General features: G+C 63.8%; 57 protein-coding genes, 2 tRNA genes and 2 pseudogenes (2 of these 61 running past the window's edge). 28 read left to right on the forward strand and 33 right to left on the reverse strand.

Annotation, left to right across the window (positions count from 1 at the left end):
- From thiE to RBH26_RS10350, 3 genes and pseudogenes are all read left to right on the forward strand, one after another.
- Nucleotides 1-356 (forward strand): annotated as a pseudogene (gene thiE / locus RBH26_RS10340) (thiamine phosphate synthase); its annotated part reaches 154 nt to the left of the window's first position; the annotation flags it as partial.
- Nucleotides 349-1,188 (forward strand): hydroxyethylthiazole kinase, encoded by an 840-nt coding sequence (gene thiM / locus RBH26_RS10345; RefSeq protein WP_306758176.1) that lies wholly within the window; start codon nt 349-351, stop codon nt 1,186-1,188. The pseudogene thiE and the gene thiM, both read left to right, overlap by 8 nt.
- Before the next feature lie 42 nt (nt 1,189-1,230).
- On the forward strand, nt 1,231-1,503 hold the full coding sequence (locus tag RBH26_RS10350; RefSeq protein ID WP_306758177.1) for a hypothetical protein: 273 nt from the start codon (nt 1,231-1,233) through the stop codon (nt 1,501-1,503).
- A gap of 11 nt (nt 1,504-1,514) precedes the next feature.
- Here the strand turns inward: RBH26_RS10350 and RBH26_RS10355 are convergent, their stop codons facing one another.
- Nucleotides 1,515-2,150: a rubrerythrin family protein gene (locus RBH26_RS10355; protein WP_306758178.1), complete on the reverse strand. Its 636-nt coding sequence runs from the start codon at nt 2,148-2,150 to the stop codon at nt 1,515-1,517.
- A gap of 337 nt (nt 2,151-2,487) precedes the next feature.
- Nucleotides 2,488-3,354 carry a sulfurtransferase gene (locus RBH26_RS10360; RefSeq protein WP_306758179.1) on the reverse strand — a complete coding sequence of 289 codons (867 nt, stop codon included), beginning with the start codon at nt 3,352-3,354 and terminating at the stop codon, nt 2,488-2,490.
- A gap of 282 nt (nt 3,355-3,636) precedes the next feature.
- Between RBH26_RS10360 and RBH26_RS10365 the strand changes: the two genes are divergently transcribed.
- Nucleotides 3,637-4,449, forward strand: coding sequence for a sulfurtransferase (locus RBH26_RS10365; RefSeq protein WP_306758180.1), 813 nt, complete (start codon nt 3,637-3,639; stop codon nt 4,447-4,449).
- 97 nt (nt 4,450-4,546) lie between these two features.
- Here the strand turns inward: RBH26_RS10365 and RBH26_RS10370 are convergent, their stop codons facing one another.
- Together RBH26_RS10370 and RBH26_RS10375 are read right to left on the reverse strand one after the other, a co-directional pair.
- Nucleotides 4,547-5,746 carry an FAD-dependent oxidoreductase gene (locus tag RBH26_RS10370; RefSeq protein WP_306758181.1) on the reverse strand — a complete coding sequence of 400 codons (1,200 nt, stop codon included), beginning with the start codon at nt 5,744-5,746 and terminating at the stop codon, nt 4,547-4,549.
- Between the two features lie 81 nt (nt 5,747-5,827).
- Nucleotides 5,828-6,058 (reverse strand): hypothetical protein, encoded by a 231-nt coding sequence (locus RBH26_RS10375; protein ID WP_306758182.1) that lies wholly within the window; start codon nt 6,056-6,058, stop codon nt 5,828-5,830.
- 210 nt (nt 6,059-6,268) lie between these two features.
- Between RBH26_RS10375 and RBH26_RS10380 the strand changes: the two genes are divergently transcribed.
- Both RBH26_RS10380 and RBH26_RS10385 read left to right on the forward strand, forming a co-directional pair.
- A complete protein-coding gene (locus RBH26_RS10380) occupies nt 6,269-7,669 on the forward strand; it encodes a signal recognition particle protein Srp54 (protein WP_306758183.1) in 1,401 nt (466 codons plus the stop codon).
- A 75-nt stretch (nt 7,670-7,744) separates the two neighbouring features.
- Entirely contained in the window at nt 7,745-8,710 is a 966-nt protein-coding gene (locus RBH26_RS10385) for a hypothetical protein (protein WP_306758184.1), read from the forward strand.
- A 35-nt stretch (nt 8,711-8,745) separates the two neighbouring features.
- On the opposite strand, the gene RBH26_RS10390 is transcribed toward RBH26_RS10385, so the two are convergent.
- From RBH26_RS10390 to RBH26_RS10400, 3 genes are all read right to left on the reverse strand, one after another.
- The gene (locus RBH26_RS10390; RefSeq protein ID WP_306758185.1) at nt 8,746-9,702 is read right to left on the reverse strand and encodes a CBS domain-containing protein; all 957 of its coding nucleotides are present in this window, start codon (nt 9,700-9,702) and stop codon (nt 8,746-8,748) included.
- Nucleotides 9,703-9,984: 282 nt separating this feature from the next.
- A complete protein-coding gene (locus RBH26_RS10395; protein ID WP_306758186.1) occupies nt 9,985-10,398 on the reverse strand; it encodes an RNA-binding domain-containing protein in 414 nt (137 codons plus the stop codon).
- 4 nt (nt 10,399-10,402) lie between these two features.
- Entirely contained in the window at nt 10,403-11,011 is a 609-nt protein-coding gene (locus RBH26_RS10400) for an AAA family ATPase (RefSeq protein WP_306758187.1), read from the reverse strand.
- A 363-nt stretch (nt 11,012-11,374) separates the two neighbouring features.
- Between RBH26_RS10400 and RBH26_RS10405 the strand changes: the two genes are divergently transcribed.
- Entirely contained in the window at nt 11,375-11,788 is a 414-nt protein-coding gene (locus RBH26_RS10405) for a hypothetical protein (RefSeq protein ID WP_306758188.1), read from the forward strand.
- A gap of 376 nt (nt 11,789-12,164) precedes the next feature.
- A tRNA-Arg gene (locus RBH26_RS10410) sits at nt 12,165-12,269 on the forward strand.
- Nucleotides 12,270-12,484: 215 nt separating this feature from the next.
- Here RBH26_RS10410 and RBH26_RS10415 read toward each other — a convergent pair.
- Entirely contained in the window at nt 12,485-13,573 is a 1,089-nt protein-coding gene (locus RBH26_RS10415; protein ID WP_306758189.1) for a glutamate-cysteine ligase family protein, read from the reverse strand.
- 398 nt (nt 13,574-13,971) lie between these two features.
- Here RBH26_RS10415 and RBH26_RS10420 point away from each other — a divergent pair, with 398 nt between their 5' ends.
- From RBH26_RS10420 to RBH26_RS10435, 4 genes are all read left to right on the forward strand, one after another.
- Entirely contained in the window at nt 13,972-14,595 is a 624-nt protein-coding gene (locus tag RBH26_RS10420) for an FAD-dependent oxidoreductase (protein WP_306758191.1), read from the forward strand.
- A 15-nt stretch (nt 14,596-14,610) separates the two neighbouring features.
- Nucleotides 14,611-15,231: a VOC family protein gene (locus tag RBH26_RS10425; RefSeq protein ID WP_306758192.1), complete on the forward strand. Its 621-nt coding sequence runs from the start codon at nt 14,611-14,613 to the stop codon at nt 15,229-15,231.
- Nucleotides 15,228-15,899 (forward strand): dienelactone hydrolase family protein, encoded by a 672-nt coding sequence (locus RBH26_RS10430; protein ID WP_306758194.1) that lies wholly within the window; start codon nt 15,228-15,230, stop codon nt 15,897-15,899. The genes RBH26_RS10425 and RBH26_RS10430 overlap by 4 nt, the downstream gene beginning before the upstream one ends.
- A 128-nt stretch (nt 15,900-16,027) precedes the next feature.
- On the forward strand, nt 16,028-16,525 hold the full coding sequence (locus RBH26_RS10435) for a hypothetical protein (protein ID WP_306758195.1): 498 nt from the start codon (nt 16,028-16,030) through the stop codon (nt 16,523-16,525).
- Nucleotides 16,526-16,617: 92 nt separating this feature from the next.
- On the opposite strand, the gene RBH26_RS10440 is transcribed toward RBH26_RS10435, so the two are convergent.
- The 4 genes from RBH26_RS10440 to RBH26_RS10455 form a co-directional block, all read right to left on the reverse strand.
- Entirely contained in the window at nt 16,618-17,034 is a 417-nt protein-coding gene (locus RBH26_RS10440) for a universal stress protein (protein ID WP_306758196.1), read from the reverse strand.
- Between the two features lie 84 nt (nt 17,035-17,118).
- Complete coding sequence (locus RBH26_RS10445) at nt 17,119-18,213, reverse strand: aminopeptidase (protein ID WP_306758197.1); 1,095 nt, start codon at nt 18,211-18,213, stop codon at nt 17,119-17,121.
- Between the two features lie 88 nt (nt 18,214-18,301).
- Nucleotides 18,302-18,532 (reverse strand): hypothetical protein, encoded by a 231-nt coding sequence (locus tag RBH26_RS10450; protein WP_306758275.1) that lies wholly within the window; start codon nt 18,530-18,532, stop codon nt 18,302-18,304.
- Between the two features lie 112 nt (nt 18,533-18,644).
- Nucleotides 18,645-19,592 (reverse strand): hypothetical protein, encoded by a 948-nt coding sequence (locus RBH26_RS10455; RefSeq protein WP_306758198.1) that lies wholly within the window; start codon nt 19,590-19,592, stop codon nt 18,645-18,647.
- Between the two features lie 261 nt (nt 19,593-19,853).
- On the opposite strand from RBH26_RS10455, the gene RBH26_RS10460 reads away from it, so the two are divergent.
- The gene (locus RBH26_RS10460) at nt 19,854-20,888 is read left to right on the forward strand and encodes a GntG family PLP-dependent aldolase (protein ID WP_306758199.1); all 1,035 of its coding nucleotides are present in this window, start codon (nt 19,854-19,856) and stop codon (nt 20,886-20,888) included.
- On the opposite strand, the gene RBH26_RS10465 is transcribed toward RBH26_RS10460, so the two are convergent.
- A complete protein-coding gene (locus RBH26_RS10465) occupies nt 20,885-21,010 on the reverse strand; it encodes a hypothetical protein (RefSeq protein WP_306758200.1) in 126 nt (41 codons plus the stop codon). The genes RBH26_RS10460 and RBH26_RS10465 overlap by 4 nt on opposite strands.
- A 377-nt stretch (nt 21,011-21,387) precedes the next feature.
- On the opposite strand from RBH26_RS10465, the gene RBH26_RS10470 reads away from it, so the two are divergent.
- Nucleotides 21,388-22,722, forward strand: coding sequence for an AAA family ATPase (locus tag RBH26_RS10470; protein ID WP_306758202.1), 1,335 nt, complete (start codon nt 21,388-21,390; stop codon nt 22,720-22,722).
- Here RBH26_RS10470 and RBH26_RS10475 read toward each other — a convergent pair.
- Together RBH26_RS10475 and RBH26_RS10480 are read right to left on the reverse strand one after the other, a co-directional pair.
- A complete protein-coding gene (locus RBH26_RS10475) occupies nt 22,646-23,374 on the reverse strand; it encodes a P-loop NTPase (RefSeq protein WP_306758203.1) in 729 nt (242 codons plus the stop codon). The genes RBH26_RS10470 and RBH26_RS10475 overlap by 77 nt on opposite strands.
- Nucleotides 23,371-23,724 (reverse strand): hypothetical protein, encoded by a 354-nt coding sequence (locus RBH26_RS10480; RefSeq protein WP_306758204.1) that lies wholly within the window; start codon nt 23,722-23,724, stop codon nt 23,371-23,373. The genes RBH26_RS10475 and RBH26_RS10480 overlap by 4 nt, the downstream gene beginning before the upstream one ends.
- A gap of 220 nt (nt 23,725-23,944) precedes the next feature.
- Here RBH26_RS10480 and RBH26_RS10485 point away from each other — a divergent pair, with 220 nt between their 5' ends.
- Together RBH26_RS10485 and RBH26_RS10490 are read left to right on the forward strand one after the other, a co-directional pair.
- Nucleotides 23,945-24,958, forward strand: a complete 1,014-nt coding sequence (locus RBH26_RS10485) for a type II glyceraldehyde-3-phosphate dehydrogenase (protein ID WP_306758205.1) — start codon at nt 23,945-23,947, stop codon at nt 24,956-24,958.
- Between the two features lie 110 nt (nt 24,959-25,068).
- Nucleotides 25,069-25,470, forward strand: a complete 402-nt coding sequence (locus RBH26_RS10490) for an Hsp20/alpha crystallin family protein (RefSeq protein WP_306758206.1) — start codon at nt 25,069-25,071, stop codon at nt 25,468-25,470.
- Nucleotides 25,471-25,568: 98 nt separating this feature from the next.
- Here RBH26_RS10490 and RBH26_RS10495 read toward each other — a convergent pair whose 3' ends face one another.
- The 3 genes from RBH26_RS10495 to RBH26_RS10505 all read right to left on the reverse strand — a co-directional run bounded on the left by RBH26_RS10495 (nt 25,569) and on the right by RBH26_RS10505 (nt 27,602).
- Nucleotides 25,569-26,438 (reverse strand): RimK family alpha-L-glutamate ligase, encoded by an 870-nt coding sequence (locus RBH26_RS10495; RefSeq protein WP_306758207.1) that lies wholly within the window; start codon nt 26,436-26,438, stop codon nt 25,569-25,571.
- Between the two features lie 204 nt (nt 26,439-26,642).
- Nucleotides 26,643-27,173 carry a 50S ribosomal protein L16 gene (locus RBH26_RS10500; protein WP_306758208.1) on the reverse strand — a complete coding sequence of 177 codons (531 nt, stop codon included), beginning with the start codon at nt 27,171-27,173 and terminating at the stop codon, nt 26,643-26,645.
- A 198-nt stretch (nt 27,174-27,371) separates the two neighbouring features.
- A complete protein-coding gene (locus RBH26_RS10505; protein WP_306758209.1) occupies nt 27,372-27,602 on the reverse strand; it encodes a MarR family transcriptional regulator in 231 nt (76 codons plus the stop codon).
- A 716-nt stretch (nt 27,603-28,318) separates the two neighbouring features.
- Between RBH26_RS10505 and RBH26_RS10510 the strand changes: the two genes are divergently transcribed.
- From RBH26_RS10510 to RBH26_RS10520, 3 genes are all read left to right on the forward strand, one after another.
- Nucleotides 28,319-29,512: a CBS domain-containing protein gene (locus tag RBH26_RS10510; protein ID WP_306758210.1), complete on the forward strand. Its 1,194-nt coding sequence runs from the start codon at nt 28,319-28,321 to the stop codon at nt 29,510-29,512.
- A 108-nt stretch (nt 29,513-29,620) separates the two neighbouring features.
- A complete protein-coding gene (locus tag RBH26_RS10515; protein WP_306758211.1) occupies nt 29,621-30,664 on the forward strand; it encodes an ABC transporter ATP-binding protein in 1,044 nt (347 codons plus the stop codon).
- Nucleotides 30,664-31,461, forward strand: a complete 798-nt coding sequence (locus RBH26_RS10520) for an ABC transporter permease (RefSeq protein ID WP_306758212.1) — start codon at nt 30,664-30,666, stop codon at nt 31,459-31,461. The genes RBH26_RS10515 and RBH26_RS10520 overlap by 1 nt, the downstream gene beginning before the upstream one ends.
- 56 nt (nt 31,462-31,517) lie before the next feature.
- On the opposite strand, the pseudogene RBH26_RS10525 reads toward RBH26_RS10520, so the two are convergent.
- Nucleotides 31,518-31,873, reverse strand: a pseudogene (locus RBH26_RS10525) (NADP-dependent oxidoreductase); the annotation flags it as partial.
- A gap of 82 nt (nt 31,874-31,955) precedes the next feature.
- Between RBH26_RS10525 and RBH26_RS10530 the strand changes: the two are divergent.
- The 6 genes from RBH26_RS10530 (at nt 31,956) to RBH26_RS10555 (ending at nt 37,282) form a co-directional block, all read left to right on the forward strand.
- On the forward strand, nt 31,956-32,657 hold the full coding sequence (locus RBH26_RS10530; protein WP_306758213.1) for a carbonic anhydrase: 702 nt from the start codon (nt 31,956-31,958) through the stop codon (nt 32,655-32,657).
- Nucleotides 32,658-32,759: 102 nt separating this feature from the next.
- On the forward strand, nt 32,760-32,978 hold the full coding sequence (locus RBH26_RS10535; RefSeq protein WP_306758214.1) for a hypothetical protein: 219 nt from the start codon (nt 32,760-32,762) through the stop codon (nt 32,976-32,978).
- A gap of 107 nt (nt 32,979-33,085) precedes the next feature.
- A complete protein-coding gene (locus RBH26_RS10540; protein WP_007141040.1) occupies nt 33,086-33,280 on the forward strand; it encodes a cold-shock protein in 195 nt (64 codons plus the stop codon).
- 156 nt (nt 33,281-33,436) lie between these two features.
- Nucleotides 33,437-33,814 carry a cupin domain-containing protein gene (locus tag RBH26_RS10545; protein ID WP_306758215.1) on the forward strand — a complete coding sequence of 126 codons (378 nt, stop codon included), beginning with the start codon at nt 33,437-33,439 and terminating at the stop codon, nt 33,812-33,814.
- Between the two features lie 109 nt (nt 33,815-33,923).
- Nucleotides 33,924-35,105, forward strand: coding sequence for an NAD(P)H-dependent oxidoreductase (locus RBH26_RS10550; protein WP_306758216.1), 1,182 nt, complete (start codon nt 33,924-33,926; stop codon nt 35,103-35,105).
- 110 nt (nt 35,106-35,215) lie between these two features.
- Nucleotides 35,216-37,282, forward strand: a complete 2,067-nt coding sequence (locus RBH26_RS10555) for a DEAD/DEAH box helicase (protein ID WP_306758217.1) — start codon at nt 35,216-35,218, stop codon at nt 37,280-37,282.
- A gap of 220 nt (nt 37,283-37,502) precedes the next feature.
- On the opposite strand, the gene RBH26_RS10560 is transcribed toward RBH26_RS10555, so the two are convergent.
- Nucleotides 37,503-37,757: a hypothetical protein gene (locus RBH26_RS10560; protein WP_306758218.1), complete on the reverse strand. Its 255-nt coding sequence runs from the start codon at nt 37,755-37,757 to the stop codon at nt 37,503-37,505.
- Nucleotides 37,758-37,843: 86 nt separating this feature from the next.
- Between RBH26_RS10560 and RBH26_RS10565 the strand changes: the two genes are divergently transcribed.
- A tRNA-Pro gene (locus RBH26_RS10565) sits at nt 37,844-37,916 on the forward strand.
- Nucleotides 37,917-38,214: 298 nt separating this feature from the next.
- On the opposite strand, the gene RBH26_RS10570 is transcribed toward RBH26_RS10565, so the two are convergent.
- Entirely contained in the window at nt 38,215-38,391 is a 177-nt protein-coding gene (locus RBH26_RS10570; protein WP_306758219.1) for a hypothetical protein, read from the reverse strand.
- Nucleotides 38,392-38,555: 164 nt separating this feature from the next.
- On the opposite strand from RBH26_RS10570, the gene RBH26_RS10575 reads away from it, so the two are divergent.
- Both RBH26_RS10575 and RBH26_RS10580 read left to right on the forward strand, forming a co-directional pair.
- Nucleotides 38,556-39,212, forward strand: coding sequence for a DUF502 domain-containing protein (locus tag RBH26_RS10575; RefSeq protein WP_306758221.1), 657 nt, complete (start codon nt 38,556-38,558; stop codon nt 39,210-39,212).
- A gap of 444 nt (nt 39,213-39,656) precedes the next feature.
- Nucleotides 39,657-42,305 carry an ATP-binding protein gene (locus RBH26_RS10580; RefSeq protein ID WP_306758276.1) on the forward strand — a complete coding sequence of 883 codons (2,649 nt, stop codon included), beginning with the start codon at nt 39,657-39,659 and terminating at the stop codon, nt 42,303-42,305.
- A gap of 58 nt (nt 42,306-42,363) precedes the next feature.
- On the opposite strand, the gene RBH26_RS10585 is transcribed toward RBH26_RS10580, so the two are convergent.
- From RBH26_RS10585 to RBH26_RS10640, 12 genes are all read right to left on the reverse strand, one after another.
- The gene (locus tag RBH26_RS10585) at nt 42,364-43,263 is read right to left on the reverse strand and encodes a transcription initiation factor IIB family protein (RefSeq protein WP_306758222.1); all 900 of its coding nucleotides are present in this window, start codon (nt 43,261-43,263) and stop codon (nt 42,364-42,366) included.
- A 210-nt stretch (nt 43,264-43,473) separates the two neighbouring features.
- Nucleotides 43,474-44,739 carry a threonine synthase gene (thrC, locus tag RBH26_RS10590; protein ID WP_306758223.1) on the reverse strand — a complete coding sequence of 422 codons (1,266 nt, stop codon included), beginning with the start codon at nt 44,737-44,739 and terminating at the stop codon, nt 43,474-43,476.
- Nucleotides 44,740-44,826: 87 nt separating this feature from the next.
- Nucleotides 44,827-45,738, reverse strand: coding sequence for an ornithine carbamoyltransferase (argF, locus tag RBH26_RS10595; protein ID WP_306758224.1), 912 nt, complete (start codon nt 45,736-45,738; stop codon nt 44,827-44,829).
- The gene (locus RBH26_RS10600; RefSeq protein WP_306758225.1) at nt 45,735-46,805 is read right to left on the reverse strand and encodes a [LysW]-lysine hydrolase; all 1,071 of its coding nucleotides are present in this window, start codon (nt 46,803-46,805) and stop codon (nt 45,735-45,737) included. The genes argF and RBH26_RS10600 overlap by 4 nt, the downstream gene beginning before the upstream one ends.
- Nucleotides 46,802-47,962: an aspartate aminotransferase family protein gene (locus tag RBH26_RS10605; protein WP_306758226.1), complete on the reverse strand. Its 1,161-nt coding sequence runs from the start codon at nt 47,960-47,962 to the stop codon at nt 46,802-46,804. Before RBH26_RS10605 ends, RBH26_RS10600 begins: the two co-directional genes overlap by 4 nt.
- Nucleotides 47,959-48,828 (reverse strand): acetylglutamate/acetylaminoadipate kinase, encoded by an 870-nt coding sequence (locus tag RBH26_RS10610; protein ID WP_306758227.1) that lies wholly within the window; start codon nt 48,826-48,828, stop codon nt 47,959-47,961. The genes RBH26_RS10605 and RBH26_RS10610 overlap by 4 nt, the downstream gene beginning before the upstream one ends.
- 1 nt (nt 48,829) lies before the next feature.
- Nucleotides 48,830-49,906, reverse strand: a complete 1,077-nt coding sequence (gene argC / locus RBH26_RS10615) for an N-acetyl-gamma-glutamyl-phosphate reductase (RefSeq protein ID WP_306758228.1) — start codon at nt 49,904-49,906, stop codon at nt 48,830-48,832.
- Complete coding sequence (gene lysX, locus RBH26_RS10620; RefSeq protein ID WP_306758229.1) at nt 49,906-50,784, reverse strand: lysine biosynthesis protein LysX; 879 nt, start codon at nt 50,782-50,784, stop codon at nt 49,906-49,908. Before lysX ends, argC begins: the two co-directional genes overlap by 1 nt.
- Before the next feature lie 2 nt (nt 50,785-50,786).
- The gene (lysW, locus tag RBH26_RS10625) at nt 50,787-50,951 is read right to left on the reverse strand and encodes a lysine biosynthesis protein LysW (RefSeq protein ID WP_005554620.1); all 165 of its coding nucleotides are present in this window, start codon (nt 50,949-50,951) and stop codon (nt 50,787-50,789) included.
- Nucleotides 50,952-51,209: 258 nt separating this feature from the next.
- A complete protein-coding gene (gene argH, locus RBH26_RS10630; protein ID WP_306758237.1) occupies nt 51,210-52,706 on the reverse strand; it encodes an argininosuccinate lyase in 1,497 nt (498 codons plus the stop codon).
- A 2-nt stretch (nt 52,707-52,708) separates the two neighbouring features.
- Entirely contained in the window at nt 52,709-53,938 is a 1,230-nt protein-coding gene (locus RBH26_RS10635) for an argininosuccinate synthase (RefSeq protein WP_306758238.1), read from the reverse strand.
- A gap of 317 nt (nt 53,939-54,255) precedes the next feature.
- Nucleotides 54,256-54,932, reverse strand: the 3' portion of a protein-coding gene (locus RBH26_RS10640) for a hypothetical protein (protein ID WP_306758239.1). It continues 469 nt past the right edge of the window; 677 of the gene's 1,146 nt are visible here — the last part of the coding sequence; the start codon falls outside the window, past its right edge; the stop codon is at nt 54,256-54,258.

Consider the following 54,932-nt stretch of genomic DNA (forward strand, 5'->3'; position numbering starts at 1 on the left):
TCGTCGGCTGCTCGACGGCGACGCTCGAGGAAGCCAGCCAGGCCGAAGCCGCCGGCGCGGACTATCTCGGCGTCGGCACCGTCTACGGAACGACTTCGAAGGACGTCGCCGAGTACAAGGACGGCGTCGGCCCCGAGCGAATCGCCGAGATCGTCGACGCCGTCTCGATCCCGGTCGTCGGCATCGGCGGTATCACGGCCGACAGCGCCGGTCCCGTCGTCGAGGCTGGCGCGGCGGGTGTCGCCGTCATCTCCGAGATCACTGCCGCCGAGGATCCACGAGCCGCGACCGAGGCACTCGCCGAAACCGTCGAAACTGCGAAGGGGATCGCGGACGGACCGGAACGCAATGTGTAGTTCAGTGCCCACTGCTACCACCGGTTCCGATCTGGCCGACTCCCTCGAGGCGATCGCCGACGCGTCGCCACTCGTCCACCATCTCACGAACGAAGTGACGATGAACGACGTGGCAAACCTGACGCTCCACTGGGATGCACTCCCGGTGATGGCCGACTCGCCGGGTGATGCTGGCGAGATGGCAAACGGTGCGTCTGCCATCCTGTTCAATACGGGTCAGGTACCCGATGGAAAGGTCGAGGCCATGCATGAGGCCGCCGAGACGGCAGCCGAACGGGAGATTCCCGTCGTCCTCGACCCTGTCGGTGTCGGTGCGACCCCGACGCGGGAGGCCGTCGCCGAAGCCTTACTCGAGGACGTCGACTTCTCGGTCATCAAGGGGAACTACGGCGAGATCAGTGCGCTCGCGGGCGTCGAAGCCGAGGTGAAAGGCGTCGAGGCCGTCGGCGAGTACGAGGAGATCGAAACTGCGGCACAGTCACTCGCCGAGTCCTCGGGAGCGACGGTCGTCGCCAGCGGTATCGAAGACGTCGTCGCGACGGGCGACGGCGCCGTCCGGATCACGGCCGGCCACGAGATGCTCAGTGACGTCGTCGGTACAGGCTGTATGCTCGGCGGGACCATCGCCGCGTTCTGTGGCGCCCTCGAGGATGCGACGACGGCCGCCGTCCACGGAACGCTCGCCTTCGGTCTTGCCGGCGAACGCGCAGCGGAACTCGCGTACAATGGGCCGGCGAGCTACCGGACGAACTTCCACGACGCGGTCGCTGGCTTCGGGCCGGACGAGGCGGCGACCCTCGAGCTTTCCGACCGGATCGAACGCATCGAGTAACGTAGTAAAAACGTTTTGTCGGGTACCGGTGAACGACACTGTATGGTGCGAGAGAACCTCGACGACGCCGCTGCGACGCTTCGGGACGCAGCCGACGCCGCGTCGGACGACGAGACGCGAGAACGCCTCGAGAACCAGGCCGAACAGTTCGCGGATCACGCCGAGGCAGACCGTGGACCGGACCACGGGACCCTCGCGCGTCACGAACACATCCTCACCGAAATTGCCGACGAGGAAGGTGGCGACGTCGCCGCCGACGTCGAAGACGCCCTCGAGTCGATTCGGGCGTTCAGGGAGACTGTCGAAGGCGTATAGGGTACAAACGGTTAGCAGACGGGCTTGGGATTTGCTCCCATCGCCTCCATGTTCTCGACGTACTCTTCGTAAGCGGCCTCGATCGCCCCGGTTGCGGCCTCGAGTGCTAGTTCACGGTCGTCGTCGTCCGTACAGACGTCCTCGAGGAGCTGCTGTGCTCGCTCGAGTTGGTCGTCCAAGTCCTCGCCGAACTCCCGGAAGACGCTTGCCGTCTGGGGATCGGCGTCGCCGACGAAGTAGCCGACGACCTGTTCTTTCGAGCGTTTGCTCGCGAGGAGCCGGCCGATGAACCCACCGACGCGTTCGACCGTTGACTCGAGATCGCGCAGGTACTCGTGGAGCGCGGGGACCGCTTCCGGATCGTACCCGTCGTCATCGAGTTGCTCGAGGACCGTTTCGTAGTGGCTCTTTTCTTCGTCGGCGGTCGTTTCGAACGCCTCGCGGGCCGCCTCGTGGCTCTCGCTGTCGGCCCACTCGCGGAAGGTCTCCTTGGCCGCGTGTTCGGCGTCGGCGGTCGCACGGAGCACGGGTTCGGTGTCGATATCGCCACCGGTGTCGGCGTACAGCGACTTCGAGGAGCCGAGTCGGGAGAGTGCGGTCTGGTTGTCCTCGCGAACGGTCTCGACGAACGACTCGGAGTCTGTCATGGTGGGTCGTTCGCCCGGCCTCGAGTTATGTCTATCGTGTTGGTTACCTGTCAGGTGTTGCCGTTCGAACCCCTCGTGAACCGGATCGACCGACGCGAAAAGTGATGTGGCACGAGAGCGCCCGAAGGCGTCTCCGAAGCGGCGGTTGTCGTACGTTACGATGTTGGCGATGACTTCCAGGAGACCGTATCAGTTACTCGGCCTCGCCCTGCTCTACGGGTCGGCTTCGCCTCCCCGGTTCGCTACGAGGCTTCGTTCACGCTGTTCACTCAGCCTCGCCCTGTTCCACGGCTCACTTCGTTCGCCGTTCCGCAACGAGGCGAACGCCCTCTTTACCTCAGTCGTTCGCCTCACCTTTCTCGATCGGCGCATTGACCAGGTTCCCCCACTCGGTCCAGGAGCCGTCGTAGTTGACGGTGTCCTCGTAGCCGAGCAGTTCGTGCAGGGCGAACCAGGCGACCGAGGAGCGCTCGCCGATGCGGCAGTATGCGATGGTCGTCTCCTCGCCGTCGATCCCTTCCTCGGCGTAGAGGTCCTCGAGTTCCTCACGGGATTTGAACGTGCCGTCGTCGTCGGTCACGGCAGCCCACGAGATGTTCTTCGCGCCGGGGATGTGGCCGCCGCGCTGGGCGGTCTCCTGGAGTCCCGGCGGGGCGAGTACTTCACCGCGGAACTCCTCGGGCGAGCGAACGTCGACCAGCGGCACGCCACGCTCGAGGGCCTTCTCGACGTCCTCGCGGTAGGCGCGGATCCCCTCCCGCGGACCGGCGGCCTCGTAATCGACGTCCGAGAAGTCGGGTTCTTCCTCGGTCGTCGGGTAGTCGTTTTCGAGCCAGTACTCGCGACCGCCGTCCAAGAGATAGACGTCCTCGTGACCGTAATACTTGAACTGCCAGTAGGTGTAGGCGGCGAACCAGTTGGCGTTGTCGCCATAGAGGACGACTGTCGAGTCCTCGCTAATACCGTGGTTGCCCAGTAGCTCCTCGAAGTCCTCCTTCGAGAGGATGTCGCGCGTGGTCTGGTCCTGGAGCTGGGTTTCCCAGTTGAAACCGATCGCGCCGGGAGCGTGTTCCTCCTCGTAGGCTTCGGTGTCGACGTCGACCTCGACCAACCGACGGTCGGGATCGTCGTCCTGGAATTCATCGAGTCGCTCCTCGACCCAGTCGGCGTCGACGAGTACGTCGTTGGCGTAGTCAGTTGCCATACTCGAGACGTGGGCTGGGAGGCCCATAGTGGCTCTCGAAGCGGACAATTCGGTCGCCGGTCGACCGTGGCGGTCACTGTTGCCGCTACCTCGAACGGCCGATTTCGCAGGGAAAGCCACAGGCATCTACTCAGAGCAAATTATAGTGGGGGCCGTCATACGACGGTGTTCAGCGAACTAACAGATCTGCAGTGTCAGGAAAAAATTGCCGCTATCTCGGTACACAGGGAAGCGATGCCGGGACCAGTGTGTTCTCGAGGCCGAATCGACAACCGTCGATCAATGGACGAATCCGTCGTCGTCGCCCCCGACTGGCTCGCTACGCGTCTCGAGGACCCGCAGATACACGTCGTCGACGTCAGAGACGCCTGGGAGTACGACGGTATCGGACACGTCCCCGGTGCCGTCAACATCCCATTCGACAGCTATCGCGACGAGAGCGACGTCGATCGCGGCACCCTGCCAGGAGCCGACGCCTTCGCGGACTTGCTCTCGGAGGTCGGTATCTCCCCCGACGATACGATCGTCGCCTACGACGACACTCACGGGGTGTTCGCCGCTCGGTTCGTACTCACCGCCCTCGAGTACGGCCACGACGACGTTCGGCTCCTCGACGGCGACTACAGCGCCTGGAATCGGGAGTACGAGACCTCGAGCGAGACTCCCGACATCGAGCCGACCGACTACGAACCCGATCCGCTCACACCCGAAGAGAGCCCATTGGTCGGACTCGAGGCCGTCGAGGACGCCCTCGAACGGGACGCACTGTTCGTCGACACGCGCGAGAACCACGAGTTCGAGGAGGCCCGACTCCCCGGCGCGATTCGGTTCGACTGGCGCGAAACCGTCGACGACGAGACGCGGCGGCTGAAACCCGAATCCGAACTCGAGGCCCTGCTCGCCGACTACGGGATCACTCGCGACCGCGAGATCGTGCTCTACTGTAACACGGCACGGCGGATCAGTCACACCTATGTCGTTCTGCGAGCGCTTGGCTACGAGGACGTGGCCTTCTACGAGGGGAGTCTCACGGAGTGGCTGGCAAACGACGGCGAGATCGAGACCGGCCCGGCGGCCGACCTCGAGGAGAACTGATACGGACTGCTGTACCGAGTTCCCGCCGATCGCCAGCATGGGATCGGCGACCGGCGGGAATTGACGACGGGAGACCGTATGACGCTCGCGTTCGCCGTCACTCGTCGCCGACGTCCGTCCAGTCCGGTGCCGTCGAGAACTCGTTTCCGGACAACTCGTCGAACGCCGCGTAGACGACCTCCGAGAGCGCCGGATGGACGTGGACCGACTTGGCGACGTCCTCGACGGTCGCCGACGCCCGATCCATCGCGACGACGACCGCCTGGACCAGCGTCGCGGCCTGGGGCCCGGCGATGTGACAGCCCAGGATCTCGCCGTCGGGCGCCGCCAACACCTTTACGAATCCGTCGTCGGCACCGACGATCAGCCCCAGCGGCGCGGCATCGAAGGGGACCGTGGCAGACTCGTACTCGACGCCTGCGTCCTCGAGTTCGCCTTCCGTCCGCCCGACGCTTGCGACCTGTGGCTCGGTGAAGATCGCGTGGGGCATCGCGTCGTAGTCGACTTCTTGCTCGGCATCGCTTAGAACGTTTGCCGAGACGACGCTGGCCTCGGAGTCCGCGGCGTGTTTGTACGGCTCCGCGCCGACGACGTCGCCAAGCGCCCAGACGTCCTCGACGGTCGTCTCGAGCGTCTCGTCGACGACGATGTGCTCACTATCGTCGATCTCGATATCCGTCGCCTCGAGAGTCAACGTGTCCGTGTTCGGCCGTCGACCGGCCGCAAGCAGGAGGTCGTCGGCCTCGAGTTCGAGCTCGTCACCGCTGCCCTCGTCGTCGCTCGGCATTGCGGTCACGACGACGCCCGAGTCGCTTTCTTCGACGCTTGTGGCCTCGTAACCGGTGTAGACATCGGCATATCGATCGAGCGACCGTGTCACGACCTCGCTGACCGCGTCGTCTTCCCGCGGGACGAGCGTCTCGCTGCGCCCGACCATCGTGACGTCGGTCCCCATCGCACCGAAGAAGTAGCCCAGCTCGGCTCCGATGTAGCCACCGCCGACGACCACCAGCGAATCGGGACGTTCGTCCAGGAACAGTGCGTCGTCGCTGGTGAGATAATCGACGGCCTCGAGGTCGAGCGTGGCCGGGATGCCGAACTCGCCGGCCCGTCGAATCTCCTCGGCGACGTCCGCGCGATGAATCAGCGCCTTCGAGGGGACACAGCCCCGCGTGATACAGGCGCCTCCGAGGGGACCGCGTTCGATGACGGCCGCCTCGAGGCCACGTTCGGCCGCCGCGGTCGCGACCTGACTCCCCGAACCGCCCCCGACGACGATGATATTGTACTCGTCCATAGGAGCTTCCACCACGGACGGAGCCGTAAAACGAGGCCGTGCGGTGGCCGGTTTCGATTCGTAGCTGTCGAGTCGCCGTCGCTACAGCCAGTCGTCGCCCGTCTCGTCGTCAGTCGCCTCTCGGTAGGACCGGACCGCCTCGGCGAGATTTCGGAGGGCGTCTTCGGGCGTCGGCCCCTGACTCGAGACGCCCGTCACCTCGTCGTCGGCGATATGGAGGCCGTGTTCGTTCTCGTAGAGCGTAACGTCCGCGTCTTCGAGGGCCTCGTACTCGGTAGGGTCGACGTCTGCGTCGGGATCGTCGGAACTCATACGCGAGCGTTGTTCGGGTCGGGTGAAATACGCATCGACGACGATCGATGGGGACTGGTAGCCGACTCGAGGGCCGGCGAGAACTGCGTACCGTCGACGTGTCGCCGCGTTCGCGTCCCGCGGCCGGAGCACGTTCCGACTCCGTCGCTCGACGTCCCATGGTGTACAGTAGAAAAAGCCTTTAACGCCGTCGTCCCGTAGACGGCACAAATGGTACTCGACGATCTCGGGAGTTCTCTGCGGGGTACGTTGGACAAGCTCCGCGGGAAGTCACGCATCAGCGAGGAGGACATCGGGGAGATCGTCAAGGAGATCCAGCGCTCCTTGCTCTCGGCCGACGTCGATGTCTCGCTCGTGATGGAGCTCTCGGACAACATCGAAGAACGCGCACTCGAGGAAGAGCCGCCCGCGGGAACTCCCGCGCGGGATTTCGTCCTCCGTATCGTCTACGAGGAGCTGGTCGATCTCATCGGAGACTCCACCGAGCTTCCACTCGAGGAACAGACGATCCTGCTCGCGGGGCTGCAGGGGTCCGGTAAGACGACCTCCGCCGCGAAGATGGCCTGGTGGTTCTCGACGAAGGGGCTGCGCCCGGCGGTCATCCAGACCGACACGTTCCGACCCGGCGCCTACGAGCAGGCAAAGGAGATGACCCAGCGTGCGGAGGTCGACTTCTATGGGAACCCGGACAACGACGATCCCGTCGAAATCGCCCGGAAGGGCCTCGAGGAGACCAGCGAGGCCGACGTCCACATCGTGGACACGGCCGGTCGACACGCCCTCGAGGACGAACTGATCGACGAGATCGAGGATATCGAAGACGCCGTCGACCCCGACACGTCCCTGCTCGTGTTAGACGCCGCGATCGGTCAGGGTGCAAAGGAGCAAGCCCAACAGTTCGACGAGTCGATCGGTATCGACGGCGTCGTCATCTCGAAGATCGACGGGACGGCGAAAGGTGGCGGTGCCCTCACTGCAGTCGACCAGACCGACTCTTCGATCGCCTTCCTCGGGACTGGCGAAGAGGTCCAGGACATCGAGCGCTTCGAGCCCGACGGCTTCATCTCCCGACTGCTGGGGATGGGCGACCTCGGCCAACTTGCCGAGCGCGTCGAGCGCGCGATGGAGCAGACCCAGGCCGACGAAGAGGACGACTGGGATCCCGAGGACATGCTTCAGGGCTCGTTTACCCTCCACGACATGCAAAAGCAGATGGAGGCGATGAACAACATGGGCCCGCTCGACCAGGTGATGGACATGATCCCCGGCTTTGGCGGTGGGATCAAAGACCAGCTCCCCGACGACGCGATGGACGTCACCCAGGAGCGGATGCGCCGCTTTAGCGTCATCATGGACTCGATGACCGAGGCCGAAAAGGAGTATCCGAAGGCCATCGGCGCTAGCCAGATCGAACGCATCGCCCGCGGCTCCGGAACGAGCGAGGACGACGTCCGGGAACTGCTCGAGCAGTACAAGATGATGGAAAAGACCATCAAGCAGTTCCAGGGCATGGGCTCGGAGAAGGAGATGCAGCGCATGATGCAACAGATGCAACAGCAAGGTGGCGGTGGCGGTGGCGGCGGCATGGGCGGTATGGGTCCGTTCGGCTGATCTGTCACTCCGCGTTCTGTTTCACTCGCGTTCGTCGCCACGTTCATGTCCTTCTAGACGAATCCTCGGCTATCGATGAACCGTCGGCAGTATCTCATCCGAACCGGCGCCGGTGTAGCCACGGCGACAGCGCTTGCCGGCTGTCTCAGCGATCTCACCGGCAGCGACTCGAATGTCACTGTGACCGACCGAACCGGCGACCGCGCACTCGCCCGTGCCGTCGGCGCCTTGAACGAGGCCGCGCTCACACTCGTCGTCACGGACGACGTCGACGAACCGTCCGACCTCGAGTTCGACCCGGCCGAACCAACTACTCGCATCGAGGACGGACGAGCCCACCTCGAGACCGCGGCGACCGAACTTGACGACGACCGCGAGGCCGACGTCGACGTCCTTCGAACCTACGCCGACGTCCTCGAGCGGTTGGTCGCGGTAACTGACACGGTCGCCGACGAGACCCTCGCGGACGACGCCGAGGACGCCTTCGAGGCGGTCGACGGCGACGGCGACCTCGAGGACGCCTCCACGACCGTCACGGAGCGAACGGCCGCCCTCGAGCGCGCCCAGTCCCGACACGATGGGGCGCGCGAGGACGTCGACGACTTCGACGACCGGTTCGAGGAGCTCGTCCGGATCGATCGAACGCGACTCGAGGACGCCGTCGCGGAGTTAGGCGACGTTCTGTCTCCCCTCGTCGCGCTCGGTGACGCACTCGAGACGTTACTCGATGGGTACGAATCCCTCGAGAACGGTCAGGAACTCCTCGAGGAGGAGAAATACGACGCGGCACGGGACGAGTTCGACGCGGCCGAGTCGTCTTTCGAGGCAGCGACCGCGACGCTCGACGCCATCGAGGACCCGCCGTCCGACCTCGTCGACACGATCCAGGCGACACGCTGTCGCAGTACACATCTGGCGACGGCCGCGTCGGCCTTCGACGACGCAGCGGCTGCGGGAGCGGACGGCGATACGTTGTCCGTGTCGGAGTCCCGTCAGGAGGCCAACCGCGCACTCGAGGACGCGCGCAACTGTTCGCAGTAGCGAATCATAGCTCTGTTACCGCCCGTTCCGCTTCGTTAGTCGACAGCGACCGATTCGCCGTCGGTCGCCTCCGGCGGCAACTCATCGATGAGGACGACCGCGTCACCCTCGAGGACCGTCGTCCCATCGCCGTCGGTGACGATCGTTTCGATCCGGTATTTCTCCCCGCCGAGGTCGTCGACGATCTCACAGACGGCCGTCGCTCGGTCGCCGATCGACAGCGGTGCGAGGAAGCTACTCTCCTGTGAGAGATAGATCGTCAGTCCAGGGAGACGGGCGAGTGCGGCGCTGACGAGGCCGTTGGCGAGGACGCCGTGAGCGATCGGCTCGCCAAATCGTGTCCCGGCGGCATAACCCTCGTCTAAGTGGAGTCGGTTCGTATCGCCGGAGACTTCGGCGAACGTCTCGACGTCGTTGGCCGTGATGGATTTCGTAAATCGAGCGACGTCGCCGACCGACACCGTCGACTCGTCCTCGCCGCGGTACTCGAACTCCCAGTCGTCGTGTTCGTACTGGGTGTCCGTCCTGACCTGCTGTCGTGGGGGCTTTTCCTCGAGGCCACCGCTTCGATGTGCGAGATGTGGGACGTAGTAGGTCAGTTCCGTCGTCGTGAGGATCCCGACGAGTTCACCGTTCGCTTCGGCCTTCGTGTCGGTTTGCGTTCCGTCGTCTTCGACGACCGGGAGGTGTTCGATCGAATCGTCACGCAGCGCGTCGACGGCGTCGACGATCGAGGTATCCGGCGCGATCGTCTCGAGGGGCGACGACATCACGTCGGCCAACGCAACGTCGCCGAGGTCGGCGCGCGTACAGAGCCGTGTCGCAAAGTCGCCTTCGGTCACGATTCCGACGGGCACGTCGTCGTCTGCGACGACGACCGAACTGACGCCTTCGTCGCGCAGCAGGGTCGCGGCCTGGGTCGCGTTCGCGTTCGGCGGGGCGGTGACGACGTCGGTGACCATGATCTCGGAGACGGGGATCGTTCTGTGCATGCCACGGTCTACGTGTTGGTGGCCTTTCATAATGGTGGGTCAACGACCCCTCCCTACTTCGCTCACCCTGACTGGTTCGCTCGTTGAGGGTGGGGCTTATCCGTGGACTCGGCCTCTGGCTCGTCAGAGTACGGGGACTCCACTCGACAAAGTTGAATCTGCTCTCCGATGCGACCGGACACCGGTACACAAGTCCGTCTCATACGGACTACTGTACGTCGTTACCGGCGCAACCGCGACCCGGGCTGCGGTTGCGCCGGGAAATCGGTACAGCAATCCGTATCAGCCCTCGACCGGCTGGCCGTCTTCGGTCGGCGGCGCGATGTGGTCGATATACTCCTCGACGGCGGGCTCCTCGACGCGGACGCGGACGCTGATCTCGCCGAGTTCGTCCGGTTCGCCGACCGAGAAGTTTATGCGGTCCTCGAAGGCCGCCTGCTTCTTGAGTGCAAAGGAGAACGTATCGCCCTCGCGGTTGGCGAAGAACTCGCCGCGGGCCGTATCGAGAATCTCCTGGCGGTGAAGCAACTCCGAGAAGTGATCCATCGAGTGGGTTTCGCCCCTGATCTCGCCGAACGACTCCTCGAGGTCGGCGTTGGGGAAGATGTTCGCGACGGCGTCGGCGACGCGGCTGGTGACCTCGGTGTCGTAGACCGGGGCCGTGATCTCGACGTCGACGCGGTAGATATCGGTCATCGTGTTAGTTGGTGTTCGATCCGGACTGCGGTTTACGTTCCGATTCGACGTCGGTCGCTGTGACCTCCGTGCCCTGCCGGATGATCGCCTCGATGCGCTCGTGAAACGCCTCGAGCGTGTCGGTGTTCTCGACGACGACGTCGGCACGGGCCATCGCGTCGTCCATCCCGAAACCACGTTCGCGGGCGTCGCGGGCGGCGAGTCCTTCGCCACCCTCGTCCTTGCCGGCGTCGCGGCCGCGGTCGTCGATCCGCTCGGCTCTGACCTCGAATGGGGCTTCGATACTGACGAGCGTGAACGCCTCGCCGAATCGCTCTTCGAAGACGTCGACCTCGACGTCCGAGCGGATCCCGTCGACGAGTACCGTGTCGTGGTTCTCGAGACGGTCCTCGATCATCGGGAGCGAACGCTCCGCGATGGCGGTTGGTCCGTTCTCGTCGCGCAACGCCTGGGCAACCTTGCCGTGATCTTTCGTCGGATCGAGTCCGCGGTCGGCCGTTTCCTGGCGGACGACGTCGCCCATCGTCACTACCGGGATTCCGTTCTCGCGTGCGACGGTCGCGGCCTCGCCCTTGCCGCTGCCGGGAAGTCCCACCGTTCCGATGACGTGCATCGAAGGGACGTACCGGCGAGACGTGTATAAGCGCTGTGTTCGGCGCCGCGACGACCGGTATCGTTCGCCGATCGAAACGGTCCGGTTGCGGACAGTGAAACGTCTGTAGGATGGCTGTGTGTCCTCCAGCGGATCTGTCGATCGCCATCTGGGGCGTTTGTCGGCAGTGAAACCGAGCCGTGACGGGGTTAGCGGTCGTGTAGTCCTCGAGTCCGATCGATTGTGCGGATCACAACGGCGGGCGAGGTTGCAACTGTGTGCTCACCTCGAGTTAACCGCGACTAATCCATTCGAATCCGAACTAATCGTCAGAACGGACTGTCTCCATTATTTGTCGTTCCGTCCTCGCCTCGAGTGCACACTATGACAGCACGAAAACTCGATCGGCGTCGATTCACGAAGGTCCTCGGTGTCGGTGCCGTTGCGGCAGTTGCCGGCTGTATGGACGACGACGAAGAGGACAACGGACTCGAAGACGACGAGGAGAACGGACTCGAAGACGATGACGATGGAATGGATGACGAAGAGAACGGACTCGAGGACGATAACGACGAGATGGATGACGAAGAGAACGGACTCGAGGACGATAACGACGAGATGGATGACGAAGAGAACGGACTCGAGGACGATGAGGAGAACGGTCTCGAAGACGATGGCGACGATGGTCTCGAGGACGATAACGACGACCTAGGCGACGATGACGACGATGATCTCGAGGACGACGAGATGGAAGACGATGACGATGACGAAGACGACGATCTGATGGACGACCTCTAGGCGGTCGACATCGACGACGAATACCGACCACCACCGATAGTAGCTACTGCAACGAGTTACACACCGATCCAACGCCGTCCGGCGATCTGGTGTGCAGTGACGGTCAGTAGCTACTATACCGTCAGGCCTCTCGTTTGCACGTTTCGTCGGACAGCTGAACAGTGATCGATCTCAAATCGGACTCCGTTCATCGTTTTCGTTCTCCATGTTTTGTTTCCTTCGCCTTGCTTGTCCTCGCTGTGTTGGCTGTGGCGATACTCGTACTCTCGATTTGGCTTCGATCACCTGCCGTTTGCGATATCGTGGTACCAATACCACGGGTTGCTGAAACGAAATCCACACCGCTTATACTGATCCATGGTGGATTCGTACTCGAGGGCACGTAGCTCAGTCTGGATTAGAGCGTCGGACTTCTATCCCCGTCGCGATTGCGGTGGGGGAAGACATCCGACGGTCGTGGGTTCAAATCCCATCGTGCCCGTTGTCTGCGGACAACGTGAGCAGTAACGGCACCGCGGATTTGAATTAGACCGAGGTTCTGCGCGAAGCGAAGGTCCTCGGGCGTAGTTCAAATCCCATCGTGCCCGTGATTTTGCGACGAGCGGATGCGAGGAGCAAATCACGAATAGAGATGGGTGTGAACCCTGCCAGTCGCGCGACCGAGCATCGAATCGTGTTAGCCGGCAGTATCAGTGATCACGCCGTCGACGACCGAGCGCGACGCCGTTCGAGGTCGGCCTCGAGTTTCGTCGCGGCCTCGAGTCGCAGCCGTTTTGCTTCCCGCTTGGAGAGCCGCGCGTCGGGGAGCCGGTCTGCAAGCGGTTCGTACGCCGACGGCGTGAAGCCGAGTTCCTCGAGGTAGTCCTGCACGTGTGGGTCCCCGATTCCGTCATAGATCGCGGTGTCCGTAACCGTCTCGACGGTGTCGAAGTCCGGGAGGGACACGGTCCCGTCGTCACCGGGCGACCCGTCGTCCGCGATAGTAGTTCCGCGGGCGTCGGCGTGGGTGACGATCGAGCGAACCTCCGCGGCGAGTGTGAGGACCTGACTCGGGAGGGCGGCGTCTGGCGAGCGCCACTCGACGGTCGGCATCGCCTCGCGCAGTCGGACGGGCGTCCAGACCGCCTCGGCGGGAGTGAATTCGTCGTCGAAGGTGTCCGGATCGACGCCGCGCTGGAGTGCACGCTCCCGGAAGCCGTCATAGGCCGACTCGAGTCGCTGTTCCCACTCGTCGACAGTGTCGACGTACGGCCAGAGCTGACCTTGTTCGGGGCAGGTCTCGTAACACGACCGTCGGTAGAGAAACGGCCGCGCACACTCGAGGATGCGCTCGCCGCGGTAGTGGGCAGAACTGTTGACAAGCGAGAACGCAGGGTCGAGCGCAGTGAGGGTGTTCAGCTGGTCGACGACGTTCGACTGTTCGAAGTGGATGTGTGTTCCTGCACAGGCGCGGGCGTCGTCGAACGTCGGGCCGACGATCCGTCGCTGGAGGTCCGTGCTCCGCTTGTTCCGGTAGGGGAGCGCTGCGGGTGGGGCCGACAGCGGCGTCGCCAGCGGGACGAGTCGCTTGTCCCGCTCGCGGGCCGCGTCGACGGCCTGGTCGACGAGCGCGAGAAACTCCTCGCGAAGTTCGGCCATCGACGAACACGGGGTCGTTTTGAGTTCGAGCATCGGTTCGACGAACTCCGGATCGAACTGGTCGGAGACGTCGAGCAGTGTATCGGGGGAGACCAGGTCGCCGTCCGAATCGACGACCCAGTACTCCACTTCGAGGCTGGTTTTCATGGATGTCTCTCCGTTGAATCGAGCGGTGCGATCAGGAGCCCTCGAGAAAACTGTCACCGGGCTCCGAGTGCGATCGATTCGTGAGGGAACTGCCGGCGGCCGCGTCACGCTGGAAGGTGAACGTGCCGACGGTAGCCGGTCGCTCTCGTCCGTATTTCGGGTAGGAAGGTCCCACGTGAAGCCGTTGAGCCTGCGTACGCCGGGGACGGGTTTCTTGATAACGCGTCTGTGTCAGTTCGACGTGGCATGTATCACGTGTTCGGCGGTCGGCTCGAGGCTGGTGTCGTCGGGAGAACGAGACGGCCTCTCGAGCGTCGACGACCGGTGACACGTGTGTTACGTGGTTGTACTGGGGTTGCTACCGTATTCATACGTCTGCGGTAACATTGTATAACTACATGAGTGACGAGACGACTGCAGACGGAGACGAGCGAAACGCATCGGTCATCGTCGTCGGCGGCGGTCCCGCCGGCCTGAGCGCAGCGCTGTTTACCGCGAAAAACGGCCTCGAGACGACGGTGTTCGATACCGACAAGACCTGGATGCACAAGGCCCACCTGTTCAACTACCTCGGCATCGGTTCGGTCGGCGGCAGCGAGTTCATGGCGACGGCCCGCCAGCAGGTCGACGACTTCGGTGTCGACCGCCGACAGGGCGAACGAGTGACCGCCGTTTCCGTCGATGACGGGGACAGCGTCACCGTCGAGACCGAAGCCGATGCCTACGCGGCCGACTACGTCATCCTCGCGACGGGTGCTAACCGCGATCTCGCCGACGAACTCGGCTGTGCGTTTACCGACGAGGACGTCGTCGACGTCGACGTCGACATGGAGACGAGCGTCGACGGCGTCTACGCGACGGGCGCGATGGTTCGTCCCGAGGAGTGGCAGGCCGCCATTGCGGTCGGCGACGGTGCCGCCGCAGCACTGAACATCATCTCGAACGAACAGGGCGAGTACTTCCACGACTTCGACGTGCCTGCCGACGCAGAGCGCGTTTTCGGCGAACTGGTCGCGGAGTAACACAGGGTATCCACTATGGCCGACGAACCACCGTCTCCCGTTACGTCCGAACTGCCCGACAGTCCCGTCCATACGACCGGCACCGACCACATCACGATCTGGGGGAGCAACGCAGAGGACACCATCGAGTTCTATCGCGACCTCCTCGGGATGCCACTGGTGCTCCGCCAGCCGAATCTCGACGATCCCTCACAGACACATCTGTTCTTCGATACCGGTGACGGCCGTATCTTGACGTTCTTCGTCAGCGACGACCGGCCCTCCGCCCGCGGTCAACGCGCCGGCGTCGGCGCCGTCCACCATCTCTGTTTCAGCGTCGCTCCCGACGAGTACGAAGCGACGATGGAGGCCCTCGAGGAGGCGGGACATCGTTACAACGTCTTCGATCGTGGGATCTTCCACTCGATCTACACCCGAGACAACAACGGCCTCGTGATCGAACTCTCGACGGACAAATACGAGATCCCCGACGACCGCCGCGGCGAGGTGCTGGCGACGGCCCAGGAACTGCGCGAAGCCGACGGCGCCGACTACGCCAAGGACGAACACCTCCGGGAGGCGATCGAGGCGGTGGGTCTCGAGGTCGTCGAACACGACCTCCCCGACGCCAGCGCCGGTGTCGGAGGCATCGAATGACCGTCGCACCCGACGTCGATATCGACGGTCCCCACCAGGACCAGCCACTGGAGACCGGTGGGACCGACCTCGAGAGTGCGACCGCCGCGGTCGTGCTTACCCACGGGCGCGGCGCGAGCGCCCGGGGAATGCTCCAGTTGGCGGATGCCGTCCACTGCGAGGGTGTCGCCTTCCTCGCGCCGCAGGCGGCCAGCCGAACCTGGTACCCGAACTCCTTTCTCGCTCCGGTCGATCGAAATGAGCCCGGTCGCACCTCCGGCTTGCAGGCTATCGCGGACGCCATCGAGCGAGCTAGCGACGCCGGTATACCCACCGAGCGTGTCATGCTGGTCGGCTTCTCGCAGGGTGCCTGCCTCGCCAGCGAGTTCGTCGGCCACAACCCGCGACGCTACGGTGGTCTCGCGGCCCTGAGTGGCGGACTCATCGGCGAGGAGATCGACCGCGACGAGTACACTGACGTCGAGGGCGATCTCGCGGAAACGCCCGTCTTCCTCGGCTGTAGCGACGTCGACCCCCACATTCCCGAGAAACGGGTCCACGAGACGGCTGCCGTTCTCGAGGCGCTGGGTGCCGACGTCACGAAACGGCTCTACGAGGGGATGGGCCATGGCATCACCGAGGACGAACTCGAGGTCGTCGCTGCGATGGTCGCCGACCTCGTCGACTGATACGGTTTACTGTAAGTCGTTACAGCAATCCGTATGACTGGGCGATTCGGACTCGAACGTTTCACGACCGCTGACCAGTACGCTCGCGTGAACGACGACTTATGCCGTCCGCTCGCGTACCATCACCGATGGCTTCCCACGACATCGACCGGCGGACGGTTCTCGCAGGCGTCGGTTCCACGCTGTCGGCCGTCGCCGTCGCCGGCTGTCTGGGCGGCGACGACGAGGATGGGGACGAACCCGTCGTCGACGCCGCCGAGAGCCTCGAGGGCGAGACCGATCCCGACGCCTGGCGCGACGTCGACGAGATCCGATTCGACGGCCACGTCGGCGGCTGGGTCGGCGTCTATCCGCCCGCGATCGACCGCGTCGAGAATCCGACGCTCGTACTCGTCGACGGCCGGGAGTACGAACTGACCTGGGAGAACATGGATGGCGTCCACCACAACGTCGCGTTCTGGGACGACGACCGCGAGGTCGTCGACGAGTACTCGACCGATGGCAACGAGATCGTCGGCGAGACCGAGACGCTCGTGTTCGAGGCGACGCCCGAGATGGAGACCTACCGCTGTGAGTACCAACAGGAGAGACAGCGCGGCGACGTCATCGTTATCGACGAATCGTGAGTGTAATCACACCGACAACCGGACGGATCAGTACCGAACGCTCTGCTGTCGGTCCGTTTGCGACTCGCTCGAGGCGGGACCCGTCGAACCGCTTATCGGACGACGGTGACCGAGACGGGTGCCCGTCGGACGATCTGCTCGGCGACGCTGCCCAGCAGGACCCGCGAGACGCCCTTTCGACCGTGACTGCCGACGATGATGTGATCGATGTCGTGCTCCTGGGCGTAGGAGACGACCTCGCGTGCGGGGTTCCCGGCGGCAACCTCCATCCGGAAGTCGACGTCGGTCGTGTCGACGAGCTCCGAGAGGTCCTCGCGTAGTTCTGCCGCGGCCGTCTCCCGCCGTTCGCCGAGCAGGTCCTGGATGGCCTTGATGCTCGCACCCGTATACCCATCCGCGAACTCGACGACGCGCAACAGTACGATTTCCTCGTCGCTGTACTCGTCGAACGCGCGTTTCACTGCCTTCTGTGCCGGTTCCGAACCGTCGTACGCGACGAGGACTGTCATAGTCGTTACTACCGCGTCCCGTGACATAAACCCGACCGCTCCTCCCGGCGGTCGGGAGTTTGCCGCCCGTCGTCCGCCGGCAGGCTACTCGTCGAAGTCGTCCTCGAACCGGAACGTTCCGTCCCGCTGGACGACTTCGCCGTCGATTTCGATGACCGAGTCCTCGCTCATGTCGACGATCATGTCGACGTGGACCGCGGAGTCGTTACCTTCGTTGTCCTCGCCGACGGTGTCGTCGTAGGCGCGGCCGACGGCCATGTGGACGGTGTCGCCCATCTTCTCGTCGAACAGCATATTGTAGGTAAACTGGTCGATGTCACGGTTCATCCCGATGCCGAGTTCACCCAGCCGACGGGCGCCCTCGTCCGTGTTCAGGACTTCGGTGAGGACGTCCTCGTTTTTCGCCGCCGCGTGGTCGACGACTTCGCCGTCCTCGAACTCGAGGTAGACGTCCGTGATCTCCCGGCCCTGATGGTACAGCGGCATGTCGAACAGCACCTCGCCCTCGACGCTGTCGGGCTGGGGTGCGGTGAAGACCTCGCCGCCGGGGAGGTTGTGTTCGCCGTGGTCGTTGAGCGTCGGATTGCCGTCGATCGACATCGTCACGTCGGTCGTGTCGCCGCTTTTGATGCGGATCTCCTCGGCGGGATCCATCAGTTCGACCATGTGCTGTTGGTGTTCGCGCTGGGCCTCCCAGTCTTTGTTGACGGCGTCCCAGACGAAGTTCTCGTAGCCTTCCGTGCTCATCTCGGCCAGCTGGGCGTTGGCCGGCGCGGGATACTGTGTGAGACACCACCGCGTCGAGAGCCGTTCCTCGAGGATCGGCTGGTGGGCCTGCTGGTAGGCCGCTTGCGTCTCGGGATCGACGTCGCTGGTCTGGGTGACGTTGTCCGACGCACGGATCGCAATGTAGACGTCGGTGTGCTCGATCAGCGCGAGTTCGTGCTCGGGCGTCTCGTAGTCGTCGTCTCCCGCCCGGAGGAAGGCCCGCTGCTGGCGTTTGCCCGTCCGCTGGGAGACCGTGATCGGGTTCGCGCCACGCTCGCCGATCACTTCGTGGAGGGCCACAACCAGATCCTCGGCGACGGGGTGGGCGTCGACGACGACGTTGTCGCCCGCCTCGAGGTCGACCGAGTGGTTCGCGATGATCTCGGCGTGTTCGCGGATACGTGGATCCATACGTCGGACGTCTCCGGGCGCCGGGATACCGTTTTCGCATCGAGACCTGCCGATACCGGTTCGGCGGCCGGCAGTCGAGATCGAACCGTCAACGTCGGTTCGCCAGGAAAATCCCGAGATAGATCGACGCCAGCGCACAGCCGACCCCAAGGCCGAACGCGAGGGTAAACGGCGACTCGAGGGTCGGCTCGCCACCTTCGTCGAACACCCAGCCGCTGAAGCCGACGACGAGCAACGCGATCGCTGCCAGGCGCAGTACGGTGACGACCTGACGGGCGCGGCCGGTCTCACGAACGGGATCGACGTCGCCGTCGGTCATCGGAGTACCCGGCGCCGTCCGCATCGGCTCTCGAACTCGTCCATAGGACCAGTGCCGCCCGAGAGCGACGAAAAGATTGGTATTTCGATTCGTTTCCGGAACCGGTCCAGTGTCAGGGAGACGTCGAGGCCGTCCCGGGTCTCGAGCGGTCCGACGTGGTCTCGCCGCCGTCATCGGTGAGGGCCTGGACGAACGAAACCGTCGTCGCCGTCAGGACCAGCGCGGCCGGCGACGCAACGAACAGCGCCAGCAGGAATCCGACGGCGCCGGCGCTGACGAGAACCGAGAGTACGATCGAGATCCCGGCGGCGGCGACGACGTGCCAGAGAGCGAACCAGAAGTACGATCCGCCGTCGAGTCCGAACTCGGCGGAGCGACGGAACGCCTCGAGAAAGCCCGCATCGGCGACGACGAACAGGAACGGGACGGCGTAGAAGAGGTATCCAAGTACGATCACCACGGGAACGGCGAGCAGTAGCAACGGCGGTGCGACCACGAGAAACGGAACCACGGCCACGAACGCCCCGAAGACGACGAGATGATACAGGAAGAGCCGCGGCGCGTACGCGACGACACACTCGAGGATCGCCGCGGGTTCGCCGCGAAGTCGCCGGTCGATGCCACCCACGTATCCGGCGGCGACCACTGCAGAGATCGCCGCGTACGCAAGCAGGGCGAGGCCGAGCCACGTCAGCAGTTCGATGCCGACGCCCTCGAGAGACATTGCGATCGTCTCGACCGGCGTCTCGATGGTGATATCCGACCCGGGAGCGCCAGTCGGATCCGTCGGTCCGTGGTCGCCGGGAACGCCCGTCGAAGGGCCTGCACGTCCGGTCGCTGGCGGCGGATCGGCGAACGACCACAGGTCGAGCAACGGCGTCGGGAAGGCAAACTCGACGTTCAGCGAGAATCCGCCGGCGGAATCGAGCGCGCGGCGGACGTTTTCGAACTCGAGCAGCGACAGACCGAACGGCACGACGACAAACGGGAGGAGGGCGTCGAACCGGTCGACGACGCGGCCGACGTGGTCGAAGAACGTCGGCGATCGATCGGGGGCCATACCGTCCACGACTGACGACAGCTGATTGAAGCTTTCGCTCGTCGTGGACACGTTCGAGGGTGGTCATACTGTTGGACAGCACTATTCGACGATCGGTCGCGCTACTGCGGCCGTCCCAACGGGTGACGGCCGCGCGTTCGCGACCGACGTCTTACTGCCTGCTGTCCGACAGTATCAGAATCCAAACGACCGCCGGTGTCCAGGTCACCAAACCGACGGCGGTCGTCGGCTATTTCATCTCGTATCTCACACACTCGAGCCATGATCGACCTGCGTTCGGATACGGTGACGATGCCCGACGAGACGATGCGCGAAGCTGCTGCGACGGCCGACGTCGGCGACGACGTCTACGGCGAGGACCCGACAGTCAACGAACTCGAGGCCCGCGTTACCGGCGTCGTCGGGATGGAGGCCGCGCTGTACGTCCCGAGCGGAACGATGGGAAACCAGATCGCAGCACGTGTTCACGCCGATCGAGGACAGGAAGTGCTCGCGGATCGGCAGAGCCACATCGTGCGGTCCGAACTCGGCGGGCTCGCACAGCTTTCGTCCCTCCAGGCCCGGCCGATCGACGCCGACCGCGGCGTCCCGACGCCGGAACAGGTCGCCGACGCGGTCGTGACTGCGGACCTCCACCGGCCCGGCACCGGATTGCTCTGTCTCGAGAACACGCACAACGTCCGTGGCGGGTTAGCCATCGAACCCGAGACGATCGCCGCGGCCGCCGACGCGGCCCACGAGCGGGACGTTCCGGTCCACCTCGACGGAGCGAGGCTGTTCAACGCCGCGACGGCGCTCGACGTGCCCGTTACCGAGCTCACAGCTTCCGTCGACTCGGTGATGTGCTGTCTCTCGAAGGGGCTGGGTGCACCGGTCGGGTCGGTGCTTGCTGGAACCGAAGCGTTCGTCGAGCGGGCTCGTCGCACCCGAAAACTGCTCGGTGGCGGCATGCGACAGGCTGGAATCGTCGCTGGACCGGGCCTGTGTGCGCTCGAGAACGTCTCCGATCTCGAGGTCGATCACGAGAACGCCCGAGCGCTCGCCGATGGACTGGCGACTATCCCAGAGTTCGACGTGCAGGACCCGGAGACCAATATCGTCCTCGTCGACGTCGAAGACACTGGTCTAGAGGCAGACGCCGTCCTCGAGAAACTCCGTGAGAGTGGCGTACTCGCTACGGCGTTCGGTCCGACGACCGTTCGGTTCTGTACCCATCGCGACGTCTCGCGGGACGACGTCGAACGGGCGATCGACGCCATCGATGCCGCCTTCGGGACGTCTGCGGTGGCGAACTAGCGCATTCCGTCGCGGAACTCGAGGACCGTTCGCCGAATCAACAGGTACGTAAAGAAGATCAGCGCGAGGAGGATCACCACGATCGCGATGATGATGGGGTCGTCGGGGAGGAGGCCGAGCATGGGCGGAGCTACCGTGTCAGCATCCAAAACCGTTTCGACCTCACTCACGTCTCTCTCGATCGACTCGAGAGGGCTGTGAGCGCGGTGTCGTAAGCTAAAGCCGTCCTTTCACCTTCCGCCGCGTATATCGGGATGGGCGACGTAGCGAACACTGCGTCTCGTTCGGCGATTCCTCCACGCTCGATCGAGACCGGTCGTCGGTCGCTTGCCGTCTCGTGATGGCGTCGCGACCGCACGTTCGAATCCGGCCCCGCCGGCACACCCTCGCTGACGCGATGCCCCCGCTTCTCCCGTCGATCGCCACTCGAGTGCTGGACTTGACGTGCTCGTGATTCCCGTGCCCACGTTCAAATGGAAAGCCGAGGCTCACTCGAGCCATGATCGCAATCGCCGGTGTGAAAGGTGGCTGTGGCAAAACGACGACGACACTCGCACTCGCCGAGGCGTTCGGCCGTACTGGGACACCCGTCATCGCAGTCGATGCCGACCGACAGCTGCCGAACCTCCACGTCAGGGCCGGGATCGATCGCCGACCGACGCTTGCGGCAGTCACCGACGACGACGTCCGCCGAGTCGCCCAACGGAAGCCGGAGTCGACGAACGTCGACGTGTTGCCGGCACCGACCGCCGACGAACGGGTCGACGTGGCGTCGGCCATCGAGACGTTCGACCTGGACTCGACACAGGTGATACTCGACTGCCCGTCGGGTGCAGGTCCCGATGCCGTCGACCCGATCTCGGTCGCCGATGCGGTGATCGTCGTGACGACCGACGACGAGCGAAGTCTCGAGGGCGCCGAGACGACCATCGAGATGGCCACGCGTCTCGGAACGCCGATCCTCGGTACCGTCGTCACGCAGTGTGGGGCCGTCCCCGACGACGTCCGTTCGTGGCTCGACGTCCCGGTCCTCGGCCGACTCCCCGACGCCGACGCGCCGCTGTCGAACGCGGACGTCCGGGACGCCGCCGACGAGGTCGTCCGGACGCTTCGTCGAAGAAACGCGACGGCTCGGACGCTACCGGGGTCGGCCGACGAACTGCTGGCCACCGGGATCGACGCCCTCGACCGTCGACTCGGCGGCGTCTCGCCGGGAACCGTCGTCGCGCTGACGGCCGACCCGGCCAGCCAGGCCGAACAGCTCCTGTATCAGGCGACTGCACCACGCGGGACGCTCTACGTTACGACCCGCCGGTCGGCACGGAACGTCGAGCGCGCACTCGAGTCGTCGACGCTTCCGACCGGCGCCCCGACAGTCAGACGCCTCAATCGAACGGACCCGCTCGCGCAGCTACGGACGATGCTCGAGAAACTCCCCGACGGCGCGACGCTGGTCGTCGACGCGATGACGACGCTCGAACGCTGTGACGAAGACGACTACGCCGGGTTCGTCGACGCGCTCGAAGACCGGATCGTCGCGACCGGAAGCGTCGCGTTTCTCTACTGTCCAAACCGCGATTCCCCGCCGTCGAATCGCCCGCTTACGACCCACTTCGCGGACGTCGTCCTCGACCTCGAGACGGTCGTTCCCGAGACTGGAGCGGCCGTCGAACACTACCTTTCGGTGCCGAAACACCGCGCTAACTGTGGGTTTTCGGAAACGATCGAACTCGCCTTCGACGGCGCGTCGGACGCAGTTACCGTTCCCGAGACGAACGAGCAGTCGTCTCGCCAGTCCGATCAGTGTGCCCTCGAGCCCGATTCGAGTGACTGACCGCTCGAGCGACTGCGGCAAACGACTCGACAGCCGGTGAGTCCGGTGCGATTTCGCCGACGGATCGCCACCGTGACTGGGCCTCGTCGACGGCCGAGCACTCGCCGACGACGGTCGCCGAGGTTCCGAACCGCCTTTCGATACGACTCGCGAGTTCCTCGTGGTCTGCGTGGTCGGCCCGATTGAGGACGACCGACGCGATCGGTGTCTCCAGATCGGCTGCGACGCGAGACGTCCGGACGGCGTCGACGAGTGCGGCCTCGTCCGGCGTCGTGACGAGGACCGCCTGCCGGGCCGTCTCGAGAACGGCTCCGACGTCTCCTGCAAGACCGGCGGGACAGTCGATCACGATCCGGTCGTACTCCCGCTCGAGGCGGTCGACGACGCGGCTCAGTTCGGAAAGTGCCGACGCGCGAGCGCCGGCTAGGGTTCGTCCACACGGAAGATAGCGAACCGTCCCGATCCGTTCGACGGCAGCCGTCGGTTCGGCGCGGCCGGCAAGCACGTCGTGGAGGTCGGGACCCCTCCCGGGCGGGAGATCCGCGGCCGTGAGATCGCCGTCGACGACGACCGCCTCGAGTTCAGCGCCCAGATTCAGTGCCGTCGTCGACTTGCCGACGCCGCCCTTGCCCCCGGTTACCGCGACGATCATCGCCCAGACCAGACGACCTCGGCCGTCGGTTTCCACGTCTCGAGGTCGGTACCGACCTCCAGTCGGTCGAGCGATTCGTCGTCGGCTCGCCGGGTGTCGACGACCGCGACCGGTGTGTCGACTGGCGGAGCCGGACTGGCGAACCCGATACCGCGGGTGCGACCGGGACGGACGATCCCCGTCCAGACGTCACCGTCCCACTCGCGGGCCTCCTGTTTTGGCGCCAGGGTCGGTCCCTCGAGACGACTCCGAAGCCGAACCCGTTGTGGTGTCGACTGCGTGTTCGTGACGAGCCCCCGGACGAGCGTCGTGGTATCGTGTCTCTCACACGTCGCGTCCACGTCGACCATGCCGCGTCTCGTGCTCGATGACTGATAAACGTCGACCTCGAGTCGGCTTCGTGTCCGGAGACCGGGTGCCGTGTGGCGAACCGCCGACGATGACGGTCGATTCGGCCCACGATCGACGTATAGATCGATGCGGAAATCCGCGTAAAACTCTCCTCTGAGTTAAAATCGATCGAAAAGCCTCGAAACGGTTATCCCCCTCGGTAGTAGAGTCCCGAACAGAATGATTCAGGTCGCGATCAACGGCTACGGTACGATCGGCAAACGCGTCGCGGACGCCGTTCGACAGCAACCGGATATGGAGGTCCTCGGTGTCGCCAAGACCCGTCCCAACTTCGAAGCCGAAACGGCCCTCGACAAGGGGTTCCCGCTCTACGCTGCGATCGAAGAGCGCGCAGACCAGTTCGAGGAGGCCGGCCTCGAGATCGCTGGTCCGGTCGAAGACCTCGTCGACGAGGCCGACATCGTCGTCGACGCCACGCCCTCCGGCATCGGCGCGGAGAACAAGTCGATGTACGAGGAGTACGACACGCCGGCGCTCTACCAGGGCGGTGAGGACGCCGACCTCGTCGACGTCAGTTTCAACGCGCGTTCGAACTTCGAAGACGCGACTGGCGCCGATCACGTCCGTGTCGTCTCCTGTAACACGACCGGACTCTCGCGGGTCATCGCGCCGCTTCGTGAGGCCTACGGCGTCGAAAAGGTCCGTGCGACGCTCGTTCGTCGTGGCGGTGACCCCGGCCAGACCTCCCGCGGACCGATCAACGACATCCTGCCGAACCCGGTCACCATCCCCTCCCACCACGGTCCCGACGTCGAGACGATCTTCGACGATCTGGACATCGACACGCTCGGGATGAAGGTGCCCGCGACGCTGATGCACATGCACAGCCTGAACGTCACGCTCGAGGAGGAGGTCGATGCCGCCGAGGTTCGCGACCTGTTCGCCGACGAGTCGCGTCTGTTCATGATCCCCGAACGGATGTCGATCGACGGCAGCGGCAAACTCAAAGAGTACGCGATGGACGCCGGCCGCCCGCGGGGCGACATCTGGGAGAACTGCATCTGGGAGGAGTCGATCTCGACGGTCGGTCGCGACCTCTATCTCTTCCAGGGAATCCACCAGGAGTCCGACGTCGTGCCGGAGAACATCGACGCGATCCGGGCGGTGCTCGGCGAGGCCGACGCCGAAGAGAGCATCGAGACGACGAACGAGACGATGGGCGTCGGGCTGTAACGAGGCGACTGAACGGTCACGATCGGTGACCCCTCTTTCTTCGATTTCGACCGCCGGGAACAACTAGTGACGACAGAAAGTTTTTGGCTCGCCACCCACTATCTCCTCGCATGCGCCGAGACGACCGCGACGAACCCTTCGACGACCTGTTCCGCGAAATCGAGCGAATGATGAACGAGATGATGAACGGGGCAGACGCGAACGTCGACTTCTCCGCCTCGAGCGACGTCGATAACGGCTTCGGGATGGACACTCACGTCGACATCCACGAGACCGACGACGAGGTCCGCGTCGTCGCCGACCTCCCGGGCGTCGAGAAGGACAACATCGAACTCGAATGTGACGGCAAGACCCTGACGATCTCCGCCTCGAGCGACCACCGTCAGTACGACGAACGCGTCTCCCTGCCCCAGCGCGTCAACGAACACACCGCTTCCGCGACCTACAACAACGGCGTCCTCGAGGTCGTCTTCGAGCCCGCAGAGCAGTCCTCGGGTATCAGCCTCGAGTAACGTAGCCGTCGCGGTCGACGTATCGCCTCCGTTTTTCGGCAGTGGTTTCGACTCGACGGGCCCCTTTCTGTCTCGAGAGACGAACCCGTTCGAACCGGTTACTGGTGTCGGGCGTGAATCGCGTCTACCAGTCGATCGTAGAAGTCGGGTTCGTACTTCGTCGCCTGGTCGATCGTCGGCCGGGCGTTGGTCTCGTTGACGACGACGCCGTCGTCCGTCTCGAGGAGGTCGACACCGACGAACGGAATCTCGAGTTCGCCGGCGACCCGCTCGGCCAGGCGGCGCCACTCCGAGGGGAGTTCGACCCCGGTCGCCTCCGCACCGCGGTGAACGTTGTGTTTCCACTGACCCTCTCGGACCGCTTCGTCGGGTAGCCGGCGCTCGACCGCGCCGACGTACTCGCCTTCGAGGACCATCACCCGGTAATCGGTCGCGTTCGGGAGATACTCCTGGACGAGAAACGATCGGTCGCCGGTCGCCCGGTAGTCGTGGACCAGCGAGAGATAATCACAGATCCCGAGAAAGGAGTCGACGTCGTGGGCTTTCGCGACGCCAACGCCGCGGGTCGTCGAGTTCGGCTTGATTACGACCGGCGGCTCGAACCGGTCGAAGACGGCAGCCAACTCGTCTTCCGAGACCTCGTTCGAGACGTATACGGACTTCGGGACCGGCAGATCGGCCCGCTCGAGTCGCGCCAGCACCTCGGCTTTGTTCCGCGAGGTGAGCACCGTCTCGTGGTCGTTGAGCCACGGAATATCGAGGACGGCGTCGGCGACCCCACCTTCCATGAGCCGGCCGGGGTAGACGAAGCCGACGTCATACTCGTCGCCATCCCACGGGGCGTCCGATCCGAGGGGGACGACACGCTCGCTTGCGGGCACGTGATGGACACGGACGCCGCGCTCGGCCAGCGGCTCGCGCATTCGCTGGAACGTCTGTGTGTCGTTTGCGACCGCGAGATCGATCATACTGGAGACTCGAGTGTAGATCGGTAAAAAGGTGGTACGTAGCATCGCTCTCGAGCGATCGTGTAACTGCATGCACCGCTGGGGAGAGAGCAGGCTGAGCGTGGTCCAGACCGAAACCGGGCGGACCCTCGCTTTCGCTTTGTTTCGATTCTCGAGTACGAGAGAGCGACGCTCTCTCGAACGAGAGCGTAGAAACAGTGTGTTTTACGCGATCAGCTTCTCTTCGCCCTTCTCGACGACGACACGGCACGGCGGCGAGATCTTGTTGTAGGAGCGACGGAGCGCTTCCTTGGCGTGGTCGGCGTCGTCGACGTCACACCAGATCGTGAAGATACGTTCGCCGGCGTCGATACGGGCCGCGGTGCCGACGATCTTCCCGAAGGCCTGGCGCATCCCGTCGGAGACACGGTCTGCACCCGCACCCGTCGCCTGCTTGTTCTCACGGATGACGTGGTGGGGGAACTTCCGGAGGATCATCTTGTAGTTGCCCTCGCCGGCGTTTTTCAGCATGTGACGGTTTGCCGACAGCCGGGAGGCCTCGAGCGATCCGTGGCGGATCTGGACCTCTTCCTCGGTGACGAGGCTGATCTGGATGGGGTAGTCTTCGGGATCGGCGCTGAGGTCGCCCATCTTGTGCTGTGCGATCTTCGAACCCGGGATGCCGGTGATGTATTCGCGTCGCGTGTAGGCCGGCTTACTGATCTCCCGGTACATTGAGGCAGGTTTGTCGGACATGGTTGTGATTACTTACGAAAACGCAGGCCTACCGTGCGGATAAAGCCTTCGAAGCACGCCCTCGAGTCGGTGGGCACGGCGTCGGTGTGTCTTCGGATCACAGTCGTCGCTACTCGAGACGACATTCACAGAATTGGACGATGAGACGACAACTCGGCGGTTACCGGCGACGGCGCGCTGACTGCGAAAACGAGCGATTCAGTTGCTCAGAACGTACGTTCCATCGTCGGACTCGACCAGGTCCTGGCTCGAGAGTGAGGTGCAGATGCTCAGGATCGTGATCTTCTTCAGCGCCAGGAGATCACCGAGTTCTTCGGCCGTGGCGCCACCGGTCGCCTCGAGACACAGGTAGACGAGTTTCCCCTGTGGGGAGTTGATTTCGGTTGGGAGTTGACGGATCGCGGTGTCTGTCTGGGTCTGTTCCATCATTGTACTAACATAATCGACGATCTGCCGTATAAATCTATGGTGGAGTGAATGTATATTAGCTAGTGTATACCCATGGCATTATATCTCTAGAGTCAGCGTCTCACGATCGATGTCGATCGCATCGACAGCGACGATTTCGGCGTATCGATACGATACGGGGCAAACGCATCCGAATTCAAAACCATATCCGAGTTGATGTGATTCGTCAAGGCGATCGGACGGAGTCGAGTTCAGGTCGAACACAGTCCGATTCGGGACTGCTAATCTTCAGTGATGATTGTGATGGTTTAGCCACTCGAGAGGCGTATAATGTGTATTAACACCGGTTCCGGTTTCGATGACGACGTGACCGATACTTCGAAGACGATCCCCTGTACTGATTTTCCGGTAGAGCCGGACCGGTCTACGGTGACGCCGATTGATACTGTTGGACAGCACTATTCGACGATCGGTCGCGGGACTGCGGCCGTCCCGGAGTGATCGGGGATCGGTTTGCATACTCGGTTCGGACGTGGTGGCTCGAGTCCCCGGATTCGAATAGCGTCCCGACGTAGCCAAGATGCAGAAGTGATGCAGACCACTCAGGGTGACGGCCGCGAGTTCGCGACCGACGGGTCACTGACTGCTGTCCGACAGTATACGAGACCACCCCCACGGCGGGCGTTGGCGGTGGTTTCGTCGGCGTGTTTAAGGTTCTCCCACGGCTACCATGAGGCATGATGAAGAGTTTCCGTATCGGGTCCCTGTTCGGGATTCCGATCAAACTCGACCTCACGTTCTTGTTGATCCTCCCGGTGTTTGCGTATATCATCGGGGCGCAGATCGAGCCGGTCATCGAGATCCTCAACGTGACGATGGCCGCCGGAATCGACGTCGACGCACTCACCGCCGAATGGTGGATCCCCTATCTCGTTGGATTGGCCGCCGCGATCGGACTGTTCGTCGGCGTCGTCCTCCACGAACTGGGTCACTCGCTGACGGCCCAACGCTACGGGTTCCCGATCGACTCGATCACCCTGTGGCTGCTCGGGGGCATCGCCGCGCTCACGGAGATGCCCGAGGACTGGAAACAGGAACTGAACATCGCCATCGCCGGCCCGATCGTCTCCGTTCTCGTCGGTGTGGTATCCTACGCCCTCTTCGTCGTCACCCCGGAGGCGTTCAACGGGACTCGCTTCGTTCTCGGCTATCTCGCAATCCTGAACGTCGCACTCGCGATTTTCAACATGATCCCGGCGTTCCCGATGGACGGTGGTCGGATCCTGCGTGCGCTGCTCGCGCGCAATCAGCCGTACGCGAAAGCGACCCAGCAGGCCGCCAGCATCGGGAAGATGTTTGCACTCTTCATGGGGCTGTTCGGACTGATCGGACTCAACATCATTCTCATCGCCGTCGCCTTCTTCGTCTACATTGCCGCCTCGAGTGAGGCCCAGCAGGTGACGATGAAGGCCGCCTTCCAGGATGTTACCGTCAGCGACATCATGACGCCGGCCGGCGATCTCCACACTATCGAGCCCGACGCGACTGTCTCAAAGCTGATCCAGCGGATGTTCTCCGAGCGCCACACGGGGTATCCGGTCATCGAACGCGACGGCTTCGGCGACGAGCGACTCGTCGGATTGGTTACCTTAGAGGACGCCCGAGAGATCGATCCTGTCGAGCGCGACGCTTACACGGTCGAAGAGGTGATGACGACCGACCTCGAGACGATCGAACCCGACTCCGATGCGATGGCCGCGATCGAACGAATGCAGCAAAACGGCATCGGACGACTGCTCGTCGTCGAGAACGGCGACCTCGTGGGACTGATCTCACGAACGGACCTGATGACGGCCCTCGATATCGTCCAGCAAAGCGGCGGCTCGGTGACGCTGACCGAACAGCCACAGCCGACGCGACAGATGGGGTGACGGAGTGACGGACAACAGCCCTGTCCGAGACACGTTCGAACGGCATCGCTCGTCGGGTCGGTTCCGACTCCGACATCGTTAACCGCGGCCGGGGCTGACTCCCGGCCGATGCCACCGGCCATCGAGACCGTCGATCTCGTGAAGGAGTACGGCGACTTGCGCGCCCTGCAGGAACTGTCGTTGACCGTCGAAGAGGGCGAGTTCTTCGGCCTGCTCGGTCCCAACGGTGCGGGCAAGACGACGTTTATCAACACGTTGGTCGGCCTCGTCCGCAAGACCGGCGGCGAGGCGCGAGTCTTCGGCCACGACGTCGAAAGCGAGTACCAGGAGGCTCGTGACGCGATCGGGCTCGCCCCACAGGAGTTCAACGTCGACCGATTCTTCCCCATCAAAGAGGTCCTCCAGCACAAGGCCGGCTATCACGGTGTTCCAGAGGCAGAGGCCGAAAAACGGGCCGACGAGGTTCTCAAACGCGTCGGTATCTACGACAAGCGCAACGAGCGCTTCGACTGGCTCTCCGGCGGGATGAAACGCCGGCTCCTGCTCGCGCGGGCGCTCGTCACCGACCCCGACCTGCTGATCCTGGACGAACCAACAGCAGGAGTCGACGTCCAGCTTCGCCACGACCTCTGGGAACTCGTCACCGAACTCAACGACGAGGGGACGACGATCCTCCTCACGACACACTACATCGAGGAGGCCGAACGGCTCTGTGACCGGGTCGCGATCATGAACGAGGGCCGAAAGGTCACCGTCGCGACGCCCGACGAACTGAAAGAACGCGGGACCGATACGATCTCGGTGCGTCTGGAGTCGTCTGTCTCCACGTCAGTCGCCGCCGACCTCGAGACTGACCTCGACGCGTACGCACACGAGGTGTCGACGGCCGGCGACACCCTCGAGGTACGCGTCGACGACGGCGGTTCGACCGCGCCGCGACTGCTCAACGACCTCGAGGCGAGGGGGTACGAGATCGCCGATCTCGAGATCTCGCGAACCTCGCTCGAGGAGATCTTCGTCGACATGACCAGAAGCGAGGATCGAACGGTGACCCGCTCGTCGGCCTCGAGCGCCGACGAGGGGACGGACACGGACACAGACACGGGGGCCGACGATGGCGCCGTCGAGACCGAACAGGAGGGGGTCGCCTGATGCTCTCGGTCGGTTTCCGTGCGCTGTTTCGGCGCGAAGTGTTGCGGTTCGTCCGACGGCCCAAGAACACGTTCATGCCGCCGGCGATCACGAACGTGCTCTACTTCGCCGTCTTCGGCGTCATCTTGGGCGGTCGGATCGACGAACCCGTCGAAGGGATCGGCTACATCCTCTTTCTGATCCCCGGACTCGTAGTGCTGGGAACGATCTCGAATGCCTTCGAGAACGCCTCCTTTTCGATCTTCCACGGACGGTGGAACGAGTACATCCACGAGACGCTGACCTCGCCGCTGTCGTACGCCGAAATGGTCGTCGCCTACGTCGGCGCCAGCGCCGTCCGCGGCCTGATCGTCGGTGTGATCGTCGCCATCGTCGGCCGGCTGTTCGTTCCGATCAGTGTCGAGAACGGTCTCTTCCTCGTCGCCACGATGGTCGTCATCGCCGCGCTCTTTGCTGGCTTCGGGATCATCGGCGGACTCGTCGCTCGAGACTTCGACGATCTGACGGTGATGAACCAGTTCATCCTGCGCCCGCTCGTGTTCTTCGGGGCCGTCTTCTACTCGCTGACGATGCTGGACACGATCTGGCAGTACGTCTCGCTGCTCAACCCGATGGTCTACATGGTCGACAGCGTCCGGTACGGCCTGCTCGGCTACTCTGATATGCACCACGTCGCACCGGCGGGCTACGCCGAGTTCGCACCGTATGCCTCACTCGCGATCCTCTCGCTGCTGACTGCCGTCGTCATCGCGATCGACGTCTACCTGTTCAAGATCGGCTACGGGTTGACCGACTAAATCGATTCGAACCCGGCTGTAGGATCTACGGCCGTCTCCCGCCCTTTGCTTTTCCCCTATGCCTCGTAGTCGTCGACTTTTACCAGCTGCTTGCCGATATTTTCTCCCTCGAACAGCCTGAGGAACGCGTCAGGTACGTTCTCGAAGCCCTCGACGACGTGCTCGCGATACTGCAGCTTCCCTTCTCGGATGAACCGCGAGAGGCGCTCGAGCGCCTCGCCCCACTGACTCTCGTAATCGACGACGAGGAACCCCTCGACTGTCGCGCGTGTTTCGATGAGTTTCTCGAGCTTTCGCGGCCCGGTCGGCGTCTCGGTTGCATTGTACAGCGCGATCTGGCCGCAGACGGCGACGCGAGCGCGTTCGTTCAATTGTGGTCAGACGGCGTCCGTGATCCGATCGGCCCACGAACACGCGAGACGATCAGTGTCGCGCCGGTCGGGAAACTTCCAATATCGGAATTACTTTTAACGATAGTTGCTGTACGTCGGCGTATGAGCGCCGACCACGACACGCTCGAGACGCTGCTCGCGGGCAACGAACGCCACGTCGACGGGCTCCCCGAGGACTACTTCGCGGACGTACAGGCCGGCCAGCATCCCGACGTCGTCACAGTCTGCTGTTCGGACTCCCGCGTTCCACAGGAGCGGATGTGGGGCGTCGACGACCCGGGTACGGTGTTTACGCCAAGTAATATCGGCAACCAGGTCTGGGACGACGACGAGGGCGAGCAGATCGTCGACGGCGGTATGCTCTACCCGATCCACCACGCCGGTACCGACGTCGCGGCCGTCGTCGGTCACACCGGCTGTGGGGCAGTCACCGCCGCCTACCAGGTCGCAACCGGCAGTGAGCTCCCCGGTCCGCAGGGCGTCGACAAGTGGGTCGAGATGCTCGTTCCCGTCGTCGAGGAGGCTCTCGAAAGCGACCTCGTCGACGCCGACGCCGACGAAGAGACAGTGATTAACCAACTCGTCGAGTACAACGTCGACCGCCAGGCACGGTTCCTCCGTGAGTCCGACGACGTCCCGGAGGACGTCGACGTCTACGGCTTCGTCTATGACTTCCAGGGAATCTATGGCAACGAACACGGCCGGACGTATCTGGTCAACGTCAACGGCGAGACCGACCCCGACGCGATCGCCGACCTGATCCCCGAGGAGTACGAGACGGCGACCGACAGCCTGCTCTACTGATACGGATCGACAGCAGACCGTACGACGGTCGAGAGACGCCTTCCGAATCGCATCGCGTCGCCACCCGGTACCGTTTTGTCACTTGCAGCAAAAGGCACGCGCATGCGGGACGTACTCGAGTCCGACACGGGGTTTTACTACGCGATCGGCCTGTTCACGATCGCGGTGTTTCTCGGCGCGATCGCGGTGCTCGCTTTAGCCACTCCGGGCGGCGTCGGCGTGGTCGAACTCGGTGGTCTCGTCGTCGGCTTCTTTCTATTCATGCTCGTCTACTTCGTCTCGATCTCGGTCTACCGCCTCGAGGACCGAGCGGACCGCTGACCCCGTTCGTTCGAAGAAACGACCGTCATGGACCGTCTGAACCCACATATCGGCATCTGAAACGAGTCGCAGGTTTTATACGTAACGCGCGCCTCTCTTTAGAGGCAATGGCGCAAGGCACCGTTGATTTCTTCAACGACACTGGCGGTTACGGTTTCATCGAGACTGAGGACGCGGACGAGGACGTCTTCTTCCACATGGAAGACATCGGCGGCCCGGACCTCGAGGAAGGACAGGAGCTCGAGTTCGACATCGAGCAGGCCCCCAAGGGCCCGCGCGCGACGAACGTCGAGCGCCTGTAAGGCGAATTCACAGCGGTATCGGCACTTGATTGCAGTATTTTACGACTCCTGAGCGGCAGTGCTACTGTCGTTGTATCTCTTCGCCCGACTGCGGCGTGCCCTGTAACCGACCCACGGACCCGGACCGTTTTGAGGACTCGGCACCGACTCGAGGGTATGAGCGAGACCGAACCACGGCCACTGATCCGATCGAGCGACGAGATCGAGTACGAAGCCGTCGACGCTGCCGACGGCCTCGAGAAAGGCGTCCTCATCAGCGACGACCACGGCGCGCCGAACTTCGCCATCCGGCGGTTCACTCTCGAGCCCGGCGCCGAGGTGCCCGAACACACAAACGCGGTCGAACACGAGCAGTACGTCCTCGAGGGCGAGTATACGGTCGGCATCGAGGACGAGGAGTACGAGGTCGAGTCGGGTGATTCCCTGCTGATTCCCGCGGGAACGGTTCACTGGTATCGAAACGAGGGCGACGAGCCGGGCGCGTTCCTCTGTGCGGTCCCCAACGGTGACGACGAGATCGAACTGGTCGACTGAGACGGACAGCCGTCAGTACGAACGCGCCGGATTGCGGACTGACCGACCGTTTCAGTGACCGCAGCCACGGACCAGCTATTTCCCGTCGATCGTCGAGCCGGCCGACAGCGTGAACGTCCTGGTCATCCTGGGCCATCCGCGAACGGACAGCTACTGCGGGGCGCTGGCAGCGGCCTACGCCGACGGGGCTCGCGAGACCGGCGTCGACGTCCGCGAACTCGCGGTCGGCGACTGCGAGTTCGATCCCGACGTCCACACCGCCTGTCCGAGCGACCAGCCACTCGAGTCCGATCTGCAGGCGGCACAGGCGGACATCGAGTGGGCCGATCACCTCGTGTTCGTCTACCCGAACTGGTGGGCGACGATGCCCGCCGTGCTCAAGGGCTTTTTCGACCGGGTGTTCGAACCCGGTTTCGCCTTCGTCGAGTACGAGGAGGGTGAGGGCGCGGGCCACGAGGGATTGTTAGACGGCAAGACGGCCGAACTGATCGTCACGATGGACATGCCGCCGTGGGTCTACCGCTGGATCTACCGCCAGCCTGGCACCAACGCCGTCAAACGCGGGACGTTGGGGTACGTTGGCGTGCGGACGACGAACGTGACGACGCTGGGTCCGATCGAAGACTCGTCGTTCGAGCGACGCCAAGAGTGGCTCGCGGACGTTCGAGATCTCGGCCGACGCCTCGAGACCGGACCGGAGTCGACCCGGCAGCGGGTCACACACAAGGTGACGGCGTGGCTGGGCGCGCTCAGACTCCAGTTTTACCCGATGGCCTGGCTCGCCTACACGATCCCGCCGCTGAAACTGTCGTATCGGACGCTCGGGGAGCTGACCGTCGCCTGGACACACAGCATTGGCGCCATCCTGGTCGGCTTCGTTGCCGCCGGCGGCTCGTGGCAGACGCCGGAGCCGTGGCTGCTCGGGCTTCCGTTCCTGCTTGCCGTGGTCCCGTCGATCACGCTGGCGGGCGTTCCCGACGTCGCGGCCGATCGAAACGCCGGCAAGCGGACGATCGCCGTCCGATTCGGCGTCGACACCGCCGCGCGGTTTGCGATGGCTACCGCAGTGCTAGCCGCCGTGACGGGAATCTGCTGGGTGTTGTTGGACGTCGTATCCAACGCCTATGGACCCGCGATCGTCCTGAGTATCTTCCACGCGCTCGGTCTCGGTTGGTTAGTTCGCGACCGGCTCGTGGGTGCAAACGGTCCCCAGCGGATCGACGGCCTGATGGTCGCCTCGCTGAGCTACATCACCTGGTTTGCTCTCGTTCCCCTACTCGAGTTGCTGTAGTACCGATAGCCGGTTGCGACAGCGACTTCGAGCCGAGCGTATAGATGCACGTTACCCCACAGTAAACGAAGTCCGAATCGCTCAAGTACGCCACGCTGCTATCTGTGTTCGTGTCGAAGCAGGTCCAGCAGGTCGAGACGATCTTTTGTCACGGGACCGGCGACGACTACCTCGTCGTCGTCGAGCGTGACGGCAAACGGCTGTTCCGGGCGAAGCTCGGGCTCTCGGAGACCTCCGCGGGCCCGCGCCCGTCGAAGTTCCGACTGAAAGACGGCTCGAGTGAAGAGCCTCGCCAGCCCGACGAGTTCGTCGAACTCGCTCGTCGTGCCAAACGGATCCGCATCTCCGAGCAGACCGCACCCGAAAAGCGACGCGAACTTACGGAGATGTTCGCGGGCTACCAGCTCGACGAGAAGGCCAAGGCCGTCCGGACCTGTCGCTACTGTGCCTCGGCGGGTCGCTATTCGCCGATCACGACCGAGACTGCTGTCAAGGACGACGAAGACTGGATCTGTCAGGACTGTGCCCGCCAAGAACTCGAGCGCCAGCTTACCTACTCCGGCAGCGGCCAGGTGACCGGCGCGGCAAAAGAACGCCTCGAGGAGCTCATGCTCGAGGTTCAGGACTTAGAACGGATCGTCAACCTCCTCCAGGGCCAACTCGACCCCGATCTGACGAAGTTCGATACCATCTCGGCGACGACCGACGAGGTCGATCCCGTTCGGGTGGACTCGTTGAATCTGCATCCCGGCTTGCAGGGACTGCTCGAGGACCGGTTCGAGACGCTGTTGCCGGTCCAGAGTCTGGCAGTCGAGAACGGACTGTTCGATGGCGACGATCAGATGGTCGTCTCGGCGACGGCAACAGGGAAGACGCTCGTCGGCGAGATGACGGGGATCAACCGCGTCTTAAACGGGAACGGGAAGATGCTCTTTCTCGTCCCGCTCGTCGCGCTGGCAAACCAGAAGTACGAGGACTTTCAGGACGAGTACGGTCATCTCGTCGACGTCTCGATCCGGGTGGGTGCGAGTCGGATTACGGACAACGGCAACCAGTTCGACCCCAACGCAGACGTTATCGTCGGTACCTACGAGGGGATCGACCACGCGTTGCGGACGGGCAAGGATATGGGCGACATCGGGACCGTCGTCATCGACGAGGTCCACACGCTCAAAGAAGAGGAGCGTGGCCACCGACTCGACGGCCTCATCTCGCGGCTGAAATACACCTGCGAGCAGCGCGCGAAACGACGCGACGACTATGGAGGTGCCCAGTGGATCTACCTCTCCGCGACCGTCGGCAACCCCGAGCAGTTGGCCCAGGCTCTCGAGTCGAAACTGATCGAGTTCGAGGAGCGACCGGTCCCCATCGAACGCCACGTCACGTTCGCCGACGGCCAGGAGAAAGTCCGCATCGAGAACAAACTCGTCAAACGCGAGTTCGACACCGAGTCCTCGAAGGGGTATCGCGGGCAGACGATCATCTTCACGAACTCCCGCAGGCGGTGTCACGAGATCAGTCGGAAACTGGATTACTCCGCGGCCCCGTATCACGCCGGCTTAGACTACAAACGCCGGAAACAGGTCGAACGCCAGTTCGGCGAGCAGGAACTGTCGGCCGTCGTGACGACCGCCGCGCTGGCAGCAGGGGTCGACTTCCCCGCCTCCCAGGTCGTCTTCGACTCGCTGGCGATGGGGATCGAGTGGCTCTCCGTCCAGGAGTTCCACCAGATGCTCGGCCGCGCGGGCCGGCCTGACTACCACGACAAAGGCAAGGTGTACGTCCTCGTCGAACCCGACTGTGCCTACCACAACTCGATGGAGATGACCGAAGACGAGGTCGCGTTCAAACTGCTCAAAGGCGAAATGGAGTCGGTGATGACCCACTACGACGAGGGCGCCGCCGTCGAGGAGACCCTCGCGAACGTTACGGTCGGCGGGAAAGCCGCCAAGGCGCTCAACGACCGGATGCTCGGCGACGTCCCGACGAAACACGCCATCGGCAAACTCCTCGAGTACGACTTTATCGACGGCTTCGAACCAACCCCACTGGGACAGGTCGTAACCCAGCACTTCCTAGAGCCCGGCGAGGCGTTTGCCCTCGTCGACGGCATCCGAAAGGACGCCCATCCCTACGAACTCGTCGCCGATATCGAACTGCGTGACGCGGATCTGTGATACGGATTGCTGTACCGATTTCCCGGCGTAACCGCCGCCCGGGTCGCGGTTACGCCGGCAATGACGTACAGTAAACCGTATGAGACGGTCGTCCGGTTCGTACACCCCCTGGGGCGGCTCTCGAGCATCGACGCTTGTGCGTACTTCTCGTTCGATCCGTCGCGTTACGAAGAACACATCGTCTCGATGTTCATACGGTCTCCTGTCGTCCCGCAGTAGTTCACGGGACGAAAGCGATCCCGAGCACCGCGAGCACGATGACCGCGATCGCGCCGAGGATACCGCCGAGGGCGACGATCAGGAGCACGACGGGTGTGATCGCGATCGAGAGGCCGAACACGGCATGGCCCAGAAACAACACCAGAAGGCCGGCGATCGCGTTGACGATGAAGGGGGTAAGCGCCCGGACGAGGGTGGCAGCGATCAGCACGCCCACGAGAACGAGGACCAACAGCAGGATCTCGATGCCTGTCATGTATCCCGGCGGTTTCACACCGACCGACAAAACCGTTCGGTCCGTAACGAAACGTTTTAAGAGTTGCACCCAGTAGGAGTGAGTACGGGATCGTGGGTTAGCTTGGTATACTCCGGGCCTTGGGTGCCCGTGACCCCGGTTCAAATCCGGGCGATCCCATATTACTGTCGCGAACAAACTCGCAAGCGGCAGCCGTCGGAAAGATTCGGATCTGCGCTAGGCCAGAGGCTCTCGGCGTGGTTCGAATCCGGCCGGCCCTATTATCATAACTCGGACACTCTCGACGCTTTCCGTCGATCGCTTTCGTACCACTTTGACGGACAGCGGCCCGTGTGACTCCGACGTTTACAGACGATCTGTGCGGATCGGCGATGCGCGCCCCGCAGCTGCTGTCGTCAGTGCCGACACAGTCGTGACTGCCTGCGATCGAACCGGAACGTCGGTAGCGGAGCGCGTATCAGGTCTGGTATTGTAGATTTCGATCGGATCGTTCCTCCGAGCGTTCGACCCCGGTTCCGTTCTGAAGTTCGCGGTACGTCGAGCAGTCCGGACAGCCGTTGACCGCGCCGTCGACACCGAAGACGCGAACGAAGTCACGCGTCACGTACCCGCCACAGTTGCTGCAGGTTGGCATGAACCATGACAGTATCGTGACTACCTACCAATAAATGTATGGACGAGTAGTGACGCGCTCTCGTTTTGCCGATCGCCCGCGGCGATTCGAGGTGGTCGACGCCGTCCGTGCTGGCGGTCCATGCAAGCCGAAGGGCTTCGGAAGCACACCATCTCCCAGTATCCATGCCACGTTCTCGAGGCGGGATTCGACCGCTTCTCAAGCGCTGGCTCATCAACGGGATCGCGCTGACGATTCCGCTGGTGATTACGCTTCTCGTGTTGATCGTCGTCGTGGATTTCGTCCTCGGAATCTTGGATCCGATCGTTCGTGGGGCGATCTACGTCTGGCCCAACGATCCGCCGACCGCCGTCGTTCAGTCGGTGACGCTGCTGTCGTTGCTCGGGTTTTTCCTGCTGGTTGGGATCGTGGCCGAGTACACGCCCGGCCGGTACATCTCGAGGCGGGTCCACGCGACGATGGAGACGGTTCCCGGCGTCAGCGCCATTTACGAGAGCGTTCGCCGGGCCAGCAAACTGTTGCTCGACGACGACACGGACCAGTTCCAGGACGTCAAGCTCGTCGAGTTCCCCCACCGTGACGCGTACATGCTCGGCTTTCTCACCGCGGAGACGCCGCCGATCGTCGAAGAGCGTCTCGACGATGGCCCGATGGTGACGATCATGATTCCATTGGGCCCGAACCCGACGACCAACGGATTCGTCATCCACATACCCGCCGAACGCGTCCACGACGTCGATATCACCGTCGAGGAAGCCATTCGCTCGATCGCGACGCTTGGGGTCGCCTCCGACGACCTTGGAGACGATACCTCCTCGTGAGTGTTTCCCACCAGACTACCGTCTCAACTGCTATCCATTCCGATTTCCGTACTTTCGTCGTTCGATACCAAAACAGATTGGCCATAGGTACATAATTGTGGACCTCGATTCTCGAGTCGTGGCCACGCGAACACGGAATACAGGAATCCGGCGTGTGTCTCCGGCGTGAATCGCCGGAGCCGTTCGAACGGACGGCGTCTCGTGGCCTCTTGCAGTCCGTTCGGTTTCTCGGTGCTTCCCTCGAGTGACTCGTCAGCGGTGAGCGACGCGTACTCGACGACCGACCCGCTGGACCTCGAGGTCGACAGAGCAGCCGGACTGCTGTCCCGATCTCCCGTCGATCGCCACACGGGGTCGGCGATCGGCGGGCAACGACGACAGACCGTCTCAGTTTCGGGCCGCTTTGCCCACATTTATACCTCGTGGCGCCCCTACGACAGTGCAATGGCGCAAGCGGGCAATTCTGAACTCGTCGACGCGTTCGAGCAGTTCTTCCGCAACTACTACGACAACGAGATCAAGCAGCTTGCGCAGCGATACCCCAACGAACAGCGTTCGCTTCACGTCGACTGGCAGGATCTCTACCGATACGATCCGGACCTCGCCGACGACTTCCTGAACCAGCCCGAACAGCTCCAGCGCTACGCCGAGGAAGCGCTGCGACTGTACGACCTTCCGATCGACGTCAGCCTGGGCCAGGCACACGTCCGGGTTCGAAACCTCCCGGAGACCGAGTCCCCCGAGATCCGGGAGATCCGTGCCCACGACATGAACTCGCTCGTCCAGGTCCGGGGCATCGTCCGGAAGGCCACCGACGTCCGTCCGAAGATCGAGGAGGCCGCCTTCGAGTGCCAGCTCTGTGGCACCTTGACGCGGGTTCCCCAATCGAGTGGTGACTTCCAGGAGCCCCACGAGTGTCAAGGCTGTGAGCGCCAGGGTCCCTTCCGCGTCAACTTCGATCAGTCCGAGTTCGTCGACGCCCAGAAGCTCCGTATCCAGGAGAGCCCCGAGGGCCTGCGCGGCGGGGAGACCCCACAGTCTCTCGACGTCCACGTCGAGGACGACATTACCGGCGAGGTCACTCCCGGCGACCACGTCTCCGCCACCGGCGTGCTCCGCCTCGAGCAACAGACCGACGGGCAGGAGAAATCCCCCGTCTTCGACTTCTACATGGAGGGGATGTCCGTCGACATCGACGAAGAGCAGTTCGAAGACATGGACATCACCGACGAGGACAAAGCGGAGATCGTCCGTCTGTCCTCGAGCGACGACATCTACGAGCGGATGGTCGGTTCCATCGCACCCTCCATCTACGGCTACGAGCAGGAGAAACTCGCGATGATCCTCCAGCTGTTCTCGGGGGTCACAAAGGAGTTACCCGACGGCTCGAGGATCCGCGGGGACCTGCATATGCTGCTTATCGGGGATCCGGGTACCGGTAAGTGCGTTCACGGAGACACGAAGGTCACTCTCGCGGATGGCCGTGACGTCCCGATTCGCGATATCGTCGAATCGAATCTCGACGATCCGAAACCGATCGATGACGGCTGGTACGACGAGATCGACCTCGAAGTGCCGTCGCTGCACGACGACGGATCGATCGCTTCACAGCGGGCGACCAAGGTCTGGAAGCGTGAGGCTCCAGATCGGATGTATCAGGTTCGGACCTCGAGCGGTCGCGAACTCGAGACGACGCCGTCGCATCCGCTGTTCGTTCGTGATTCCATGTCCTTCCAACCCGTTCGTGCCGACGACCTCTCGGTCGGTGATCGAGTCGCTATTACACCGACGGAGACGGACTCGACTGGACAGCCAGGGGAGGAAACGAACCCTGTCTTCGCTGACGGTGGAACAGCGATGGCAACCGGAACCGTCGATATCGACCGGATCACTTCGATCGAAACCCTCGAACCCGACTACGACTGGGTGTACGACCTCGAGATCAAAGGGACGCACAACTACGTTTCCAATAGCATCATCTCGCATAACTCCCAGATGCTGGGATACATTCAGAACATCGCACCTCGTTCTGTATACACGTCCGGTAAGGGTAGCAGCTCGGCCGGGCTTACCGCGGCTGCGGTTCGCGACGACTTCGGCGACGGTCAGCAGTGGACCCTCGAGGCCGGCGCACTCGTCCTCGCCGACCAAGGAATTGCGGCGGTGGACGAACTCGACAAAATGCGCAGTGAGGACCGCTCGGCCATGCACGAGGCCTTAGAGCAACAGAAGATCTCGGTCTCCAAGGCAGGAATTAACGCCACCCTCAAGTCCCGCTGTTCGCTGCTGGGTGCAGCGAACCCCAAGTACGGCCGCTTCGACCACTACGAACCAATCAGCGAGCAGATCGATTTAGAGCCCGCCCTGATCTCGCGGTTCGATCTGATCTTTACGGTCACCGACCAGCCAGACGAGGAGAAAGACAAGAACCTCGCCGAACACATCATCACCACCAACTACGCGGGCGAGTTGACGACCCAGCGCGAGCAGATGAACCAACCCGACGTCAGCGAGAGCGAGATCGACGAGATGACCGACCAGGTCGATCCCGAGATCGATGCCGATCTGTTGCGCAAGTACATCGCCTACGCGAAACAGAACTGCCACCCACGGATGACCGAGGAGGCCCGCAACGCGATCCGGGATTTCTACGTCGACTTGCGCTCCCAGGGGACCGACGAGGACGCCGCGGTCCCGGTCACTGCACGAAAACTCGAGGCGCTCGTCCGCCTCTCGGAGGCAAGCGCCCGCGTGCGGCTGTCGGATACGGTCGAACGACACGACGCCGAGCGGGTCATCGAGATCGTCCGGTCGTGTCTGCAAGACATCGGCGTCGACCCCGAAACCGGTGAGTTCGACGCGGACATCGTCGAGGCCGGCACCTCGAAGTCACAGCGCGACCGGATCAAGAACCTAAAACAGCTGATCAGCGACATCGAAGAGGAGTACGACGAGGGGGCGCCGGTCGATATCGTCCTCGATCGGGCCGAAGAGGTCGGGATGGATCAGTCAAAGGCCGAACACGAGATCGAGAAACTCAAACAGAAAGGCGAGGTCTACGAGCCGAGTACGGACTCCCTTCGAACGACCTGACTTCGGGTCGACGGTTCGCCGACGAAACCGTCCGACACCCTCGAGTCACACTGTCGAGCTACAGTTCTTTCAGATTCGTCACCGTCGACCGAATCGTCACAGGTGCGACGTCTGCGACGTCGGCTGCGGCGGCCTGTGTGACCGTCGGCCACTCCTCGCGCTCGCCGGCAGCTTTGTAGAGACAGGCGGCGGCGACCCCGCTGGGGTTGCGACCACCGATGAGACCCTCCTGAAGGAGGACCGAGACGTGTTCCCGGGCTCGTTTTTCGACGGCCGTCTCGAGGTCGAGTTTCGAGGCGTACCGTGGCAGATACTGCGTCGGATCGATCGGACCCGTCGGAAGCCCAAGCTCGCGGTTGAGTGCGTCGTAGGCGACGGTGAGTTCGTCGTCGTCAGCGCGGGCGACAGCAGTGATCTCTTCGATCGTCCGAGCGATCGACCGCGTTCGACAGGTCGCATACAGCGACGCGGCGGCGAACCCCTCGAGCGAGCGGCCCTGTAACAGTCCCTCGGACTGGGCCGACTCGAAGAGGGCACAGGACTGTTCGCGAACGGAGTCGGGCAGCGAGAGTAACGCGTTGATGCGTCGAATCTCGGCGAAGCCATAAACCTGATTCCGCTCGACTTTCGAGGAGATCTGTGAACGGTTGTGCTCGCGGCGAAGGCGGGCGATCTGGCGCCGTTTCCGACCGGTGAGACGGGATTCGTAGGCATCGCTCGAGCCGGAGCCGTAGCCGATCTTCGTCGAGAGCCCGCGATCGTGTCGCGACCGCGTCAGCGGTGCGCCGGTCCGGCGCCGATCGGTCTCGTCGTCGTCGAACGACCGCCACTCCGGGCCACGATCGATCGCGTCTTCGGCAGAAACGAGTCCACAATCCTCACAGACCGTCTCGGTACCTCTGGTCCGTAATCTACCCTCACATTCGGGACAGACTGGCGTCGAGTCGGGACTAGCCATCGGTAATTACTCTCCCACAACGAGTTGTGGGTCGTGATAGTATTTAAGATATTGGGTAATAGTTAGAAATTAACAACGAGTTCATCGCAATACGCCGCGTTCGAACGTTACAAAGCATTCCCGGACGGACGCGGCGACTACGCATACTCGTTCTGTCCGGCAGTATTAGAAACCCAGTCGAGAAGCGACCGTCGTTCGCCCGAAGACGGACTACTCCTGGAGGTGCTCGAGAACGCCCTCAGTATCGGCCGGCACCGGTTCGGGATCGCTTCCCGCCGCAGCGGCGGCGTCGGGGTCTTTGAGCAAGTGGCCGGTCGTCAGGCAGGCGACGCGTTCGTCGTCGTCGACGATGCCGTCGGCTCGAAGCTTTCGCAGTCCGGCGACGGAGGCGGCGGAGGCGGGTTCGACGCCGATCCCTTCGCCGGCCAGATCGCGCTGGGCCTCGGTGATCTCCTCGTCGGAGACCGAAACGGCGGTGCCACCGGTTTCGCGGATTCCTGGCAGGGCTTTCGGTGCGTTGACGGGGTTGCCGATCCGGATCGCCGTCGCGCGCGTCTCGACGTCGTCCCAGCGCCGGACCTCGTCAGCGCCGTTCTCGATCGCTTCGACCATCGGCGCCGCGCCGTCGGCCTGAACGCCGGTCAGTTTGGGCACGTCTTCCGCCTCGAGTGCGCCTGCCTGGACGAGTTCGCGAAACGCCTTGTACAGCGCCGAGGTGTTGCCCGCGTTCCCGACTGGAAGGACGATCCGGTCGGGAACGGTGTCGTAGTCCGCGAGAAAGCCCTCGAGGATCTCGAGGCCGATCGTCTTCTGGCCTTCGAGCCGGAACGGGTTCAGCGAGTTCAACAGGTACGCCTCGCCACGTCCGGCCAGTTCCTGGACGATATCGAGGCAGGCGTCGAAGTTGCCGTCGACCTCGAGGATGCGGGCGCCGTGGAGGCTGGCCTGGGCGATCTTCCCTGCGGCGACCTTTCCTGCGGGAAGCAAGACGAGCGTCTCCATCCCGCCGCGGGAGCCGTAGGCGGCCAGCGCGGCGCTCGTGTTACCAGTCGAGGCACAGGCCAGACGGCCGACGCCGAGTTCTTTGGCGACTTTGACGCCGACGGTCATCCCGCGGTCTTTGAACGAGCCCGTCGGGTTCATCCCCTCGTGTTTGATTCGCAGTGCTTCGACGCCGATGTCGTCTTCGAGACGGGGGACTTCATACAGCGGCGTGGCACCTTCCTGAATCGAGACGCCCGCATCGAACGGCAGCGCGTCGGCGTACCGCCAGACGCCTTGCCCTTCGCCCTCGAAATCGTCGAACGTCGGCAGATCGGCGTAGCGGACTTCGAGCAGGCCGCCACACTCGTCACAGGTATATCGGACGTCGTCGAAGGGAGCGAACGTTTCGCCACACTCGATACACTCGAGCCAGACGCCGTCGTCGGCGACGGCCGGGACGGCCGGCTGATCAGCAGAGAGGCTGAGACTCATTGTCGGTCGAGAGGGAGGCAAGGGAGAAAAAGGACGTGGGTTCCGCCTCCATGGGTGATCGAAAACCCGCTGTGTCGACGTCGAAGATCACTCGAGCAGCCAGCTCAGCAGCGCCTTCTGGGCGTGGAGCCGGTTCTCGGCCTGGTCGAAGACGATCGAGCGGTCGCTCTCGACGACGTCGCCGGTGATCTCCTCGCCACGATGGGCCGGCAGACAGTGCATGACCGACGCCTCGGGGGCGTGAGAGAGCAGGTCCTCGTTGACCTGGAATCCCTCGAAGTCGTTCATGCGGACGTCGCGTTCGTCTTCCTGACCCATGCTGATCCAGACGTCAGTGTAGATGATATCGGCGTCTGCAGCGGCCTCGACGGGGTCGGTCGTGATCGTCGGATCGCCACCCAGTTCGCGGGCACGGTCGACGACCGCCTCGTCGATCTCGTACCCTTCCGGCGTCGCGACGGTGAGGTCGATATCGGTCATCGCACAGCCGATGGCAAACGACTGGGCGACGTTGTTCCCGTCGCCGATCCAGGCGGCTGTGACATCGTCGAACCCTCCTTCCCGTTCGCGGATCGTCTGGAGGTCTGCCAGCGTCTGGCAGGGGTGGGCGTCGTCGGTCAGCCCGTTGACGATCGGAACCGAGGCGTACTCGGCGAGCACCTCGACGTTCTCGTGTTTGAACACGCGAGCCATCACGGCGTCGACGTACCGCGAGAGCGTTCTCGAGGTGTCCTTGAGCGGTTCTCCACGGCCGAGCTGGATGTCGTCCTCGCCAAGGAAGACGGCGTGACCGCCCAGCTGGGTCATCCCCGTCTCGAAGGAGACTCGCGTCCGGGTACTGGGCTTTTGGAAGATCATCCCCAGGGTCTGGCCATCGAGGTCCTCGTGGTCCTCGCCGGCGTGTTGGGCGCGCTTGTACTCCGCTGCACGGTCGAGTATCGTCTCGAGTTCGTCGCGTGTGACGTCGTCGATCTCGAGGAAGTGCCTTGGCTGTGTCATGAGTCGTCTCCTTGCAGAGTCGTCGCCACTCGCTCGAGGATCTCGACCGACTGGTCGAACTCCGAAAGCGAGAGGCGTTCGTCGGGCGCGTGGTCCAGGTCGGAGTTGCCCGGTCCGTAGGTTACCATCGGACAGTCCCACGCCCCGGCGTAGATGTTCATGTCGCTGGTGCCGGTCTTCCGAACCAGGCGCGGATCCTCGCCTTCCTTTCGGATGGCGACGCGGAACGCGCGTGCGACCTCCGTTCGCGGGCTCATCATCACGGGCGGAACCTTGTCTTTCCAGGTGACGGTTCCGACCTCGAGTTCGGCCTCTGCGGCTTCACGGACGGTTTCGACGTCGAGCGACGGTGGGACCCGAAGCTGGACGTCCATCGTCGTCTCGACGGAGAGGCCGTCTTCGCTGACGCCGCCCTCTATGTCGACCGGCTTGGTCGTCACTTGCTCGAAGACGGGTTCGTACTCGCCGCCTTCGAAGTGGTCCTCGACGGCCGACCACCAGTTGACGGCGTGTTGAATCGCGTTCGGGTCCGGCCGGGAGGTGTGGCCGGACTCGCTGGTCGCGACGTAGGTGCCGGCGATCAGGCCACGATACCCCAGCGTGATCCCGTCGGCTCCGGAGGGCTCGCCGTTGACGACGGCCTCTGGGGCCGTCTCGCGGTCGTCGACGAGGTAGCGCGAGCCTTTCGAGTCGATCTCCTCGCCGACGACGCCGACGAAGGAGACGCCCGTACGGACGGCAGCGACGGCCATCGCAGCGAGTGGTCCCGTCGCATCGACGCTGCCACGGCCCCAGAGAATCTCGTCGTCACCCGTCTCTTCGACTTCGACGGGGATGTCTCCCGGGACGGTGTCGATGTGTGACGTCAACAGGACCGAGTCGTCGGCTGGCGCGCGGACGTTGCCGACCGCGTCGATCCAGGCCTCGCGGTCGTGGGCTTCGAAGAAGTCGACGAGCCGTTTGGCCGCCTCGCGTTCTTCGCGGGTCGGCGAGGGGATCGAGACGAGGTCGACGAGCAACTCGCGGGCCTCCTCGAGCGAGACGTCGTGCTCCGTCGTCGTGCTCATGATTCGGCTTCGGCTTCCGTCTCAGGTGCGATGGTCGCACGTAGCGCGTCTACGAGCTTGTCCGCCTCGGCTTCGTCGATCACGAGCGGCGGCAGCAGTCGCAACACGGTCCGGCCCGCGGGCAGTGCCAGAACCTGGTGGTTCATCGCCAGGTCACGGGCGACGCGGTTCGCGCCGCGTTTCAACTCGACGCCGACGAGCAGCCCCTCGCCGCGAACCTCGCGGACCTCATCTCCCAGGGCTGTCTCGAGTTCAGTCGTGAGGTAGTCGCCCATCTCGGCTGCGTGGGCGGGCCACTCCTCTTCGACGAGCGTCGAGATCGTCGCGTGGACCGCCGCGGTGACGACGGGGCCGCCGCTGAACGTGGCGTTGTGTGATGCCGCACCGTCGGCGATCCAGTCCTGTACCGCGACTGCGCCGATGGGGAGGCCGTTCCCGAGTCCCTTCGCCGTCGTGAGGACGTCGGGCGTGACGCCCGCGTTCTGGCAGGCCCACATCGATCCCGTCCGACCCATGCCGGTCTGGACCTCGTCGAAGACGAGCGCCGCACCGGCTTCGTCGGTGAGTTCGCGGGCGGTCTCGAGGTAGCCTTCCGGCGGGACGTTGATCCCGCCCTCACCCTGAATCGGTTCGAGGATGACGGCCGCCGTCTCCTCGTCGACGGCCGCGGCGAGTTCCTCGCCGTCGCCGTAGGGGACGAACTCCACGTCGCCGGCCAGGGGCTCGAACGGCTTCTTGTACTTGTCCTTCCAGGTCGCCGCGAGCGAGCCCATCGTCCGTCCGTGGAAGGCCCGGGTCGCGGCGACGATCTTCGAGTTGCCGGTCGCCGACCGGGCGAACTTCAGTGCGGCCTCGTTGGCCTCGGTTCCGGAGTTACAGAACCAGGCGCCCTCGAGTTCGTCGGGCGTCGACGCGACGAACGAAGCGTAGGCGTCCTCGCGTGAGTCGACGGGATAGGAGGAGTCGACGAACGTCAGGTCTTCGACCTGTTCTGTGACGGCCTCGACGACCGCAGGATGGGAGTGACCCAGCGGCGTGCAGGCGAAACTCGCTCCTGCGTCTATGTACTCCATGCCGTCGGCGGTGTAGAGGTACGGCCCCTCGCCGCGCTCGATGCCGATCGGCTTGCTTCCGGAGACGAAATCGAGGTCACTCATTCTGCGGCCTCCGTTTCCGTTTCGGCTTCGTCGTCTGCGAGCACGCCGGGCTCGAGCGTCGTGCCGTCGCCCTCGAGCGCGCTCGAGATCGGCTCGTCGGCGTTTGCGCTCGCGACGGTCACCGACGCGGCACCGCCTTCGAGTGCCTCCTCGGCGGCCATGACCTTCTTGGTCATGAACCCTTCAGCGGCGTCTTTGACCGACTCGAACTCCGTGGGCGTCGTGGCCGCGTCGATTCTCGTCGACTCGTCGTCGGGGTCCTCGTAGATCCCCGACACGTCCGTGAGCACGACGAGGTCCGCCTCGAGCGCCCCTGCAATAGCTGCAGCAGCGCGGTCGGCGTCGGCGTTGACGGCGGTGTAACCACCGTCTTTCTCCTCGCCCAGCATCGGGACGGAGACGACCGGCGTGTAGCCGCCCTCGAGGACGGTCTCGAGCAAGTCGGCGTTGACCGACTCGATCGTGCCCGAGTGATCGCCGCGTTTGATCTTCTTTTTGCCGTCTTCCTTGACGCGGACGGCGGACTTGCGTTTGCCACGGAGTAGTTTGCCGTCGGTGCCCGAGAGCCCGACCGCGTTTACGCCCTCGTTCTGGAGCGACTCGACGAGATCCGTGTTGAGTTTGCCGGGCATCACCATCTTGAAGACGTCCATCGTCTCTTCGTCGGTAAAGCGCCCAACCACTCCGCCGGGGGTCTCGACGTAGGTCGGTTCCTTGCCGAGCTCTTCTAGGGTCTCGTCGACGGCGGTCGAGCCGCCGTGGGTGAGGACGACGTCCTCGTCCTCGTCAACGAGCGAGGCGACGTCGGCGAGCGCGCCTTCGGGATCGACGGCGCGTGCGCCGCCGATCTTGACCACGACGGTCATTTTACGGCGCCCCCACGGGGTGGAGCCCCGCGAACTCGAGTCCAGCTGTTTCCTCGAGGCCGAGTGCGATGTTAGCGGCGTGGACCGCCTGCCCGGCCGATCCTTTCATCATGTTGTCGATCGCCGAGAAGACGACGATGCGCTTGTTCGATGGATCGAGCTCGAAGCCGACCTCGGCGAGGTTCGTTCCGGAGACAGCCTTCGGCTCGGGGTAGCGGTAGACCCCGGAACCGCCGGCGGCCATCCGGACGAACGGCTCGTCCTCGTAGCAGCCGCGGTAGGCCTGCCAGAGGTCGCCCTTCGAGACCGGCCCCGACGGGAAGACGTGACTCGTCGCGCTGGCGCCGCGAATCATATCTACGGCGTGGCACGTAAACGAGACACTCGTCCCGAGGAACTGCTCGATTTCGGCCTCGTGGCGGTGGCCTGTCGGCGCGTAGGGTCTGACGACGCCCGAGCGTTCGGGATGGCTCGAGGCCTCGCCGCCGCCGGCGCCTCCTTCCGAGGAGCCGACCTTGACGTCGACGACGACCTGTTCGCCACCCTCCAGAATGTCGTGCTCGAACAGCGGGTACAGGCCCAGGATCGTCGCGGTGGCGTTACAGCCGCCGCTGGCAATCAGTTCGGCGCCCTCGAGGTTCTCACGGTTGATCTCGGGGAGGGCGTACTCGGCCGTTTCTAAGTACTCGGGCGCGTCGTGGCCGTCGTACCACTCGTCGTACTGGTCTTCGGTCTCGAGACGGAAGTCCGCCGAGAGATCGACGACCGTATCCGCGATCTCGAAGAAGTCGTCGATCTGGCCCATCGAGACGCCGTGTGGCGTCGCCGCGAACAGGACGTCGACCGACTCGATGTCCTCGGGTTCGGTAAAGCGCAGGTCCGCGCCACGAAGCGGCGGATGGACGGAGCCGACGCTCTTGCCAGCCTTCGAGCGACTGGTGACTTCACTGATCTCGAAGTTCGGGTGGCCGGCGAGCAGTCGTAGCAACTCGCCGCCGGTAAAGCCCGAGCCGCCGATGACGGTCGCGGTGACCGTCTCGGCGTTCTCGTCGGCGCCGGTTTCGGTACCGACCGCCATCAGGCGCTCACCTCGAGTTCGGCGTCAGCCTCGGCAGCCGCCTTCTCCTCGAGCCAGTCGACGACGGTACCGGCGATATCCGTTTCGACGGCACCGTCTAAGGCTTTGAACTCGACGGTGTGGTTGACCTCGTGGACGGTGTAGCCGCTTTCCGTCTCCATGAGGTCGATGCCGAGTAAGCCGCCGCCGACGGCGTCGCTTGCCTTCTGGACGAGTTCTCGCGCTTCGTCGTCGAGTTCGAAGACGTCCGTCTCGGCGCCTTTCGCGGCGTTAGTGATCCAGTGGTCCGAAGAGCGAACCATCGCGGCGACGGGCTCGCCGTCGGTTGCGACCACGCGGATGTCCCGTCCGGGCTTCTCGACGAACTCCTGGACGTAGAACACCTTGTGCTCGTAGTGGCCGAGCGTCGCCTTGTGCTCTAAGATCGCCTCCGCCGCGTCGCGGGAGTCGATCTTCGCCATCAGGCGTCCCCACGAGCCGACGACCGGCTTCAGAACGCAGGGGTAGCCAAACTCCTCGATGGCTTCTAGCGCGGTCTCTTTGGTGAACGCGACCTTCGTCGCGGGCGTAGGCACGCCCGCTTTCTCGAGTGCGAGGCTGTTCTTGACCTTGTCCGCACAGACGTCGGCCGTCTCGTGGCTGTTGACCACGGGGATCCCGTACGCTTCGAAGAACTGCGTGGCGTACAGGCTCCGGCTCGTGGCGAGACAGCGGTCGACGACGATGTCGAGGTCAGCCAGGGCCTCGGCGGCCTCGCTGATGTCGAAGGTCTGCTTGCGGACGTCGATCTTCTCGACCTCGTGGTCGCGCTCGCGCAGCTCGTTCAACAGGAGCTTCTCGTCTTTGCGGATCCGGGAGTAGAGTATTCCTACTTTCAAGGTTACTCACCCCAGTCCTCTTCGAGCTCGGGGGCTCGCTCGAGGACTGGCGGCTCGGTGTCGACGACTTCCAGCTCGGCGCCGCAGGTCGTACAGTCAACGATCTCTCCCACTTCCAGATCGTCGTGCAGGGACACTTCCGCCCCACACTCGACGCATTCGGTCATTGTGTTTCTAACTGGGAGCCGGTCTCCCTTAAAGCCTTCGAACTTAACAGTAAAATTATATTATCTGCACCGTCAGCTAATGGACCACTGACGCCCACGTACCGCGAATTCAGTTTGACATATCATGTAGTGGGTAATTTGTCCCCTCGCGGGGACCGTGGCCGCAAGGCCCGCGGTCGAATTCGCCCGCAGTGGCACCTCTCGCCCCCAGACGGTGAGCGTGATCGTGGTAACCGAGAAACGAATCCTCGGGAGCACTCAGACATAGTCGTTCACCTCCTCGCGAAGCACGTCGTGGGCCGCCTCGAGTGCCTCGCTGGTCTCCTCGAAGTCGTCCCTGTCGGTCGAAAGCGCCACGCGGGCCGCCTCGAGTTGGTCGGCGACCGCGTCGGGAGCGGGACCACCCTGGGAGTCGCGACTCGCGACGCTTTCAGCCGGGTCGAGTGCGTCTTCGACCGCTTCCGGATCGACCAGCGACTCGAGCGGTTCGCCGAGGACGTCCTCGGCTGCGGCCTCGAGGGCGTCGTAGTCAGCACCGTTCTCCGCTGCCTCGGCGACCAGCTCGTGGGCCGTTCGGAACGGCAGCCCGTTGGCGGCCAGCAGGTCGGCGACGCCGGTCGCCGTCGAGAAGCCCTCGCCAGCCTCCTCAGCCAGCAGATCCTCGTTCCAGTCGGCTGTCGCGACTGCGCCGGCGGCGACCTCGCTGGCCTCCGTCACGGCGTCGACGGTCTCCCAGGCGTGGGTCGTCGCCCGCTGGAGGTCGCGGTTGTACGCGCGGGGCAGTCCCTTGAGCGTCGTCGTCAGGCCCTGGACCGCGCCCGCGGCGTCGCCTGCGACCGCACGGACGAGTTCGAGCGTATCCGGGTTTTTCTTCTGGGGCATGATCGACGACGTCGAGGAGTAGTCGTCGTCGAGATCGACGAAACCGCGGTTCGCGAAGATGACCACGTCCTCGGCCAGTCCGGACAGCGTCGTCGCGTGGGTCGACAGCGCCTGGATCGTCTCGAGTAGGAAATCCCGGCTCGAGGAGGCGTCCATCGAGTTCTCGACGACGTCTTCGAAGCCAAGCAGTTCGGCGGTGCGTTCTCGGTCGATATCGAACGTCGTCCCCGCGAACGCGGCGGCGCCGAGTGGCGACCGATTGATTCGGCCGTAGGCCTCGAGCAGCCGTGCCGTATCGCGGCGGACGGCGCCTTCGTAGGAGAGCGCCCAGTGAGCGACGGTGGTCGGCTGGGCCGGCTGGAGATGAGTGTAGCCGGGCATGATCGTCTCTCGGTTGTCCTCGGCCACCTCGATCAGTGACTCGCGCAGGGCAAGCGTCGTCTCGATGGCCGAGAGGACGTCCTCGCGCAGTCGGTAGCGGATACACGTCGCGACCTCGTCGTTGCGCGAGCGTGCGGTATGCATCTTCCCGCCGTCTTCGCCGATGCGCTCGATGACGGCCGTCTCGATAGCCTCGTGAACGTCCTCGCCGTCGGGCAGCGAACCGTGGCCGTCGACCTCGATAGCATCGAGGGCTGTGAGGATCTGCCCTGCCACGTCGTCGTCGACGATGCCCTGTTCGGCGAGCATGAGGACGTGTGCGCGGTCGACTTCGAGATCGGCCTCGAAGATCCGTTCGTCCGCCTCGAGCGAGGAGAGGAAGCTCCGGGCGGGGCCGCCGCTGAAGCGGTCCCGCCGGACGACGCCCTCCCCGCTCCCGTCAGTTGCGAACGCGGATTCGGACGGACCGTCGTGAGCGCTCTCCTCGGTCATCGTTACTCGTCCTCGCCGCGTCCGTCGGTCGCGAGTTCGACTTCCTCGTCTTCGTTGGCCGCGATCGCCTCGTTGGCGAGGCGGCGCTGGAAGCCGTGGTACTTCGCGACACCGGTGGCGTCCTCCTGGGTGATCTTTCCGACCGTCTCCGTGTCGAAGGACGCGTGCTCGGCCGAGTAGGCTGCGTAGTCGCTGTCACGAGCAACCGCGCGGGCCTGGCCACCTTCGAAGCGGATCGTCACCGTTCCAGTGACGCGCTTTTGGGTCTCGTCGATGAAGCCTTCGAGGGCACCGACGAGCGGCGCGTCGACCAGCCCTTCGTACCCTTTCTTCGACCAGCGCTGGTCGATCAGCTGCTTGAACTCGCGTTCTTCCTGGGTGAGCACGAGCCCTTCGAGCGCCTCGTGGGCGTTGAGCAGCGTCGTCGCCGCTGGGTGTTCGTAGTTCTCGCGGACCTTCAGCCCGAGCATGCGGTCTTCCATCGAGTCGGTGCGGCCGACGCCGTAGGCCCCGGCCACGCCGTTTAGATGTTCAATGAGTTCGACGGGCTCGTACTCGACGCCGTCGACGGCGACGGGATAGCCCTCCTCGAAGGTAATCTCGATCTCCTGGGTGTCGCCGGTCGGTGCCTGGGTCCAGGCGTAGATGTCTTCCGGCGGGACGTAGCTCGGGTCCTCTAAGTCGTCACCCTCGACCGAACGGCTCCAGAGGTTCGTGTCGATCGACCAGTCGCCACCGCTACCACCCTCGACGGGGAGGTCTTTCTCCGCGGCGTACTCCTGTTCCCACTCACGGGTCAGGCCCAGTTCGCGCACGGGGGCGATCACTTCGAGATCGGAGTCACGCCAGACAGCCTCGAACCGGAGCTGGTCGTTGCCTTTGCCCGTACAGCCGTGGGCAATACCGGTACAGCCCTGCTCTTCGGCGACCTCGAGGATCGCTTCGGCGATCACGGGACGAGCCAGCGCCGTCCCGAGCGGGTAGCCCTGGTAGGTCGCGTTCGCGCGAACGCTGTCGAGACAGAGCTGTGCGAACTCCTCTTTGGCGTCGACGACGTAGTGTTCGAGGCCGAGCGCTTCGGCAGTCTCTTCGGCCTCTTCGAACTCCGAGGCCGGCTGGCCGACGTCGACGGTCACACCGATGACGTCGTCGTATCCGTATTCTTCCTCGAGCAGCGGGACACAGACAGTCGTGTCCAGGCCGCCCGAAAACGCAAGTGCCACGCGGGTCATATCGTATGCGAGGAAAACGCGAGGATGGACTTAAGCCCGTTGGTTTCAAATACGTAAATTATCGATAGAGCCGCTGCTAGCTGTGAATTCTGCATTTTCTGGATCGTTGGAACGAACCGGGACGAGAGGTGTAGTATAGTGGGCGGGCTCAAAGGCCCCGCCGTCGCCGTCGCCGTCGCGACAGAACAATCCCGTCGGTAGCCGAAGTGGCGCCTGCGGTGCCGACGGTATGACTCATTGGTAGCCCTATGCCAACCCTCCGTATTAAATCCTGCTGAATCGCGCTTTCCGCGGTCTCCGGTCAGTCTTGCGTCGATCTACTCTTCGTCGTCGGCTCCGTCCTCGCTCTCGTCCGGTAGGGCCAACACGTTCTCGCGACCGATCCGGAAGACCTCGACCTCGTCGTCCTCGCGCAGGCCGCTGACGACCTGGCTCGTCTTGGCCTCGGTCCAGTCCAGTTCGGAGACGACCGCCTGCTGTTTGATCCGTCCACCACGTTCCTCGAGCAGTCGCAGGACGCGTTCCTCGTTGCTGAGTAGTTCCGCAGGCGGTTCGTCGTCGCCGGCCGAACCGTTTTCTACCGTCGCCGTCGCTCCGCCGTTGGGTGATGGCGTCGTGGACGTCGTCCGGCCGTCTCGTTTGATCCACCAGCCAGCGGCACCGACGGTCGCGAGAAAAGCGAGTGCCGCCAGGACGATCAGCCAGGGCATCGATGGTGGCGTTTCCTCTTCGTCCTCGGTCGGCTCTCCCGTGTCGTTGCGCTCCTCGGTCATGACGATCGTCGGCGACGTCGACGAGAACGGATCCCCGTTTCCGCCCCACTGGACCGACGCCAGTTCGCCGTCCTCCGCATCGCTCGTTGGGTCGCCGCTTTCGGGTGTCGGCTCGACCTCGTCGATGGTGTACCCCTCCGGCGCGAACACCGTAAACGACGTGTCGTGGGGCAGCGAAAAGCCGGCGAGGGTGTCCTCGACCTCGATACGGTTCAGCTGCC

Source organism: Natronolimnohabitans sp. A-GB9, assembly GCF_030848565.1.
Classification (GTDB): Archaea; Halobacteriota; Halobacteria; order Halobacteriales; family Natrialbaceae; genus Natronolimnohabitans.

Bases quoted from the DNA above. Each gene is read 5' to 3' on its own strand.
- argH (WP_306758237.1), bottom strand. From the start codon at position 52,706: ATGACCGAGGAGAGCGCTCACGACGGTCCGTCCGAATCCGCGTTCGCA.
- RBH26_RS10375 (WP_306758182.1), bottom strand. From the start codon at position 6,058: ATGAGTTCCGACGATCCCGACGCAGACGTCGACCCTACCGAGTACGAG.
- RBH26_RS10355 (WP_306758178.1), bottom strand. From the start codon at position 2,150: ATGACAGACTCCGAGTCGTTCGTCGAGACCGTTCGCGAGGACAACCAG.
- RBH26_RS10505 (WP_306758209.1), bottom strand. From the start codon at position 27,602: ATGATGGAACAGACCCAGACAGACACCGCGATCCGTCAACTCCCAACC.
- RBH26_RS10435 (WP_306758195.1), top strand. From the start codon at position 16,028: ATGGCTTCCCACGACATCGACCGGCGGACGGTTCTCGCAGGCGTCGGT.
- RBH26_RS10480 (WP_306758204.1), bottom strand. From the start codon at position 23,724: ATGGTCGACGTGGACGCGACGTGTGAGAGACACGATACCACGACGCTC.
- RBH26_RS10465 (WP_306758200.1), bottom strand. From the start codon at position 21,010: ATGCTCGGCCTCCTCCCCGACGACCCCATCATCATCGCGATCGTGGTG.
- RBH26_RS10475 (WP_306758203.1), bottom strand. From the start codon at position 23,374: ATGATCGTCGCGGTAACCGGGGGCAAGGGCGGCGTCGGCAAGTCGACG.
- RBH26_RS10405 (WP_306758188.1), top strand. From the start codon at position 11,375: ATGACAGCACGAAAACTCGATCGGCGTCGATTCACGAAGGTCCTCGGT.
- RBH26_RS10350 (WP_306758177.1), top strand. From the start codon at position 1,231: ATGGTGCGAGAGAACCTCGACGACGCCGCTGCGACGCTTCGGGACGCA.
- RBH26_RS10425 (WP_306758192.1), top strand. From the start codon at position 14,611: ATGGCCGACGAACCACCGTCTCCCGTTACGTCCGAACTGCCCGACAGT.
- RBH26_RS10485 (WP_306758205.1), top strand. From the start codon at position 23,945: ATGATTCAGGTCGCGATCAACGGCTACGGTACGATCGGCAAACGCGTC.
- RBH26_RS10600 (WP_306758225.1), bottom strand. From the start codon at position 46,805: ATGAGCACGACGACGGAGCACGACGTCTCGCTCGAGGAGGCCCGCGAG.
- RBH26_RS10515 (WP_306758211.1), top strand. From the start codon at position 29,621: ATGCCACCGGCCATCGAGACCGTCGATCTCGTGAAGGAGTACGGCGAC.
- thiM (WP_306758176.1), top strand. From the start codon at position 349: ATGTGTAGTTCAGTGCCCACTGCTACCACCGGTTCCGATCTGGCCGAC.
- RBH26_RS10440 (WP_306758196.1), bottom strand. From the start codon at position 17,034: ATGACAGTCCTCGTCGCGTACGACGGTTCGGAACCGGCACAGAAGGCA.
- argF (WP_306758224.1), bottom strand. From the start codon at position 45,738: ATGACACAGCCAAGGCACTTCCTCGAGATCGACGACGTCACACGCGAC.
- RBH26_RS10360 (WP_306758179.1), bottom strand. From the start codon at position 3,354: ATGGCAACTGACTACGCCAACGACGTACTCGTCGACGCCGACTGGGTC.
- RBH26_RS10580 (WP_306758276.1), top strand. From the start codon at position 39,657: ATGGCGCAAGCGGGCAATTCTGAACTCGTCGACGCGTTCGAGCAGTTC.
- RBH26_RS10540 (WP_007141040.1), top strand. From the start codon at position 33,086: ATGGCGCAAGGCACCGTTGATTTCTTCAACGACACTGGCGGTTACGGT.
- thrC (WP_306758223.1), bottom strand. From the start codon at position 44,739: ATGAGTCTCAGCCTCTCTGCTGATCAGCCGGCCGTCCCGGCCGTCGCC.
- RBH26_RS10605 (WP_306758226.1), bottom strand. From the start codon at position 47,962: ATGAGTGACCTCGATTTCGTCTCCGGAAGCAAGCCGATCGGCATCGAG.
- RBH26_RS10585 (WP_306758222.1), bottom strand. From the start codon at position 43,263: ATGGCTAGTCCCGACTCGACGCCAGTCTGTCCCGAATGTGAGGGTAGA.
- RBH26_RS10530 (WP_306758213.1), top strand. From the start codon at position 31,956: ATGAGCGCCGACCACGACACGCTCGAGACGCTGCTCGCGGGCAACGAA.
- argC (WP_306758228.1), bottom strand. From the start codon at position 49,906: ATGGCGGTCGGTACCGAAACCGGCGCCGACGAGAACGCCGAGACGGTC.
- RBH26_RS10575 (WP_306758221.1), top strand. From the start codon at position 38,556: ATGCCACGTTCTCGAGGCGGGATTCGACCGCTTCTCAAGCGCTGGCTC.
- RBH26_RS10535 (WP_306758214.1), top strand. From the start codon at position 32,760: ATGCGGGACGTACTCGAGTCCGACACGGGGTTTTACTACGCGATCGGC.
- RBH26_RS10420 (WP_306758191.1), top strand. From the start codon at position 13,972: ATGAGTGACGAGACGACTGCAGACGGAGACGAGCGAAACGCATCGGTC.
- RBH26_RS10495 (WP_306758207.1), bottom strand. From the start codon at position 26,438: ATGATCGATCTCGCGGTCGCAAACGACACACAGACGTTCCAGCGAATG.
- RBH26_RS10545 (WP_306758215.1), top strand. From the start codon at position 33,437: ATGAGCGAGACCGAACCACGGCCACTGATCCGATCGAGCGACGAGATC.
- RBH26_RS10470 (WP_306758202.1), top strand. From the start codon at position 21,388: ATGATCGCAATCGCCGGTGTGAAAGGTGGCTGTGGCAAAACGACGACG.
- RBH26_RS10400 (WP_306758187.1), bottom strand. From the start codon at position 11,011: ATGCACGTCATCGGAACGGTGGGACTTCCCGGCAGCGGCAAGGGCGAG.
- RBH26_RS10365 (WP_306758180.1), top strand. From the start codon at position 3,637: ATGGACGAATCCGTCGTCGTCGCCCCCGACTGGCTCGCTACGCGTCTC.
- RBH26_RS10635 (WP_306758238.1), bottom strand. From the start codon at position 53,938: ATGACCCGCGTGGCACTTGCGTTTTCGGGCGGCCTGGACACGACTGTC.
- RBH26_RS10510 (WP_306758210.1), top strand. From the start codon at position 28,319: ATGATGAAGAGTTTCCGTATCGGGTCCCTGTTCGGGATTCCGATCAAA.
- lysW (WP_005554620.1), bottom strand. From the start codon at position 50,951: ATGACCGAATGCGTCGAGTGTGGGGCGGAAGTGTCCCTGCACGACGAT.
- RBH26_RS10385 (WP_306758184.1), top strand. From the start codon at position 7,745: ATGAACCGTCGGCAGTATCTCATCCGAACCGGCGCCGGTGTAGCCACG.
- RBH26_RS10560 (WP_306758218.1), bottom strand. From the start codon at position 37,757: ATGACAGGCATCGAGATCCTGCTGTTGGTCCTCGTTCTCGTGGGCGTG.
- RBH26_RS10570 (WP_306758219.1), bottom strand. From the start codon at position 38,391: ATGCCAACCTGCAGCAACTGTGGCGGGTACGTGACGCGTGACTTCGTT.
- RBH26_RS10415 (WP_306758189.1), bottom strand. From the start codon at position 13,573: ATGAAAACCAGCCTCGAAGTGGAGTACTGGGTCGTCGATTCGGACGGC.
- RBH26_RS10520 (WP_306758212.1), top strand. From the start codon at position 30,664: ATGCTCTCGGTCGGTTTCCGTGCGCTGTTTCGGCGCGAAGTGTTGCGG.
- RBH26_RS10455 (WP_306758198.1), bottom strand. From the start codon at position 19,592: ATGGCCCCCGATCGATCGCCGACGTTCTTCGACCACGTCGGCCGCGTC.
- RBH26_RS10380 (WP_306758183.1), top strand. From the start codon at position 6,269: ATGGTACTCGACGATCTCGGGAGTTCTCTGCGGGGTACGTTGGACAAG.
- RBH26_RS10430 (WP_306758194.1), top strand. From the start codon at position 15,228: ATGACCGTCGCACCCGACGTCGATATCGACGGTCCCCACCAGGACCAG.
- RBH26_RS10395 (WP_306758186.1), bottom strand. From the start codon at position 10,398: ATGACCGATATCTACCGCGTCGACGTCGAGATCACGGCCCCGGTCTAC.
- RBH26_RS10490 (WP_306758206.1), top strand. From the start codon at position 25,069: ATGCGCCGAGACGACCGCGACGAACCCTTCGACGACCTGTTCCGCGAA.
- RBH26_RS10460 (WP_306758199.1), top strand. From the start codon at position 19,854: ATGATCGACCTGCGTTCGGATACGGTGACGATGCCCGACGAGACGATG.
- RBH26_RS10370 (WP_306758181.1), bottom strand. From the start codon at position 5,746: ATGGACGAGTACAATATCATCGTCGTCGGGGGCGGTTCGGGGAGTCAG.
- RBH26_RS10610 (WP_306758227.1), bottom strand. From the start codon at position 48,828: ATGACCGTCGTGGTCAAGATCGGCGGCGCACGCGCCGTCGATCCCGAA.
- RBH26_RS10450 (WP_306758275.1), bottom strand. From the start codon at position 18,532: ATGACCGACGGCGACGTCGATCCCGTTCGTGAGACCGGCCGCGCCCGT.
- RBH26_RS10445 (WP_306758197.1), bottom strand. From the start codon at position 18,213: ATGGATCCACGTATCCGCGAACACGCCGAGATCATCGCGAACCACTCG.
- RBH26_RS10390 (WP_306758185.1), bottom strand. From the start codon at position 9,702: ATGCACAGAACGATCCCCGTCTCCGAGATCATGGTCACCGACGTCGTC.
- RBH26_RS10500 (WP_306758208.1), bottom strand. From the start codon at position 27,173: ATGTCCGACAAACCTGCCTCAATGTACCGGGAGATCAGTAAGCCGGCC.